General features: G+C 71.3%; 55 protein-coding genes and 4 tRNA genes (1 of these 59 only partly in view). 16 read left to right on the top strand and 43 right to left on the bottom strand.

Annotated elements, in window-relative coordinates; genetic code table 11:
• The 3 genes from nusG to P3T29_RS20170 form a co-directional block, all read right to left on the bottom strand.
• A protein-coding gene (nusG, locus tag P3T29_RS20180; RefSeq protein ID WP_280717964.1) for a transcription termination/antitermination protein NusG crosses the window boundary here: on the bottom strand, positions 1–622 show its 5' portion. The gene continues 218 nt to the left of window position 1, outside the view; only the first 622 of its 840 coding nucleotides appear in the window; the start codon lies at positions 620–622; its stop codon lies beyond the left edge, outside the window.
• Between the two features lie 317 nt (positions 623–939).
• Positions 940–1,314, bottom strand: coding sequence for a preprotein translocase subunit SecE (gene secE / locus P3T29_RS20175; RefSeq protein WP_280717919.1), 375 nt, complete (start codon positions 1,312–1,314; stop codon positions 940–942).
• A gap of 150 nt (positions 1,315–1,464) precedes the next feature.
• Positions 1,465–1,537 (bottom strand) — tRNA-Trp (locus P3T29_RS20170).
• A 283-nt stretch (positions 1,538–1,820) separates the two neighbouring features.
• Here P3T29_RS20170 and P3T29_RS20165 point away from each other — a divergent pair.
• Both P3T29_RS20165 and P3T29_RS20160 read left to right on the top strand, forming a co-directional pair.
• Positions 1,821–3,059, top strand: coding sequence for a pyridoxal phosphate-dependent aminotransferase (locus P3T29_RS20165; protein ID WP_280717918.1), 1,239 nt, complete (start codon positions 1,821–1,823; stop codon positions 3,057–3,059).
• A 109-nt stretch (positions 3,060–3,168) separates the two neighbouring features.
• A complete protein-coding gene (locus P3T29_RS20160; RefSeq protein WP_280717917.1) occupies positions 3,169–4,191 on the top strand; it encodes an adenosine deaminase in 1,023 nt (340 codons plus the stop codon).
• Between the two features lie 28 nt (positions 4,192–4,219).
• Here P3T29_RS20160 and P3T29_RS20155 read toward each other — a convergent pair whose 3' ends face one another.
• From P3T29_RS20155 to P3T29_RS20120, 8 genes are all read right to left on the bottom strand, one after another.
• Positions 4,220–5,260 carry a UDP-N-acetylmuramate dehydrogenase gene (locus tag P3T29_RS20155; protein WP_280717916.1) on the bottom strand — a complete coding sequence of 347 codons (1,041 nt, stop codon included), beginning with the start codon at positions 5,258–5,260 and terminating at the stop codon, positions 4,220–4,222.
• Positions 5,261–5,398: 138 nt separating this feature from the next.
• On the bottom strand, positions 5,399–6,841 hold the full coding sequence (locus tag P3T29_RS20150; RefSeq protein WP_280717915.1) for a DHA2 family efflux MFS transporter permease subunit: 1,443 nt from the start codon (positions 6,839–6,841) through the stop codon (positions 5,399–5,401).
• 88 nt (positions 6,842–6,929) lie between these two features.
• Positions 6,930–7,547 carry a TetR/AcrR family transcriptional regulator gene (locus tag P3T29_RS20145; RefSeq protein WP_280717963.1) on the bottom strand — a complete coding sequence of 206 codons (618 nt, stop codon included), beginning with the start codon at positions 7,545–7,547 and terminating at the stop codon, positions 6,930–6,932.
• 253 nt (positions 7,548–7,800) lie between these two features.
• A complete protein-coding gene (locus P3T29_RS20140) occupies positions 7,801–8,223 on the bottom strand; it encodes a MaoC family dehydratase (protein ID WP_280717914.1) in 423 nt (140 codons plus the stop codon).
• A gap of 4 nt (positions 8,224–8,227) precedes the next feature.
• Positions 8,228–8,686, bottom strand: a complete 459-nt coding sequence (locus P3T29_RS20135) for a MaoC family dehydratase N-terminal domain-containing protein (RefSeq protein ID WP_280717962.1) — start codon at positions 8,684–8,686, stop codon at positions 8,228–8,230.
• 118 nt (positions 8,687–8,804) lie between these two features.
• Positions 8,805–8,969, bottom strand: a complete 165-nt coding sequence (rpmG, locus tag P3T29_RS20130) for a 50S ribosomal protein L33 (protein WP_006604855.1) — start codon at positions 8,967–8,969, stop codon at positions 8,805–8,807.
• Positions 8,970–9,052: 83 nt separating this feature from the next.
• A tRNA-Met gene (locus P3T29_RS20125) sits at positions 9,053–9,125 on the bottom strand.
• A 44-nt stretch (positions 9,126–9,169) separates the two neighbouring features.
• A tRNA-Thr gene (locus P3T29_RS20120) sits at positions 9,170–9,242 on the bottom strand.
• 257 nt (positions 9,243–9,499) lie between these two features.
• Between P3T29_RS20120 and P3T29_RS20115 the strand changes: the two genes are divergently transcribed.
• Positions 9,500–10,780 (top strand): hydrolase, encoded by a 1,281-nt coding sequence (locus P3T29_RS20115; protein ID WP_280717913.1) that lies wholly within the window; start codon positions 9,500–9,502, stop codon positions 10,778–10,780.
• Positions 10,781–10,813: 33 nt separating this feature from the next.
• Here the strand turns inward: P3T29_RS20115 and P3T29_RS20110 are convergent, their stop codons facing one another.
• The 3 genes from P3T29_RS20110 to P3T29_RS20100 form a co-directional block, all read right to left on the bottom strand.
• Positions 10,814–12,148: a hypothetical protein gene (locus tag P3T29_RS20110; protein ID WP_280717912.1), complete on the bottom strand. Its 1,335-nt coding sequence runs from the start codon at positions 12,146–12,148 to the stop codon at positions 10,814–10,816.
• A 492-nt stretch (positions 12,149–12,640) separates the two neighbouring features.
• Positions 12,641–14,635: an APC family permease gene (locus P3T29_RS20105; protein WP_280717961.1), complete on the bottom strand. Its 1,995-nt coding sequence runs from the start codon at positions 14,633–14,635 to the stop codon at positions 12,641–12,643.
• Between the two features lie 310 nt (positions 14,636–14,945).
• Positions 14,946–16,835 (bottom strand): APC family permease, encoded by a 1,890-nt coding sequence (locus tag P3T29_RS20100; protein ID WP_280717911.1) that lies wholly within the window; start codon positions 16,833–16,835, stop codon positions 14,946–14,948.
• Between the two features lie 258 nt (positions 16,836–17,093).
• Between P3T29_RS20100 and P3T29_RS20095 the strand changes: the two genes are divergently transcribed.
• Positions 17,094–17,579: a hypothetical protein gene (locus P3T29_RS20095; RefSeq protein ID WP_280717910.1), complete on the top strand. Its 486-nt coding sequence runs from the start codon at positions 17,094–17,096 to the stop codon at positions 17,577–17,579.
• Between the two features lie 17 nt (positions 17,580–17,596).
• On the opposite strand, the gene P3T29_RS20090 is transcribed toward P3T29_RS20095, so the two are convergent.
• Positions 17,597–18,097, bottom strand: coding sequence for a universal stress protein (locus P3T29_RS20090; protein WP_280717909.1), 501 nt, complete (start codon positions 18,095–18,097; stop codon positions 17,597–17,599).
• Between the two features lie 288 nt (positions 18,098–18,385).
• Positions 18,386–18,467 (bottom strand) — tRNA-Tyr (locus P3T29_RS20085).
• A 216-nt stretch (positions 18,468–18,683) separates the two neighbouring features.
• On the opposite strand from P3T29_RS20085, the gene P3T29_RS20080 reads away from it, so the two are divergent.
• A complete protein-coding gene (locus P3T29_RS20080; protein WP_280717908.1) occupies positions 18,684–19,172 on the top strand; it encodes a YajQ family cyclic di-GMP-binding protein in 489 nt (162 codons plus the stop codon).
• A gap of 183 nt (positions 19,173–19,355) precedes the next feature.
• Here P3T29_RS20080 and P3T29_RS20075 read toward each other — a convergent pair whose 3' ends face one another.
• Positions 19,356–20,060: a hypothetical protein gene (locus tag P3T29_RS20075; RefSeq protein WP_280717907.1), complete on the bottom strand. Its 705-nt coding sequence runs from the start codon at positions 20,058–20,060 to the stop codon at positions 19,356–19,358.
• Between the two features lie 147 nt (positions 20,061–20,207).
• Positions 20,208–20,681: a hypothetical protein gene (locus P3T29_RS20070; RefSeq protein ID WP_280717906.1), complete on the bottom strand. Its 474-nt coding sequence runs from the start codon at positions 20,679–20,681 to the stop codon at positions 20,208–20,210.
• A 117-nt stretch (positions 20,682–20,798) separates the two neighbouring features.
• Between P3T29_RS20070 and mug the strand changes: the two genes are divergently transcribed.
• Complete coding sequence (gene mug, locus P3T29_RS20065; RefSeq protein WP_280717905.1) at positions 20,799–21,356, top strand: G/U mismatch-specific DNA glycosylase; 558 nt, start codon at positions 20,799–20,801, stop codon at positions 21,354–21,356.
• Positions 21,357–21,406: 50 nt separating this feature from the next.
• On the opposite strand, the gene P3T29_RS20060 is transcribed toward mug, so the two are convergent.
• Positions 21,407–22,303: a LysR family transcriptional regulator gene (locus tag P3T29_RS20060; RefSeq protein ID WP_280717904.1), complete on the bottom strand. Its 897-nt coding sequence runs from the start codon at positions 22,301–22,303 to the stop codon at positions 21,407–21,409.
• A gap of 139 nt (positions 22,304–22,442) precedes the next feature.
• On the opposite strand from P3T29_RS20060, the gene P3T29_RS20055 reads away from it, so the two are divergent.
• On the top strand, positions 22,443–23,447 hold the full coding sequence (locus tag P3T29_RS20055; RefSeq protein ID WP_280717903.1) for an NADP-dependent oxidoreductase: 1,005 nt from the start codon (positions 22,443–22,445) through the stop codon (positions 23,445–23,447).
• A gap of 24 nt (positions 23,448–23,471) precedes the next feature.
• Here the strand turns inward: P3T29_RS20055 and P3T29_RS20050 are convergent, their stop codons facing one another.
• Positions 23,472–24,446: a DJ-1/PfpI family protein gene (locus tag P3T29_RS20050; protein WP_280717902.1), complete on the bottom strand. Its 975-nt coding sequence runs from the start codon at positions 24,444–24,446 to the stop codon at positions 23,472–23,474.
• 118 nt (positions 24,447–24,564) lie between these two features.
• Here P3T29_RS20050 and P3T29_RS20045 point away from each other — a divergent pair, with 118 nt between their 5' ends.
• Positions 24,565–25,032, top strand: coding sequence for a nuclear transport factor 2 family protein (locus P3T29_RS20045; protein ID WP_280717901.1), 468 nt, complete (start codon positions 24,565–24,567; stop codon positions 25,030–25,032).
• 1 nt (position 25,033) lies between these two features.
• Here P3T29_RS20045 and P3T29_RS20040 read toward each other — a convergent pair whose 3' ends face one another.
• The 12 genes from P3T29_RS20040 to P3T29_RS19985 form a co-directional block, all read right to left on the bottom strand.
• On the bottom strand, positions 25,034–25,435 hold the full coding sequence (locus P3T29_RS20040; RefSeq protein WP_280717900.1) for a YccF domain-containing protein: 402 nt from the start codon (positions 25,433–25,435) through the stop codon (positions 25,034–25,036).
• 110 nt (positions 25,436–25,545) lie between these two features.
• Positions 25,546–26,409 carry a zinc metalloprotease HtpX gene (htpX, locus tag P3T29_RS20035; RefSeq protein WP_280717899.1) on the bottom strand — a complete coding sequence of 288 codons (864 nt, stop codon included), beginning with the start codon at positions 26,407–26,409 and terminating at the stop codon, positions 25,546–25,548.
• 115 nt (positions 26,410–26,524) lie between these two features.
• Positions 26,525–28,057, bottom strand: coding sequence for an NADH-quinone oxidoreductase subunit N (locus P3T29_RS20030; RefSeq protein ID WP_280717898.1), 1,533 nt, complete (start codon positions 28,055–28,057; stop codon positions 26,525–26,527).
• A gap of 50 nt (positions 28,058–28,107) precedes the next feature.
• Positions 28,108–29,658 carry an NADH-quinone oxidoreductase subunit M gene (locus P3T29_RS20025; protein WP_280717897.1) on the bottom strand — a complete coding sequence of 517 codons (1,551 nt, stop codon included), beginning with the start codon at positions 29,656–29,658 and terminating at the stop codon, positions 28,108–28,110.
• Positions 29,659–29,707: 49 nt separating this feature from the next.
• Positions 29,708–31,720 carry an NADH-quinone oxidoreductase subunit L gene (locus P3T29_RS20020; protein ID WP_280717896.1) on the bottom strand — a complete coding sequence of 671 codons (2,013 nt, stop codon included), beginning with the start codon at positions 31,718–31,720 and terminating at the stop codon, positions 29,708–29,710.
• Complete coding sequence (nuoK, locus tag P3T29_RS20015; RefSeq protein WP_280717895.1) at positions 31,717–32,082, bottom strand: NADH-quinone oxidoreductase subunit NuoK; 366 nt, start codon at positions 32,080–32,082, stop codon at positions 31,717–31,719. Before nuoK ends, P3T29_RS20020 begins: the two co-directional genes overlap by 4 nt.
• Positions 32,083–32,087: 5 nt before the next feature.
• Positions 32,088–32,741 (bottom strand): NADH-quinone oxidoreductase subunit J, encoded by a 654-nt coding sequence (locus P3T29_RS20010; protein WP_280717960.1) that lies wholly within the window; start codon positions 32,739–32,741, stop codon positions 32,088–32,090.
• Positions 32,741–33,298, bottom strand: a complete 558-nt coding sequence (locus P3T29_RS20005) for an NADH-quinone oxidoreductase subunit I (RefSeq protein WP_280717959.1) — start codon at positions 33,296–33,298, stop codon at positions 32,741–32,743. Before P3T29_RS20005 ends, P3T29_RS20010 begins: the two co-directional genes overlap by 1 nt.
• Complete coding sequence (gene nuoH / locus P3T29_RS20000; protein WP_348532846.1) at positions 33,295–34,254, bottom strand: NADH-quinone oxidoreductase subunit NuoH; 960 nt, start codon at positions 34,252–34,254, stop codon at positions 33,295–33,297. Before nuoH ends, P3T29_RS20005 begins: the two co-directional genes overlap by 4 nt.
• Positions 34,251–35,198: an NADH-quinone oxidoreductase subunit C gene (locus P3T29_RS19995; RefSeq protein WP_348532845.1), complete on the bottom strand. Its 948-nt coding sequence runs from the start codon at positions 35,196–35,198 to the stop codon at positions 34,251–34,253. The genes nuoH and P3T29_RS19995 overlap by 4 nt, the downstream gene beginning before the upstream one ends.
• Positions 35,195–35,767: an NADH-quinone oxidoreductase subunit B family protein gene (locus P3T29_RS19990; RefSeq protein ID WP_280717957.1), complete on the bottom strand. Its 573-nt coding sequence runs from the start codon at positions 35,765–35,767 to the stop codon at positions 35,195–35,197. The genes P3T29_RS19995 and P3T29_RS19990 overlap by 4 nt, the downstream gene beginning before the upstream one ends.
• A gap of 38 nt (positions 35,768–35,805) precedes the next feature.
• Entirely contained in the window at positions 35,806–36,213 is a 408-nt protein-coding gene (locus P3T29_RS19985) for an NADH-quinone oxidoreductase subunit A (protein WP_280717894.1), read from the bottom strand.
• 323 nt (positions 36,214–36,536) lie between these two features.
• On the opposite strand from P3T29_RS19985, the gene P3T29_RS19980 reads away from it, so the two are divergent.
• Positions 36,537–37,742 carry a sensor histidine kinase gene (locus tag P3T29_RS19980; protein WP_280717893.1) on the top strand — a complete coding sequence of 402 codons (1,206 nt, stop codon included), beginning with the start codon at positions 36,537–36,539 and terminating at the stop codon, positions 37,740–37,742.
• A 73-nt stretch (positions 37,743–37,815) separates the two neighbouring features.
• Here the strand turns inward: P3T29_RS19980 and P3T29_RS19975 are convergent, their stop codons facing one another.
• Complete coding sequence (locus tag P3T29_RS19975) at positions 37,816–38,904, bottom strand: trypsin-like peptidase domain-containing protein (protein WP_280717956.1); 1,089 nt, start codon at positions 38,902–38,904, stop codon at positions 37,816–37,818.
• A 307-nt stretch (positions 38,905–39,211) separates the two neighbouring features.
• Here P3T29_RS19975 and galE point away from each other — a divergent pair, with 307 nt between their 5' ends.
• Complete coding sequence (gene galE, locus P3T29_RS19970) at positions 39,212–40,189, top strand: UDP-glucose 4-epimerase GalE (RefSeq protein WP_280717892.1); 978 nt, start codon at positions 39,212–39,214, stop codon at positions 40,187–40,189.
• A gap of 90 nt (positions 40,190–40,279) precedes the next feature.
• On the opposite strand, the gene P3T29_RS19965 is transcribed toward galE, so the two are convergent.
• Positions 40,280–42,571, bottom strand: coding sequence for a serine/threonine-protein kinase (locus tag P3T29_RS19965; protein WP_280717891.1), 2,292 nt, complete (start codon positions 42,569–42,571; stop codon positions 40,280–40,282).
• Between the two features lie 367 nt (positions 42,572–42,938).
• On the opposite strand from P3T29_RS19965, the gene P3T29_RS19960 reads away from it, so the two are divergent.
• A complete protein-coding gene (locus tag P3T29_RS19960) occupies positions 42,939–43,580 on the top strand; it encodes a TetR family transcriptional regulator (RefSeq protein ID WP_280717890.1) in 642 nt (213 codons plus the stop codon).
• Between the two features lie 276 nt (positions 43,581–43,856).
• Here P3T29_RS19960 and P3T29_RS19955 read toward each other — a convergent pair whose 3' ends face one another.
• From P3T29_RS19955 to P3T29_RS19930, 6 genes are all read right to left on the bottom strand, one after another.
• Positions 43,857–44,798, bottom strand: a complete 942-nt coding sequence (locus P3T29_RS19955; RefSeq protein ID WP_280717889.1) for a beta-ketoacyl-ACP synthase III — start codon at positions 44,796–44,798, stop codon at positions 43,857–43,859.
• Between the two features lie 160 nt (positions 44,799–44,958).
• Entirely contained in the window at positions 44,959–45,891 is a 933-nt protein-coding gene (locus tag P3T29_RS19950) for a L,D-transpeptidase family protein (RefSeq protein WP_280717888.1), read from the bottom strand.
• A 200-nt stretch (positions 45,892–46,091) separates the two neighbouring features.
• Positions 46,092–47,255 (bottom strand): aminofutalosine synthase MqnE, encoded by a 1,164-nt coding sequence (mqnE, locus tag P3T29_RS19945; RefSeq protein ID WP_280717887.1) that lies wholly within the window; start codon positions 47,253–47,255, stop codon positions 46,092–46,094.
• A gap of 89 nt (positions 47,256–47,344) precedes the next feature.
• A complete protein-coding gene (locus P3T29_RS19940) occupies positions 47,345–48,307 on the bottom strand; it encodes a threonine/serine dehydratase (RefSeq protein WP_280717886.1) in 963 nt (320 codons plus the stop codon).
• 5 nt (positions 48,308–48,312) lie between these two features.
• Complete coding sequence (locus P3T29_RS19935; RefSeq protein WP_280717885.1) at positions 48,313–48,774, bottom strand: Lrp/AsnC family transcriptional regulator; 462 nt, start codon at positions 48,772–48,774, stop codon at positions 48,313–48,315.
• A gap of 118 nt (positions 48,775–48,892) precedes the next feature.
• The gene (locus P3T29_RS19930; protein WP_280717884.1) at positions 48,893–49,537 is read right to left on the bottom strand and encodes a UbiX family flavin prenyltransferase; all 645 of its coding nucleotides are present in this window, start codon (positions 49,535–49,537) and stop codon (positions 48,893–48,895) included.
• Between the two features lie 49 nt (positions 49,538–49,586).
• On the opposite strand from P3T29_RS19930, the gene P3T29_RS19925 reads away from it, so the two are divergent.
• On the top strand, positions 49,587–50,327 hold the full coding sequence (locus P3T29_RS19925) for a cyclase family protein (protein WP_280717883.1): 741 nt from the start codon (positions 49,587–49,589) through the stop codon (positions 50,325–50,327).
• Between the two features lie 18 nt (positions 50,328–50,345).
• On the opposite strand, the gene P3T29_RS19920 is transcribed toward P3T29_RS19925, so the two are convergent.
• A complete protein-coding gene (locus P3T29_RS19920) occupies positions 50,346–50,720 on the bottom strand; it encodes a VOC family protein (protein WP_280717955.1) in 375 nt (124 codons plus the stop codon).
• Between the two features lie 64 nt (positions 50,721–50,784).
• Between P3T29_RS19920 and P3T29_RS19915 the strand changes: the two genes are divergently transcribed.
• Together P3T29_RS19915 and P3T29_RS19910 are read left to right on the top strand one after the other, a co-directional pair.
• Positions 50,785–51,063 (top strand): type II toxin-antitoxin system prevent-host-death family antitoxin, encoded by a 279-nt coding sequence (locus P3T29_RS19915; RefSeq protein WP_280717882.1) that lies wholly within the window; start codon positions 50,785–50,787, stop codon positions 51,061–51,063.
• A complete protein-coding gene (locus P3T29_RS19910) occupies positions 51,056–51,508 on the top strand; it encodes a PIN domain-containing protein (RefSeq protein WP_280717881.1) in 453 nt (150 codons plus the stop codon). Before P3T29_RS19915 ends, P3T29_RS19910 begins: the two co-directional genes overlap by 8 nt.
• A 10-nt stretch (positions 51,509–51,518) precedes the next feature.
• Here the strand turns inward: P3T29_RS19910 and mqnP are convergent, their stop codons facing one another.
• Positions 51,519–52,412: a menaquinone biosynthesis prenyltransferase MqnP gene (mqnP, locus tag P3T29_RS19905; protein ID WP_280717880.1), complete on the bottom strand. Its 894-nt coding sequence runs from the start codon at positions 52,410–52,412 to the stop codon at positions 51,519–51,521.
• On the bottom strand, positions 52,409–53,866 hold the full coding sequence (locus tag P3T29_RS19900; RefSeq protein WP_280717879.1) for a menaquinone biosynthesis decarboxylase: 1,458 nt from the start codon (positions 53,864–53,866) through the stop codon (positions 52,409–52,411). Before P3T29_RS19900 ends, mqnP begins: the two co-directional genes overlap by 4 nt.
• A gap of 81 nt (positions 53,867–53,947) precedes the next feature.
• On the opposite strand from P3T29_RS19900, the gene P3T29_RS19895 reads away from it, so the two are divergent.
• Entirely contained in the window at positions 53,948–54,337 is a 390-nt protein-coding gene (locus P3T29_RS19895; RefSeq protein ID WP_280717878.1) for a PLD nuclease N-terminal domain-containing protein, read from the top strand.
• Positions 54,338–54,760: 423 nt separating this feature from the next.
• Positions 54,761–55,908, top strand: a 1,148-nt coding sequence (locus P3T29_RS19890) for a carboxyl transferase domain-containing protein (protein ID WP_280717877.1), incomplete at its 3' end; no start/stop codon positions are given.

The following is a 55,908-nucleotide window of genomic DNA, read 5'->3' as shown; positions in this document are numbered from 1 at the left end:
TGGCCGCCTGGCGCTCCACGTCGGGGGCGAGCATCTTGACGACCTCGTCCAGCGTCAGCGGGTACGGGTCGTACGCGTTGCCGACGAAGCCGGTGACACCCGGGGTGTTGCGGACGACGCCCCAGGACTCGGCGTCCAGGTCGATCCGGACCAGGACGTAGCCGGGGAGCTTGTTCTGGCGGATCGTCTTGCGGTCGCCGTTCTTGATCTGGACGACCTCCTCCTGCGGCACCTCGGCCTGGAAGATGCGGTCCTCGACGTTGAGGGAGACGGCGCGCTGCTCCAGGTTCTGCTTCACCCGGTTCTCGTAGCCGGCGTAGGTGTGGATCACGTACCACTCGCCCGGCGCGGTGCGCAGCTTCTCGCGGAACTCGGCGACCGGGTCGACCTCGACCTCTTCGGCTTCTTCGGCCTCGGTCTCGGCGGCGGCCTCGGCGCTCTCCTCGTCGGCCTCTTCGACCTCGTCGGTCGCGTCGGTCACGAAAGCCTCGTCGGCCTCGTCCTCGGCCGGCTCGTCGTCCTCGGTGACCTCGTGCACGGCGGCCTCCTCGGCCGGTACGCCCGCCTCGGCCTCGTCCGCAGCCTCGACCTCGTCCGCGTCGGCGTCCGGCGCGTCGAGGATCTGCTCCGCAGCCTCGGCGTCAGCAGCCTCAGCCGCGTCCAGCTCGGCGGCGACATCCGCCTCGCGGACGGTCTCGTCGGCGTCGTACAGGGGGGACTCAGACACGGTGGCTGCTTCTTTCCTGGGATGTGGAGATGGAACGACTCCGGGCCACCCAACGCCCTCACGGGCACGCGCGGAAACGACTCGGATGACTACAACAGTACCGAGTCAACGGTAGCGGGCTCATCCGGACCGCGCAGACAGCTCGACCCGGGCTGCGCTGCCAGCGTTCTGGCAACGGCCCGGGTCGGGGTGGTGCTGTGCTCAGGGGCGGGTCAGCCGAAGATCCACAGAGCGAGCTTGGAGAAGCCGAAGTCGAGGCTGGCGACGACCGCCATGACGACGACGACGAACACCACGACGACACTCGTGTACTGCAGCAGCTCGTTGCGCGTCGGCCAGACGACCTTGCGCAGCTCCGCGATGATCTGGCGGTAGAACAGTGCGGCCCGAGCGAAGATGCTCTTCCTGGCGCGCCTGCCGGCCTTCTTGTCCCCGTCGCCGCCGGCAGACCTGTTGGCCCGCTTGCGGTCGCGACGCGAGAGCGCCTTCTCCTCGCCGTCGACTGGCGTGACTTCGTCGGCCACGCCGTCGGCACCCTCGGGGTTGCCGCTCTCAGGCGTTGCGGTGGAGCCCGTGGTCTCCGTCACTCGTCCTCACCTGAATCCGGGTCCTGCCGAGCGTCGCTTGTGCGCCTGTTCGGAGCACGAGCGATCCGGCGAAAGCAGTGCTATTGGGGCCCTCTCCGCATCAAGCCCGCTCGCTCTGTGGAGCGAACGGGCTCGGTACGGATCAAGCAGCAGGGCAAGAGGGACTTGAACCCCCAACCGCCGGTTTTGGAGACCGGTGCTCTACCAATTGAGCTATTGCCCTACGGTGCCTCGCGGCTCCGGAGATGTCCCCCAACCTACCGCATCCAGGCCGTTGCGTGGTGTACGCCTCGGACGGAGCCGCAGTTCGGGAGCCATCGAGCAGTGAGTGTACGGGATTCTTACGCGTTTGGTCGAACCTCATTCACCGGAAGCCCACCGGGCCCCCTCCGTCGGCCCACCGTCACCCCCTCACATCGCCACCACGCCGGTACGCATCGTGGACGGCCGAGTACACATGCTGAAACCCCGCGCCCGGCCGTCGCCGACTCTGCGACGATGCAGGTATGAGCGCTTCCACCCCCGCCACCCCCCGTCCAACAGACCGCCGCGTCTCGGCCCGGATCGGCTCGATCGCCGAGTCCGCCACCCTCGCGGTGGACGCCAAGGCCAAGGCCCTGAAGGCGGCCGGCCGCCCCGTGATCGGCTTCGGCGCGGGCGAGCCGGACTTCCCGACCCCGGGCTACATCGTCGAGGCCGCCGTCGCCGCCTGCCGGGACCCGAAGAACCACCGCTACACCCCGGCCGGCGGCCTGCCGGAGCTGAAGGCCGCGATCGCCGCCAAGACGCTGCGCGACTCCGGCTACCAGGTGGACGCCTCGCAGGTGCTGGTGACCAACGGCGGCAAGCAGGCCATCTACGAGGCGTTCGCCTCGATCCTCGACCCGGGCGACGAGGTCATCGTCCCGGCGCCGTACTGGACCACCTACCCGGAGTCGATCCGCCTCGCGGGCGGCGTCCCGGTCGAGGTCGTGGCCGACGAGACCACCGGCTACAAGGTCTCGGTCGAGCAGCTGGAGGCGGCCCGCACCGAGAACACCAAGGTCGTCCTGTTCGTCTCGCCGTCCAACCCGACCGGCGCGGTCTACACCCGGGACGAGGCCGAGGCGATCGGCCGCTGGGCGCTGGAGCACGGCCTCTGGGTGCTGACCGACGAGATCTACGAGCACCTGGTCTACGGCGACGCGACGTTCACCTCGCTGCCCGCCCTGCTGCCCGAGCTGCGCGACAAGTGCATCGTGGTCAACGGCGTGGCGAAGACGTACGCGATGACCGGCTGGCGGGTCGGCTGGCTGATCGCCCCCAAGGACGTGGTGGCCGCCGCGACCAACCTGCAGTCGCACGCCACCTCGAACGTCTCCAACGTGGCCCAGGTCGCCGCGCTGGCCGCCGTCTCGGGTGACCTGGCCGCCGTCGCGGAGATGAAGGAGGCGTTCAACCGCCGCCGCCGCACCATCGTCCGGATGCTCAACGAGATCGAGGGCGTGTTCTGCCCCGAGCCCGAGGGCGCGTTCTACGCCTACCCGTCGGTCAAGGACCTGCTGGGCAAGGAGATCCGGGGCAAGCGCCCGCAGACCTCCGCCGAGCTGGCCACCCTGATCCTGGACGAGGCCGAGGTCGCGGTCGTCCCCGGCGAGGCCTTCGGCACCCCCGGCTACCTGCGCCTCTCGTACGCGCTCGGGGACGCCGACCTGGCCGAGGGCGTCGGCCGGATGCAGAAGCTGCTGGGCGAGGCCCGCGCCTGACGCGCAGCCCGGGACGCACTACCCAGAATGTTGACCGCCCACTTCACCCCTTCGAGGGACTTGAAGTGGGCGGTTCTCTTTTGGGCCCCGGATGCGGCAGGATCAGCGAATGGAACGCCTGCGTGATGTCCGGGACCTTCCCAAGGCCCATCTGCACCTGCACTTCACCGGTTCGATGCGGCCCGCCACCCTGCTGGAGCTGGCCGAGAAACACCGGGTCCGCCTGCCCGAGGCGCTCAGCTCCGGCGAGCCCCAGCACCTCGACGCCACCGACGAGCGCGGCTGGTTCCGCTTCCAGCGGCTGTACGACACCGCGCGGTCCGTCCTGCGCGACGAGCAGGACATCCGCCGCCTGGTCCGGGAGACCGCCGAGGACGAGCGGCGGGACGGCTCCCGCTGGCTGGAGATCCAGGTCGACCCGACCTCGTACGCGCCCCGGCTGGGCGGGCTGATCCCGGCGCTGGAGCTGATCCTGGACGCGGTCCGGGAGGCTTCGGTGGCCACCGGCGTCGGCATCCGGGTGCTGGTCGCCGCGAACCGGATGAAGTCCCCGATGGACGCCCGCACGCTGGCCCGGCTGGCCGTCCGCTACACCGACCAGGGCGTGGTGGGCTTCGGCCTGTCCAACGACGAACGGCGCGGCCTGGCCCGCGACTTCGACCGGGCCTTCGAGATCGCCCGCAAGGGCGGGCTGCTGTCCGCCCCGCACGGCGGCGAACTGGCCGGCCCCGAGTCCGTCCGGGACTGCCTGGACGACCTGGGCGCCGGACGGATCGGCCACGGCGTACGGGCGGCGGAGGACCCCCGGCTGATGCAGCGGCTCGCGGACCGCCAGATCACCTGCGAGGTCTGCCCGTCCTCCAACGTCTCGCTCGGCGTCTACGAGAGCGCCGGCGAGGTCCCGCTCCGGACGCTGTTCGAAGCGGGCGTACCGCTCGCCCTGGGCGCCGACGACCCGCTGCTGTTCGGCTCCCGGCTGGCCGACCAGTACGAACTGGCCCGCACCGTCCACGGCTTCACCGACCCCGAACTCGCGGAACTGGCCCGGCAGTCGGTACGCGGCTCACGGGCACCGGAGGACGTCCGGAAGGTGCTGCTGTCCGACATCGACGCCTGGCTCACCCAGCCCTGAACTCCGGTACTCCGGTACTCCAGCAGGACTAGAGCTGGACGCCCACCGTGACCGGCTCGTTGACCAGCTCGACGCCGAACGCGGCGTGCACCCCGTCCCGGATCTCCCGGGCCAGGGCGAGCAGGTCGGCGGTGGTCGCGCCGCCCCGGTTGGTGAGGGCCAGGGTGTGCTTGGTGGAGAGGGTCGCCGGGCCGGAGCCGTAGCCCTTCTCGAAGCCCGCCTGGTCGATCAGCCAGGCGGCCGACGTCTTGGTGGAACCGTCCGGGCCGGGGTAGGCGGGGGCCGTCCGGCCGTCCAGCCTGGTCAGGAAGGCGGCGTACTGGTCGGGCGTCAGGATCGGGTTGGTGAAGAACGAGCCCGCCGACCAGGTGTCGTGGTCCGCCGGGTCCAGCACCATGCCCTTGCCCGCGCGCAGCCGCAGCACCGTCGCGTACGCGTCCCGCAGGTCCACCCGCTGGTCGGCCGCGACGCCGAGGGTCCTGGCGACCTCGGCGTACTTCACGGGGGACGACTGCCCGCCCGCGTCCTCCAGGGCGAACCGCACCCGGAGCACCACGTACCGGTCCGGCGCGGCCTTGAAACGGCTGTACCGGTAGCTGAAGGCGCACTCGTCGTTGGTCAGCGTGACGGTCTCGCGGGTCTCGCGGTCGTAGGCGACCACGTCCGTGATCGTGCCGGAGACCTCCTGCCCGTACGCACCGACGTTCTGCACCGGGGTGGCCCCGGCCGAGCCGGGGATGCCCGCCAGGAACTCGATCCCGGCCAGGCCCTGGTCCACCGCGCGACTCACCGCGTCCGCCCAGACCTCGCCGGCCGCCAGCTCCAGCGTGCTGCCGTCCAGGTCGAAGCCGGTGGTGGCGATCCGCAGGACCGTGCCGTCGAAGCCCGCGTCGCCGATCACCAGGTTGGAGCCGCCACCGATCACCAGCAGCGGCTCACCCGCCTCGTCCGCCGCACGGACGGCGGCGACCACCTCGGCGTCCGTGGTGGCCGTCACCAAGCGGCGGGCCGGGCCGCCGAGGCGGAGCGTGGTCAGCTGGGCGAGGGGGGCGTTTTCGAGTACCTGCACGCCCCCACGGTATATGGGTCGCGGTACACCAGGGCGCGGGCCTCTGCTCGGTCGACCGCGTGCGCGTAGCGGGAGGCAGCTGCTCGCTGTCTCCCCCAGCCTTCGGCCGGGGGGACCCCCACCGCGCACCGCGCTGCCTCACCCGACAGGTTCGAGCACCTTGCCCGCATCGGCGGAAGCGGCTGCGGCCCTGCGGCGCCGAGGGATCAGGAACGCGCACACCGCGCCCGCCAGGACCGCCGCCGCGCCCACGTACAGCGCCGGGACCAGGCCGTCGGTGAAGCTCCGGTGCGAGCCGTAGCCGCCGTTCGAGGAGAAGACCGTGGAGAGCACGGCCACCCCGAGCGCCCCGCCGAGCTCACGCATCGCGTTGTTGGCGCCGGAGGCGATGCCCTGTTCGTGCGGGGCGACACTCGCCATCACCAGGCTGGCGGTGGGCGCGAAGTAGAGCGCCATCCCGATGCCGCAGATGATCAGAGTGGGGACCTGGGCGGTGTAGGAGGTGGTGTGGTTCGCGATCACCGCGAACATCGCCAGGCCGATCCCCTGCATGGTCAGACCGGCCACCACGATGCCACGGCCGCCGATCCGGTCCGAGAGGATGCCCGCGATCGGGGCGACGATCAGCGGCATCGCCGTCCACGGCAGCATCCGCACGCCCGCCTCGGTCGGGGTGGCACCGAGGACGCCCTGCAGGTACTGGCTGATCAGGAAGATCGAGCCGAACATCCCGAGGAACATCAGCAGGCTGGCGGCGTTCACCGCCGAGAACGCCCGGCTGCGGAACAGCCGCATCGGCAGCATCGGCTGCGCGGCGCGGAGTTCGTACCGGACGAAGGCGACCAGCAGGACGCCGCCCGCTATCAGGCCGGTGAGCACCGGGGTGCTGGTCCAACCGTCGGCGTTGCCCCGGATCAGGCCGAAGACGATGCCGAACAGGCCTGAGCTGACCAGCGCGGTGCCGGGGAGGTCGAGGCGCGGGTCGGCGGCGCGGCTCTCGGTGAGCCGCAGGAAGGCGAGCGGGAGCAGCAGCAGGCCGACCGGGACGTTCAGCCAGAAGATCCACTGCCAGGAGAGGTGCTGGGTGAGCGCGCCACCGATCAGCGGTCCGGTCGCGACGGCCAGCCCGTTGACGCCGGACCAGATCCCGAACGCCAGGCCGCGCCTGGCGGCGGGCACCGCCGCCGTGAGCAGCGTCAGGGTGAGCGGCATCATCACGGCCGCACCGGCGCCCTGGACGGCCCGCGCGCCGATCAGGACGCCGAGCCCCGGCGCGAGCGCGGCGGCGGCGGAACCTGCGGTGAAGACCGCCAGCCCGCCGAGGAAGAGCCGACGACGGCCGAACCGGTCGCCGAGCGCGGCACCGAGCATCAGCAGCACCGCGAAGGTGAGGGTGTAGGCGCTGACCGTCCACTCCAGGTCGGAGAGTCCGCCGCCGAGGTGAGCACGGATCGACGGGAGCGCGGTGGTGACGACGAGGTTGTCGAGCGAGGCCATGAAGCCGGCCACGCTGGTGATCACCAGGGTCCAGACTCCGGTGGAGCCGAGGCCCGGTGTGCTGTTCGCTGTGCTGTCCTGCATGGTGGTGCCCCCTTGCACAGGTAGTTATTGATCAATAACTTTTGTGGGCCAAGGAAAGACCCGCGCGCGGCGGGCCCGCTCGGCGGCCCTACTTCGGCCCTGGTTCGGTGCTCTGTTCGGTCTTCTGTGCGGTCTTCTCCTCAGTCTTGCCCGAGGTCCTGCCTTCGGTCTGCTCGTCGCCGAAACCCGCCCAGACCCGGTGATCCAGCGGGAAGCCCATCGCGACCAGACTGTTGATGAGCATCCCGTAGCCGAAGAACTCGGTCGCCTGACCGTGATCTCCGCCCATCCGGATCCGCACCCGCTCCCACAGCTCGAACCAGGCCCGGCGGACGGCCTCGCCGACCTCCGGATCCCCGGCGGTGTCGGTGTTGGCCGCCGCGACCTGCATCTGCATCTGCATCAGAATCCGGTCCCGGTCCTGGACCAGCTCCATGTAGGCCAGCCCCATGGCCCGTCGGGCATCCTCGCCACTCAGCCCCTCGGACGCCCGGTCGAAGACCTGCCAGACCTCCTCCGTACAGCGCCGGCAAGCCTCGATGAAGATCGCCTGCTTGCTCGGGAAGAGCCGGAAGAGGTACGGCTGCGAGACCCCGACCCGCCGGGCGATGGCCTCGGTGGAGGTGCCGTGGTAGCCGCCCCTGGCAAACTCGGTCACGGCGGCCCGGATGACGCTCTCGCGTCGCTCCTCGGCACTCATTCGCATGCTCGTCCTCGCCATGGTTCCAAGTTAGTAACCAATCACTACCTTCGTCAAGGAGGGTACGCCGAGGGCGGATGGGCGATGCCTGCCAGTCGGGCGGCCGATGGCCGATGGCCGGCGACCGGCGGGCACCGCCCGATTACCGATTGCCGGCGACCGACGGGCACCGCCCAATGACCACCTACCAACAACGGCTGACGGATGACAGAATTCAGATTCTGTCATCCGTCAGCCGTTAATCATCAGCCGCAGCCCCTCAGGCCAGCTGGACGACAGCCCGCGACATCCCGAGCACCTTCTGCCCACCGGTGGTCACCACCAGGTCCACCCGGACCTTCCGGTCCTCCAGCACGGCCCCCACCTTCCCCGTGACCTCGATCATGGCGCCGGCCTCGTCGTTCGGCACTGGCACCGGCCGAGTGAAGCGGACACCGTACTCGACCACCGCGCCCGGGTCGCCGACCCAGTCGGTGACCACGCGGACCGCCTCGGCCATGGTGAACATGCCGTGCGCGATGACGTCGGGCAGGCCGACCTCAAGGGCGAACTTCTCGTTCCAGTGGATCGGGTTGAAGTCGCCGGAGGCACCCGCGTACCGCACCAGCGTGGCGCGCGTCACAGGAAAGGACTGGGCCGGCAGCTCGGTGCCCACCGCAACCTCGTCGAAGCTGATCGCCATGGCTCTACTCCCCCGCCTCGTCGGCGGCCCGGGCCACCAGCGTCATGAAAGACGTCACAACGTGCTCGCCGCTCACGTCGTGCACCTCACCACGGACGGTGAGGACATCGTTGCCCGCCAGCGACTTGATCGCCTCGATGGAGACGGTGACGGCCAGCCGGTCGCCGGCCCGGACGGGACGGGTGTAGCTGAACTTCTGGTCGCCGTGCACCACGCGCGAGAAGTCGAGGCCCAGCTCGGGGTCGTTCACGACCTGGGCGGCGGCACTGTAGGTGATCACGAACGGGAAGGTCGGCGGGGCGATCACGTCGGGGTGGCCCAGCGCCTTGGCGGCGTCGAGGTCGGTGTAGGCCCGGTTGGCATCGCCGATCGCGACGGCGAACTCGCGGATCTTCTCGCGGCCGACCTCGTAGGGCTCGGTGGGCGGGTAGGTCCGTCCGATGAACGAGGGGTCGAGCGGCATGGGCAACTCCTCCTGATGGGTGGTCACGCGGAAACGACTCCGGACCGCACCCCAGTTTCGGGGTGCGGTCCGGAGTCCAGAACCTGTGTCACACAGGCCCGTTGACGCCCCTAGGGGGTCAGCGGGTCTCGCGGTGCGCAGTGTGCGAGTTGCAGCGGGGGCAGTGCTTCTTCATCTCAAGACGGTCCGGGTCGTTACGCCGGTTCTTCTTGGTGATGTAGTTCCGCTCCTTGCACTCCACGCAGGCCAGCGTGATCTTCGGGCGGACATCGGTGGCAGCCACGGGAGTGCCTTCCTGAACAAATGAATAAGAACACGACAAGAGTAGCCGATCGGGAGTTCGACCTCCCGACCGACTACGCGGGGTAGCGGTGACCGGACTTGAACCGGTGACACAGCGATTATGAGCCGCTTGCTCTACCAACTGAGCTACACCGCTTTGATGGCCTTCGCCCGCACCGAGGTGCGGGCTCCGGTCACCAGAGCCCCCATGCGGAATCGAACCGCAGACCTTCTCCTTACCATGGAGACGCTCTACCGACTGAGCTATAGGGGCGAACGAGGAAGAGATTACACGTTTCCCGGCCAGAGGTGAAATCCGTATCCGACACGGAAGATCGCAGGTCCGAACCCCGAACAGACATGCCGATCAAGGACTCCCGTTCGACACCACCTCGGAACACATGGTCCGGCCCGACACGACTCACCACAGCCTCCGAGCACCCCGCCCGGACTCGCCCTAGGCTCGACCACCAGTGATCTTCCGGGCGCCGGGGCACCCCTGGAGCCCCCGGACAGCGAGGAGCCGGCCCGATGACCGCGGACAGCGCACCTGCCGAGGGCCCGCACCACGGCCCGGGACAAGCCCCCAACCCGCTCGGCCACGGGCCGGTACTCCTACTGACCGGTGCCCGGCTCGCCGACGGACGGGTGGTCGACGTCCGGATCAGCGGCGACCGCATCCAGGCCGTCGGCACCGTCGGCAGCCTCGGACCGCTGCCCGCCCTCCCAGGGGCCCCGACCAGCACCACCGGCGCCCGGATCGACCTCGGCGGCTATCTGCTGCTCCCGGCCCCCGCAGAGGCGCACGCCCACCACGACGCCGCCTTCTCGGCCGCGCTGCCCGGCCCACCGCCGGAGACCCAGGGCGACCTGGTTGGCCGGATCACCGAGGCCGCGCTCACCTCGCTCGGGTACGGCGCGACCGCCCAGCGCACCCACGTACGGATCGGGGACGTGCACGGGCTGCGCCGCCTGGAGGCCGTCCTCACGGCCCGGCAGGCGCTGCGCGGGCTGGCTGAGCTGCAGGCGGTCGCGATGCCCCGGCTGCTCACCGGCCTCGCCGGGGCCGACGGCCGAGCCCAGTTGCGCGACGCCCTCAAGCTCGGCGCCGACGCGGCGGGTGGCTGCCCCGATCTCGACCCCGACCCCGTCGGGTACGTCCAGGTGCTGCTGGAGGCCGCCCGTGAGGCGGACTGCGCCGTCGACCTGCACACGTCCGGCGCCGACCCGGCGGCGCTCGCCCGGCTCACCGGCGCGCTGGCGCCGCTGCGCCCGCGCGTCACGCTCGGCCCGTGCAGTTCGCTGGCGCCGGGCGGCGCCACCGTGCTGGCCGCCGCCGGCATCAGAGTGGTCTGCCTGCCCCAGAACGGCTGCTGCACCGGCCTCGAAGGCCCGCCGCCCGGCCTACGGCCTTCGCTGGTACGTGAGTTGACCGACGCCCGGGTGCCGCTCGCAGCGGGCGGCGGAGCCCTGCGCGACCTCTCCAATCCGGCCGGCCGCGCCGACCCGCTGGAGGCGGCGTACCTGCTGGCGTCCGGTGGCGTACTGAGCCCCGACGCCGCGTACGAGACGGTGAGCGGCCAGGCCAGGATCACCCTCGGCCTGCCGCCGGTCCGGATCGACGCGGGTTTCCCCGCCGAGTTGCTCGCCATCCGCGGGGACAGCCTCGCGGGCGCGCTGGCGGGCGGTCACAGCAGGCTGGTGGTGCACAGCGGACGGATCGTCAGCCGCACCAGCGCGGTCCGGGAGTTCGCCGACACCGTGGCCCTCGCCCTGCCCCGCCAGGGCGGTCCCGGCTGCGCCGGGGCGTGATCCGGCCTCTCTGCTCCGGCTGCTCCGACAACCTCAGCTGTACTCCTTCAGGCGCGGCCGGACACCCAGGACGGTCAGTGCCAGGGCTGCCGCGAGGATGAGACCGCCCGTCACCTCCACGCCGGTGCCGAGGTCGCTGTCGGCGGCCGAGACGGCTCCGTCGAAGGCCTTCTGGTTGATCCCCAGGACATCCCCGAAGGCGTCGGACAGGTGACCGAAATCGGCGTTGGACTGGCCCGGCCCGGTGCCGGTGTCGAGCGTGACGGCGTCCTTGAGCTTGCCCTGCGCCTGCAGCTCGCGGATGTTGTGGTCGTCCGCCTGGTACTTCTGGAAGGCCGCCAGCACCCGCTCGGCAGCAGCCTGCTCGCCGGGGAAGGTGATGTTGCGCAGTTCGGTGCCGAGGAAGCCGCCGAACCCGACGGTCGACTGGTTGTCGTAGTGCTGGTCGGCGAGCTGGGTGAGGGCCGGGTTGTAGCCGTCCAGGGTGACGCCGTCGATGTGGACGATGGACTGGGTCTTCTCGAAGTAGCTCTGCTCGTACGTCGCGGCCCGGCTCGGGTCGATCAGGTAGCGGCTCTCGTCGGCGTTGCTGTCGTACGCCACCGCGCGGGCCCGGCTGAGGGCGATCACCGAGTCGTACGCGCTGACCTTGGCGGTCACCAGGTGCCGGTCGGCGCCGGAGGCGAGGCCGAGGCCGGCCGCCAGGGCGAGGACGGCGAGCAGGGTGCCCGCCGCCAGCGGCAGGCTGACGCGGCGGCGGAAGCGGATCGCGAGGGTGCGCTGGAGGGCGGCGAGCGCGCCGAGGGCCAGGACGCCGGTGCCGAGCATCCACCACCAGCCGGCGCCGAGGTCGCCGCGCTGGGTGGCGTAGACGCGGTCGACGGTGGCGGCGTTGGCGGCGGTCACCTGGTCGGCGGCGGGCAGCAGCTTGCCCCGCAGCAGGTCGGTGGCCTGCCGGTAGGTGTCCAGGGCGGCCTGGGAGGGCTTGCCCGCCGGGGCGGTGGCCTGGTCCTCCAGCAGCTGGGCGCGGGCCTCCAGGGCCTCGTAGTCGCCGAGGTCGCCGAGGACGGTCTGTACGGCGTGCTGCCCGGCCGGGTCGGCGGCGGCCGCCACAGCGGCCTGCTGGAGGTCGGCGTCGGCCTGGGCGCGGCGGTCCTGGTAGGTGGTCAGGGTCTGGGTGCGCAGGGTCGCGTAGTCCGGATCGGCGCCGATCAGCAGCAGGTTGGCCGCCTGAGCGTCCATGTCGCTGAGGGCGAAGTAGAGGTCGGCGGCCCGGACGGCCTGCGGGGCGCTCCGGTGGCCGATGGTGTTGATGCCGTCCCGGGCCCCGCCGAGCACGGTGGCGGCGACGGCGGCGACGGTCAGCAACGAGACGAGACAGAGCGCGCCGAGGCCCCGGACCAGGCGCGGGGTGTGCCACCAGGCGCGCGTCAGCGCGGCCGGGCGGCGGCTGGGCGTGGGACGGGGCGTGGGACGGGGACTGGGGGCGCGCGGCGCGGATCTCTGACCGGGGCTGTGCGCCCCGGGCTCCCCCGCCGGGGCTTGCTGCCCCGATATGGCTGCTCTCGATGCCCCTGCTGCCATCGCCGCGCGTCCCTCCCCGTCACCTGGCCGACCGTCCTTCGGTGAAGAACGTCGCCGGCGTGGTGGTACCGGCTCGTTTCCCCCACGGAACTGAGTCGGTCCCCCGGGAACTGAAGGTAGGCGCCCGGAGACCACGGCGTGCGCTCCCTGACGCGCCTTTGGCGCTCCGGGCTTCAGTCTTAACGAGTTCTTGACGCCGGATCGGCCGGATCGGCCACGCCCGGACGCCGGGGGCCCTGGACAGCGTGCTGTCCAGGGCCCCCGGCCACCGCTGCGTCAGGCGTTCTCGGGGGCCGGGATCTTGTCGCGCTCCGACCTGATGCTCGGCTCGCCACGCCGGACGGCGCCCGGGGCGCGGCGGGACGGGTGGTCGGCGCGGCCGGCCGAGCTGAGCTGCCAGGGCACGCTGATCACCATCACACCGGGGGTGAAGAGCAGCCGGCTCTTCAGCCAGAGCGCGGACTGGTTGTGCAGCAGGTGCTCCCACCAGCGGCCGACCACGTACTCCGGGATGAAGACCGCGACGGCGTCGCGCGGGCTGTTCCGGCGGATCGAGCGGACGTACGCCACGACCGGCTTGGTGATCTCCCGGTACGGGGAGTCCAACACCTTCAGCGGGACCTGGACGTCGTGTTCGGTCCACTGCGTCCGCAGCTCGTCGGTGGCGTCCTTCTCGACCGCGACGCTCACCGCCTCCAGCTCGTCCGGGCGGAAGGCCTGGGCGTAGCCGAGGGCGCGCAGGGTCGGCTTGTGGAGCTTGGAGACCAGGACGATGCCGTGCACCCGGGACGGGCGTACCGAGTCGGCGTCGGCGTCCTCGACGGCCAGTTCCTCGGCCACCGCGTCGTAGTGGCGGCGGATGCCGCGCATCATCGTCCAGAGGACGACGGCCGCGACCACCGCGAGCCAGGCGCCCTGGGTGAACTTGGTGATCAGGACGATCACCAGGACGAGCGCCGTGACGAACGCGCCGAAGCCGTTGATCACCCGGGAGCGCTGCGCGGCGCTCCGTACCGCCTGGTCGGTCTCGCTCGCCAGGGCGCGGTTCCAGTGCTTCACCATCCCGATCTGGGAGAGCGTGAAGGAGGTGAAAACGCCCAGGATGTACAGGTGGATCAGGCTGGTGACGTCCGCGCCGTACAGCCAGAGCAGCCCGGCGGCGACCACCGCGAGGGCGATGATGCCGTTGGAGAACGCCAGCCGGTCACCCCGGGTGTGCATCTGCCGGGGCAGGTAGCGGTGCTCGGCGAGGATCGAGGCGAGCAGCGGGAAGCCGTTGAACGCCGTGTTCGCCGCCAGGATCAGGACCAGCGCGGTCACGGCCTGGATGAAGTAGAAGAGGATGCTGTGGTCCCCGCCGAAGATGGCGGACGCCAGCTGGGCGATCACCGTCGGCTGGGCGAAGTTGGCGCAGTCGGCGCCGATGCCGGTGAGCCGGCAGGCGTTGTCGACGTAGTGGACCTTGGCGATCAGCGACAGCGCCGTGATGCCGACGAACATCACCACGGCGGCGATGCCCATCACCGACATCGTGGACGCGGCGTTCCGCGACTTCGGGGCGCGGAAGGCCGGCACACCGTTGGAGATCGCCTCGACGCCGGTCAGCGCCGTACAGCCGGAGGCGAAGGCGCGCAGACCCAGCATCAGCAGCCCGAGCCCGGCGAGCGAGTCCTTGCCGTCCACCGGGACCAGCCCGTATCCGGCGCTGGACGCCACCGGCGCGTGCCCGAAGACCACCCGGATCAGCCCGGTGCCCACCATCAGCAGGATGCCGCCGATGAAGAGGTAGGTCGGCGCGGCGAAGGCCTTGCCGGACTCGCGCACGCCGCGCAGGTTCATCGCGGCCAGCAGCAGCACGAACAGCACTGCCATCGCCACCCGGTAGCCGGCGATGCCGGGGAAGGCGGAGATGATGTTGTCGACACCGGAGGCGACGGAGACCGCGACGGTCATCACGTAGTCGACCAGCAGTGAGGCGGCCACCACCAGGCCCGAGTTCGCCCCGAGGTTCCTCGACACCACCTCGTACGAGCCGCCCCCGCTGGGGTAGGCGTGCACCACCTGGCGGTACGACATCACCACGACCGCCATCAGCGCGACGACACCGGCCGCGACCCACGGGGTCAGGTAGAGGAACGCGGTGCCACCGACGGTGAGCACCAGCAGGATCTCCTGGGTGGCGTAGGCCACCGAGGAGAGCGGGTCGGAAGCGAAGATCGGCAGGGCAAGCCGCTTGGGCAGCAGCGTCTCGCCCAGCTCTTCGCTGCGCATGGCCCTACCGATGACTAGGCGCTTGAGCGCCTGGGGGACGTTGAACACATGAGCGAGCGTAAGCCGACGCGCCGTCGGGGCTGCTGGGCCCTTCCGGCGCGTGGCGAGCTCTCGATCTGCCCATTAGGCGCAATGTCTTCGCAGGCCAGGGGCAGTGGAGCACAGATCGGACACCTTCCCGGCACGGCTGCCCCAGCCAGCTAAGAGGCCGTAAAGATGTCGACCTGTTACCGGTCGGCAGGGTCAATAGTTACCTGTTCCTCCGTCGTCCAGCAGGAATCTCTGCTAGTGGGCCCACGTCCGGTCCGCGCTACATCCGCATCCGGAGCCGACAGACCACCACGTCGGTGTGGCGGCGCAGTGCGCGGTCGATGACGGCGCCGCGCTGGTTCTGCAGGGCGCGCTGCCAGAGCCTGGCCGGTTCGACCTCCGCGATCAGGACGGTGATGCGGTCGTACGCGTGCTCGGTGCCCAGCTGATTGGCGAAGTTCGCCAGCGGCGCGCCGACCCGGCGGTGGGCGTCCGGGATCTCGATCAACCGGACCCCGGGCTGCCAGAGCTCCCAGTCGCGGCGCAGCGCCTCGGCGGCCTGCCGGTCCTCGGCGTCGGGCGCGGTGTGGACGACAGTGACGGCGAGCACCTCGTCGCCCATCGAGACGGCGGCGGAGAGCGCGTCCCGGGTGAGCCGCGAGATCACGCTGACGGGCACGATGACCAGCGAACGCTGCCGGGTGACCGCGCCCGGGATCCGGCCGAGCTCCATCCGGGTGCCGATCTTCCCGTACGCGCGGTGGATCAGCTCGAACAGCAGTACCAGCAGCGGCAGCGCGAGGCAGATGCCCCACGCCCCCTCGGTGAACTTGGTGCCGGTGGTGACGATGGTGGCGATGCCGGTCAGCAGCGCGCCGAAGCCGTTCAGCAGCGCCTTGCCGCGCCAGCCCTCGCAGCGCTCGCGGCGCCAGTGCTTGACCATGCCGACCTGGCAGATGGTGAAGCCGACGAAGACCCCGATCGCGAACAGCGGCACCAGGCTGTTCACGTCCCCGCCGGAGCCGACCAGCAGCGCGGCCGAGACGATCGAGAGGAACAGCACCCCGTGCCGGTGCACCTGGTGGTCGGCGCGCAGCGCGAACACGTGCGGCAGGTGGTTGTCGCGGGCCAGCAGGCGCAGCAGCATCGGCAGGCCGCCGAAGGAGGTGTTCGCGGCGAGGCCGAGCAGGATCACGGTGGAGAACTGGACGAGGTAGAAGCCGAAGCCGTGCCCGAGCGAGGCGTCCGCCAGCTGCGCCAGCACGGTGACCCCCTCGACCGGCTGCAGGTGGAACCGTCCGATCAGCACGGCCAGCCCGACCAGCATCACGCCGAGCAGCGCGCCGAGCGCGACCTCGGTGTGCTGGGCGCGCTTCACCCGGGGCGTACGGAAGGACGGGACGGCGTTCGCCACGGCTTCCACGCCGGTGAGCGCCGAGCAGCCGGAGGCGAACGCCTTGAGCAGCAGCAGGGCGCCGACGGTCGTCGCGTTGCCCGCCAGCGCGGAGGCGTGCCCGGCGGCGGCCGCCGTGCTCGCGGGGGCGTCCCGGAACAGCCCGACCACGATGATCGCCATGATCGAGAGCACGAACACCGCCGTCGGCACCATGAACCAGCGCGCCGACTCCGCGATACCCCGCAGGTTGATCGCGGTGACCAGGACGAGGACCCCGAGGCAGAGCCAGACCCGCTGGTCGTACAGGCTCGGGACGGCGGAGGTCAGCGCGGCCACCCCGGCCGTCACGGAGACCGCGACGTTCAGGATGTAGTCGATGACCAGCGACGCGGCGGCCGTCAGCGCGGCCCGTCGGCCGAGGTGCGCCTTGGCAACGGCGTACGACCCACCGCCGTCGGGGAAGGCGGAGATCACCTGCCGGTACGAGGCGACCAGCACCGCCAGCAGCACCGCGATGGCGGCGGTGACGGGCAGCGTGAACCCGAGCCCGTAGCCGCCGGCGGCGGCCAGCACCAGGACGATCGACTCCGGCCCGTACGCGACGGAGGCCATGGCGTCGAGCGAGAGGGCGGCCAGACCGCCGAGCGCGGTGAGGTGGTCGCGGCCGTCCTCCGGCGCGCCGACCGTCCCCTCCGTGATCTCGACGGTCCGGTTCGTCGCCGCGTCGGCCGCCTCGTCGGCTGCCTCCCCGGCTCCGGCGGTGTGCGTGGACATGGGGCAGAACCTCCGCTGGTAGGTGCGGTCCGATCCTGCTCCGCGCCGCCAGGGTCGAAGAGCTTCCTGTACGCGTTCCATACGCCTGACCCGGTAGCCCTTACGCCATCCTGACGCTCCCTTGACGCGTAGTGGGAGTCAGTGGAATTCATCCGGATGCCGGATCCGATCGGGGATCCGACCGACGCGCCGCCGCGTCCGACCGGCGTCGGCACTGCGAAAGTCGGAGCGGGGACGGCAGCAGAGGAATGGGGAAACATGAAACAGCGGACATTCGGCGCCCTGGTGAGCTCGGCCGTACTGGTACCGGTACTGGTGCTGACGGGCTGCGGGTCGTCGTCCGGCAGCACCGGCTCCACCAGCTCCACCAGCTCCACCAGCTCCACCAGCTCCACCAGCTCCACCAGCACTGTCGGCCTCGACGAGCGCGCGAACAACACCACGGTCAGGGTCGAGGCCGGGGCCACCGTCAGGATCGATCTGCACAGCACCTACTGGTCCGCCGTCACCAGCTCGGCGCCGGAGCTGGTCGAGCCGGTCGGCACGCCGACGTCAGTGGCGACCGCTACCAGCCCCGCCTGCCGACCGGGCAGTGGTTGCGGGACGGTCAGCACGACCTTCCTGGCCCGCCGCGCCGGGTCCGCCCGGCTGACCGCGACGCGCACCACCTGCGGCGAGGCCCTGCTCTGCACGCCCGACCAGCGGACCTTCACCGTCACCGTGCAGGTCGCGAACGGCGGCTGACGGGGTGGCGGGCGGTCTCAGCTCTGCGGAACCGGCTCGGTACGCAGGTGCCAGAGCGTCCGGCGGTGGTACGTCTCCAGTTCGCGCTGGAGCGCGGGCCTGGGCACGGCCAGCACCGGACAGGTGGCGTGCCGGAGGCAGTACCTCGCCACTGACGGCAGCAGCCACCTCCCCCGGCCGGCGCCGATGACCAGCGTGTCGTCAGGACGGTCCGCGGTGCCCACCAGGGCGTAACCCGTGTCACCCCGAACCACCTGGGAGATGATCCGCACGCCGATCCCCGCACCGGCGAACGCTTCGTCGAGCGCCGTCCGCAGCCGCCCCACAGCGGCGTCACGGGCGGCGGCGAGCAGCGGCGGACAGGGTGACCGGCGGTAGCCGAGCTCACCGCCGGGAGGCGCCCAGGCGAGTACGGCGAGCACCTCGGCATCCGTACGGGCCGCCTCCGCGACCGCGCGGTGCAGCGCGGCCAGGCTGCCCAGCGACCCACTGACGCCGACCACGATGCGCCGACCCACCGGCGCCCCACCGTCGTACCCCAACTCCCGGCCCTGGCCCATCTCCGCCCTTTCGCTGCATGCTCGACACCCACAGTCGACCAGCACCCGGGCTGCGGCGCGGACCCCTTGACGGACCCCTGACGGGCCGAAGGGCGATCCCTACACATCCCTGACGAACGGGCGGATCACGGGGGTGGGGGAAGCGGGGGAAGGCGGCCGGTGTCCCGGCCCCGCAGGACGCACGCCGCAGAACGAAGAACGGCCCTGAACCACGTTTCCGCAGTTCAGGGCCGTTCCGTCAACCAGTGGCTGGTGTAGGGTTCGAACCTACGTAGGCTGAGCCGGCAGATTTACAGTCTGCTCCCTTTGGCCACTCGGGCAACCAGCCAGGGATGATGTCTCGCGGGGCGCTGCCCCGTTCGACTGGGTAAACCTTACCTGATGCAGGGGGGTGCTCCGCCACTCGATTGGTTACGTGGCGATCAAGGGCAGGGCGTGGCCGACGGGGGCGAGAGCGGGTCGCGCTGGATAGGCTGGGGCGGCGCCGGTCCCGCGCGGGCGGGCGCTGACAGTGACGCCAGAGCATCAAGGAGACCAACACACCATGGCCGACTCCAGTTTCGACATCGTCTCGAAGGTCGAGTGGCAGGAGGTCGACAACGCGATCAACCAGACCGCCCGTGAGATCGCCACTCGCTTCGACTTCAAGAACGTCGGCGGCGAGATCAAGCGGTCGGGCGAGAAGATCGAGATGAAGGCCAACGGCGAGGAGCGCGTCAAGGCGATCCTCGACGTACTGAAGGACAAGTTCATCAAGCGCGGCCTGTCGCTGAAGGCGATGGAGGCGGGCGAGCCGCAGCTGTCCGGCAAGGAGTACAAGATCTCCGCGGACATCAAGGAGGGCATCACCCAGGACGATGCCAAGAAGGTCGCGAAGATCATCCGCGATGAGGGCCCGAAGGGTGTCAAGGCACAGGTCCAGGGCGACGAGCTGCGCGTCAGCTCGAAGAGCCGGGACGACCTGCAGACCATCCAGGCCCTGCTGAAGGGCAAGGACCTGGAGTTCGCGATCCAGTTCGTCAACTACCGCTAGAGCAGGGCTCCGACCTGCGAAAGCGCTAGCCGGGATCGGCGCTCACCGCAGGGACGGCACCGCTCCGCCCGGCGATCCGAACCAGCGCTGTCTGTTCGCGAGAGCCGACGGAGTGGGACTTTCCCACCAGCAGAGCCGTCAGGCCCGGACCGTACGCGCACGGTCCGGGCCTGACGGCTCTGGCTACGCTCCGGCGAGGCTCGTCGCGGTCGCGGTCGTCGCGGCGACCGCGTCGAGGGAGAGCGGTCCGACCAGCTTCTTCACGGTGGCCGGGTCCGGCTTGGCCGCAGTCGCGGCGGCGGTCAGGTCGCCGACGTCCTTCTGCACCTTGGCCAGCGCATCGGCCGGGCTCAGCACGGCCGGGACCGGCAGATCACCGGGCACCGCTCGTACGGGACCGCCGAGCGGCAGCGGCGGCAGCGGCGGCGCACCCGGCACCGAAGGCGCGCCCGGGACGGGCGGCAGCGCCGGAACGCCCGGCAGTTTGGCGAGCAGGTCCTTCACAGCGGCCTGCAGATCGGACACCAGCTTCTGCAGCGCCGCCGGGTCGGGCGTGCCCGAGGCGGGAATGGCCGTGGAGACCAGGCCGGTGACGAGTTTGAGGACCCCGCCGAGTGCACCGAGCACGTCGAGGCTCTTGGTCGGGTCGGGAACGGCGGGGAGAGCAGGGACGGCGGGGACGGAAGGCAGCGCGGGGACGCCGGGGAGTGCCGCCGCCGGCCTTGCGGCGGAGGCGGGCGCAGCGGCGGGCACGGCGACGGGGGCGGAGCGGATGACGGTGGTCGCGGTCGCGGCATCGGCCGCGCTGGCGACGTTGACGGACACCGCGGTGACTGTGGTGAGCCCAAGAGCTGCAGCCAGCGCGGCGGCCGTCCAGGTGGCACGCATGAGTTGCGTTTCCTTTCCGTGAAGTTCAGGCATTCGCCTGAACTTCACGCTGAGCCACCTGGGCCACCCCGGCCACCTCTCGTACGCCGAATGGTGCCGGGCCCGGCGCGAGGCGGGCCCCGGACCGGGCCCGGGAGGAGGCGCGGCCTACTCGATCACCCAGTCCTCCAGGTGACGGTGGCGCATGAGCCCGACCGCCTCGAACTCGTCGCCCCTGGGCGGCTTCTGTGCCCCGAGCCGGTGCAGCGCCTGCGAGATCGGGCTGCTTCCGCGCACCGACGGATGGCCGGGGCCGCAGCCGAGTGGTCCGAGGTCGATCTTCCCGTCGATCCACACCGCCGCGTGCTGGGTGCCGTGACCACCGGAGTAGTCGGCCTCGACGTAGGCGATGGGTCCGGCCTGCGACCAGGCCCCGAGGCGACGACCGAAGCCGCCGGGGAAGAACGCGAAGCCCGGCTCGACACCACCCCCGTCGTAGTGCAGGGCGTCGAAGAGCCGCTCCGTCATCGGAATCAGCGCGAGCCCCTGTTCCAGCTGCGCGACCTGCGCCACCGGGACTTCGGCCGCCACCACCTTGAGCAGGTCGACGGCGGCGATGAGAGCCCTCAGTTCGTATGACATTCAGTCATTCTGTGCCACCCGGCACATGCCAGTCACGAAGTTATTCGAACTCACTATCCAATAAGGAAGATTGGGGTCGGTTGTGGGCCCACCGACCGCCGGCGGCAGACTGGAACGATGACGACTCCGTTCCGACCCACCCCCGAGCAACTCGCAGCCGCCAAGGACGCCGTGATCCCCGACGTGTCGGCGCCCGGGCTGCGGGTGCTGTTCTGCGGGATCAACCCCGGGCTCTGGTCGGGCGCCACCGGCCGGCACTTCGCGCGGCCCGGCAACCGCTTCTGGCCCGCGCTGCACCGCTCCGGATTCACCCCGCGCGAACTCCGCCCGGACGAGCAGGAGGAGCTGCTCACCCTGGGCCTGGGCATCACCAACGTCGTCGCCCGCACCACCGCCAAGGCGGACGAACTGACGGCCGAGGAGTACCGCCGGGGCGGGGCCGCACTGCTGGATCGGGTCGGTACGCTGCGCCCCAACACCCTTGCGGTACTGGGGATCGGCGCGTACCGGACGGCCTTCGGCCGGCCGCGTGCGACAGTTGGCCGGCAGCCGGACGGGATCGGTGACACCGAGGTCTGGGTGCTGCCCAACCCCAGTGGCCTGAACGCCCATTACACGCTGGACGGCCTCGCGGCGGAGTTCGAGCGCCTGCGCGAGGCCGTGCAGGGATCTTGAGGCCGTGCAGGGACCTGAGGTCGTGCAGGCGCCCGGCACCCCGCGATTCCCTAGGCCCGCACCGGCTCAAGGCCCGGCGGCAGCGCGGCCGACCGCAGTTCGCGGATGAGGGCCCGGACGCCGACGGTCCGAACCAGGGCGGGCGTGGTGACGTACCCGACCAGCCGGGTGGGCGCCTGCGGGCCGAGGTCGGTGACGGCGACCCCGGCGGGTGCGCCGATCAGGGCCGACCGGGGCACGATCGACATGCCGAGCCCCTGCGCCACCATCGAGAGCGTCGCGATGTCGTCCTCGACGTTCACCCTGGCGGCCGGGATCCAGTCCTGCCTGGACCACCAATCCCTGGTGTAGGAATCGCAGTTCTCGTCCCAGTCGACCAGGGGCAGACTGTGCGGCCGGGGGTGCCCGGCCGGGTGCACCAGCGCGTACGACTCCTCGAACAGCCGGCCGCCGAGCAGGCCGGGGGCGGTGGGCCTGGAGCTGTCGAAGGTGGCGATGCCGAGGTCGGCGCGGCCGTCCGCCACCTCGCCCGCCGTACCCCGGCCGATCTCGCGGACGATCCGGACCTGCGGGACGAGCCCTGGATGGCAGGTGGTGAGCCGGGCGAGCACGGCGGGCAGCACATGGGCGGCGGCGCTGCGAAAGGCGGCGATCCGCAGCGTCCCGGTGACCGTGCCGGATTCGGCTCCGCGTGCTTCGGCGGACAGCGTCGTCAACAGGTGCAGGATGTGCCGGGCGTGCACCACCGCCCGGGCGCCGGCCGGGGTGGCACGCGCGCCGTGCCGTCCCCGTTCGAAGAGCAGCACGCCGATCTTGCGCTCGCAGGTGCGGACCGCGTGCGAGACGGCGGACTGGGACATGCCGAGGGCCTCCGCAGCGGCCGTGAAGCTCTGCTCGCGGTCGACGGCGACAAGAATCCGCAGCTCGTGCGGGGCGAGGTCGGTCACTCCGGCAACCTACCCCGTTCCATGAGCGGCGTGCATGGAAGGTGCCCGTTCCATCGACCGGAGCCCCTGCCCGGGTCCCGGCGGCGACCGTACGGTGATCACACCCCGCCGGAAACACCCCCTTCAAGGAGCCAGAGGCATGACCAGCGCCGCAAGGTTCGTCCAGCAGGTGTCCCGCCCCCAGGGCGCGCCCACCGCCGGGAACTTCGCTTTCGTCGAGGCCCCCGTGCCGACCCCGGAGCCGGGCACGGCACTGGTCGAGAACATCTACCTCTCCGTCGACCCGTACATGCGCGAGGCGATGGACGAGGGCCACTGGGAGCTCGGCACCCCGCTGGAGGGCCGCTCCATCGGGCGGGTCATCGACTCCCGTACCCCCGAACTCGCCGTCGGCGAGCTGGTGTTCCACCGGTACGCCTGGCGGACGCACGCGGTGGTGCGGCCGTCGGAGGCACGGGTGCTGCCCCCGCTGACGGACATCCCGCTCAGCGCGTACCTGGGTGTGCTCGGCGGCACCGGGCTCACCGCGTACGTCGGTCTGACCCGGATCGCCCGGGTGCAGCCCGGTGAGAGCGTCTTCATCTCGGCCGCCGCCGGGGGCGTGGGCAGCGCGGCCGGCCAGATCGCCCGGCTGCTGGGCGCGGACCGGATCATCGGCAGCGCGGGATCGGCCGCCAAGGTGAAGCACCTGACCGAGCGGCTCGGCTTCGACGCCGCCTTCGACTACCACGACGGCCCGGTGGCCGAACTCCTGGGCCGGGCAGCCCCGGAGGGGATCGACGTGTACTTCGACAACGTCGGCGGCGAGCACCTGGAGGGCGCCATCGACGCCCTGCGCGAGTACGGGCGGATCGCCTGGTGCGGCGCGGTCTCCCAGTACAACAGCGGCGAACCGTCCGCCGCGCCGCGCAACCTGTACGACGTGGTCTGCAAGAGCCTGCGCCTGGAGGGGTTCCTGGTCCGCAACTACCGTTCCGTGCAGGACGAGTTGGAAGGATTCCTGGTACCGCACCTGCGCTCGGGGCAGGTGCTCGTGGACGAGACGGTGGTCGAGGGCTTCGACCGCGTGGTCGACGCGTTCACCGGCATGCTGCGCGGGGAGAACACCGGCAAGATGATCGTCCAGGTCTCCGAGGCACCCTAGGGCCCAGTCGCCGCCAGGGTCCCGTCAGCGGGTGTGGCGGAACCGCGCCGCGTACGCCGACGGCGGGACGCCGAGGTGCTTGAGGAAGGCGCGTCGCAGCGTCTCGTCGCTCCCCGTCCCCGAACGGCGGGCCGCGCCCGCCACCGACTCCCCCGCCTCCAGCAGGCCGCGCGCCGCCTCCAGCCGTACCAGCTCGACGTAGGCCGACGGCGTGGTGTCCAGCTCCGCGCGGAAGATCCGGGCCAGCTGGCGCGCGCTCAGCCCGGCCCGGGCGGCGAGCGCCGCAGCCGAGTGGTCGCCCGCCGGGTCTCCGGCGACGGCGTCGAGGACGGCCCGCAGGGCGTCGTGGCGCGGGCGCGGCGTCCGGGCTCGTACCGAGAACTGCGACTGCCCGCCGGGGCGTTGCATGAAGACCACCAGGTCGCGGGCCACCTCGCGGGCGGCGTCCGGACCGAGATCGTCCTCGACCAGGGCGAGCGCGAGGTCGATCCCGGCGCTGACACCCGCCGAGGTCAGCACCCGGCCGTCGCGGACGTAGATGGAGTCCGGTTCGACGGTGACCTTCGGGTACCGGCGGCCCAGCTCCGCCGCGTACCGCCAGTGCGTGGTCGCCCGGCGCCCGTCCAGCAGCCCGAGTTCGGCGAGGACGAAGGCACCCGTACAGATGGACGCGACCCGGCCCGCCGAGGCCGTCAGCCCGGCGGCCGCAGCCAGCAGCCCGTCCGGCGCGTCGGCCGGAGCCGTCGGCGAGCCTGGCACGACCACGGTGTCCGCGCGGACGACGCCGGCGTCGGCCGTCACCACCAGCTCCGTCACGGCCAGGCCGGTCCCGGTCACGGCCGTGACGGGCCGCCCGCCCGGGGAGCACAGGACGACGTCGTACGCACCGGTGGTCCCGAACACCTCCAGCGGCGCGGCCACATCCAGCAGCCTGACGCCGTCGTACGCGAGCACGGCGACAGTGCGCCGGGGTTCGGCGGGCCTCCGCTCAGTGGTCATCCACCGAGCATACGGCCGGTCGGTGTCCGAATCTGTGGAGAAGCCGTCCTGAGGGACATGGCAGCGGCCGGAGCCGAGCTGCAAAGGTCGAGGGACCCCAACTCGTACGGAGAGAGCAATGAACCAGAGGCCACCCCTGCCCCCCTTCACCACCGAGACCGCTCTGCTCAAGGTGCAGGCCGCCGAGGACGCCTGGAACACCCGCGACCCCGAACTCGTCTCACTCGCCTACACCGAGGACTGCGAGTGGCGGAACCGGGACGTCTTCCTGCACGGCCGCGAGCAGGTCGTCGCCTTCCTGCGCAGCAAGTGGGAACGGGAGCTGGACTACCGCCTCCGCAAGGAACTGTGGGCGCACACCGACAACCGGATCTCCGTGCGCTTCGAGTACGAGTGGCACGACGCGGCCGGCCAGTGGTGGCGCAGCTACGGCAACGAGCAGTGGGAGTTCGACCCGAACGGCCTGATGGCCCGCCGCTACGCCGCCATCAACGACCTGCGGATCGACGCCGCCGAGCGACGCCTCGGCGGCCAGGCCCTGGCCGGAGCAGGGGAGGACGAGGGGATTCATCACCCCGCCCGCTGACTCAACGGCCGCCGAACCGCTCGTCCGTGGAGACGATCTCGCGGCCGAGCGGCATCAGTGAGACCGGGATCATCTTCAGGTTCGCCCAGCCGAACGGGATCCCGATGATCGACAGGAACAGCGGGATGCTGGTCGCGATGTGCGCGAGCGCCAGCCACCAGCCGGCGAACACCAGCCAGATCACGTTGCCGATGCACGACGCCGCCCCGGCGTCCGGCCGCTCCACCGTGGTCCTGCCGAACGGCCAGAGGACGTAGCCCGCCAGGCGAAACGAAGCAATGCCAAATGGAATCGTGATGATCAGAATGCAGCAGACGATGCCCGCAATGGCGTAGGCGATGGCCATCCAGATCCCGCAGAAGACCAACCAGAGGACGTTGAGTATCAATTCGATAATCTTCATACCTTCACCCTTCCACGGGGTTCTCCACACCCCCACTCCACTTACCCGCTCCGGTACTCCCGTAACGCGACCGGCCACCGCCGGCCGCCCGCCCGGAGCGGACGGGCGGCTCAGCCGCCGTAGCCGGCCATCCGCTCCAGGCGGGCGATGCGCTCCGCCATCGGGGGGTGGGTGGAGAAGAGTCGCGAACCCGCCTCGCCCGGGCGGAAGGGGCTGGCGATCATCATGTGGCTGGCGGTCTGGAGCTGCGGCTCGGGGGGCAGCGGGAGTCGCCGGGTGCCGGCCTCCAGCTTGCGCAGGGCGCTGGCGAGGGCCAGCGGATCCCCGGTGATCCTGGCTCCGTCGGCGTCGGCCTGGTACTCGCGGGAGCGGCTGACGGCCAGCTGGATCAGGCTGGCGGCGAGCGGGCCGAGGATCATGATGGCGAGTAGGCCGAAGAGGCCGGGGCCGTCCTCGTCCTCGCTGCGGCCGAACGGGATCAGCCAGGCGAAGTTCACCAGGAACATGATCACTGCGGCCAGCGCGCCCGCCACCGAGGAGATCAGGATGTCCCGGTTGTAGACGTGGCTCAGCTCATGGCCGAGCACGCCGCGCAGCTCGCGCTCGTCCAGCAGCTGCAGGATGCCGTCGGTGCAGCAGACGGCGGCGTTGCGGGGGTTGCGCCCGGTGGCGAAGGCGTTCGGGGCCGGGGTGGGCGAGAGGTACAGGCGGGGCATCGGCTGGCGGGCCGAGGTGGAGAGCTCGCGGACGATCCGGTACAGGCGGGGGGCCTCGATCTCGCTCACCGGCCGGGCCCGCATCGCGCGCAGCGCGAGCTTGTCGCTGTTCCAGTACGCGTACCCGTTGGTGCCGAGCGCGACCAGTAGGGCCAGCAGCAGACCGGTACGGCCGAAGAAGCTGCCGATCACCAGGATCAGTGCCGACAGGCCGCCGATCAGCGCGGCCGTCCTCAACCCGTTGTGCTGGCGGTGCACGGCAGGCCCTCCAAGTGGTGCGGTGGGAAGCCTTCTCTTCTCATCCCTCTGCCGAGATCAACGGCGGGATGAGCCGTCTTCGTTCCCTCACCGCCCGGAGGGGCCCGGCCGCAGCTCAGAACAGAGTGCCGCTGACCACCTGAAGGACCAGTTGCGGAGCCACCGACAGGACCACCGCGACGGACGCGGTGAGGGCGAGCGTGGCGGTCAGTCCGGCGGGGGTACGGCGCTGTTCGAGCCCGGCGGCCTCGGCCGGTGCGAAGAGCTTCGCCGTCCAGGTGAGGTAGTAGTACAGCGCGATGACCACGTTGGCGGCCATGATCACGGCCAGCCAGCCGAGCCCGGCGTCGACGGCGGCGCGGAAGACCACGACCTTGCCGAAGAGCCCGATCACGCCCGGGGGCAGCCCGGCCAGGCAGAGCAGGAAGAAGGCCAGCGCCAGCGCCGTCCAACGGCGGCGGGCGAACAGGCCACGGAAGTCGTCGAGCCGGGCGGCCGGGGCGGTGCGGGCGACGGCGGAGACCACCGCGAAGGCGCCCAGGTTCACCACGCCGTAGATCAGCGCGTACGCGACGGTGGCGCCGATCGGCGCGGTGGCCCTGGTGGCCCCGGCGGCGGCCAGCGGGACGAGCAGGTAGCCCGCCTGGCTGACGGAGGACCAGGCCAGCAGCCGGACGGCGCTGTGCCGGGTGTCGGCGCGCTGGCGCAGGGCGGCGACGTTGCCCACCGTCATGGTCAGTGCGGCGAGCACGCCCAGGGCGAGGCCCCAGGTGTGGCCGTACTGGTGGAAGGCGATGGTGGTGACCAGGGCCAGACCGGCCAGACCGGCCGCCTTGCTGACCACCGAGAGGTAGCCCGCGATCGGGATCGGGGAGCCGGTGTAGGTGTCCGGCAGCCAGAAGTGGAACGGGACGGCGGCCACCTTGAACGCGAAGCCGACCAGGGTGAGCGCGGCGCCGGCCTCGGCCAGCGGCTTCAGCTGGGCGGGCAGGTGGGTCAGACCGTCGGCGATCGCGGTCAGGTGCAGGCTGCCGGTGGCGGCGTAGACGAAGCTGACCCCGAGCAGCATCACGGCGGTGGCGGTCACGGAGGACAGGAAGAACTTGAGCGCCGCCTCGGCCCCCCGCCCGTCCCGACGCAGGGCGACCAGCGCGAACGCGGGCAGCGAGACGACCTCCAGCGCGATGATCAGCGTCGCCAGGTCGCGGGCGGCGGGCAGCAGGGCGGCGCCGGTCGCGCTGCTGAGCAGCAGGAACCAGTACTCGCCGCCCGGCAGCTCCTCCTCGTCCACGGTGTGGATCGAGATCAGCGCGGTGATCAGCGCGCCGCCGAGCGCGAGCAGCTGGAAGACCAGCGCGAAGTGGTCGGCGACGTACGAGCAGGGAGCGTTGTCAGTGGCTCCTGTTACGTTCTGCAAGCAGAAGGTCGACCGAGTGTTACCGCGCGCCAGAGGGAGGAGTGCGATGAGAGCGAGGGCGAGCCCGCCCGCCGTGAGCCAACCGAGCGCCTTCTTCCGGCCGGCCGGGAGGAAGAGGTCGGCGAGCAGTACGGCGAGCGCGGCCACGGCCGCGATCAGCGGCGGGGCGACGGCCACCCAGTCGACGGACTGGATCAGGCTGCCCGGGTCGACGACGGCGAGAGGTGTCATGGCGGGCTGCCCCAGAAGCTCGTGCGGACCAAGTACGGAGCTGTGCATGTTCAGCCACCCCCGAGGAGGTGCTTGACGGCCGGGTCGGACAGTCCGAGCAGCAGTGCGGGCCAGAGCCCGGCGAGCAGCGTGAGCGCGGCGAGCGGCGTCCAGCTGACGGCCTCGTACGGGCGCATGTCGGGGACGTCCGCGAGCGCGGGCTGCTTCGGGTCGCCCATGCAGACGCGCTTCACGACGAGCAGCAGGTACGCGGCGGTGAGGAGGGTGCCCAGGCCGGCGATCACCATGTAGGTCACGAAGGCGGGCCGGGAGAGCCCGGCGGCCGGGTCGAACGCGCCGAACATCGCGAGCACCTCGCCCCAGAAGCCCGCCAGCCCGGGGAGCCCGAGGCTGGCGACGGCGGCGAAGGCGAGCAGCGCGCCGATGCGTGGCGCCCGTCCGTAGAGGGCTGCCCCGGTGGCACCCGCGAGGGTGTCGAGGTCGGCCGTGCCGTAGCGGTCCTTCAGCGCGCCGACCAGGAAGAAGAGCAGACCGGTGATCAGGCCGTGGGCGATGTTGGCGAACAGTGCGCCGTTGACGCCCACCGGGGTGAGGGAGGCGATGCCCAGCAGCACGAAGCCCATGTGGCCGACGGAGGAGAAGGCGATCAGACGCTTCAGGTCGCCCTTGGCACCGGGCCGCACGAGCGCGAGACAGGCCAGCGCACCGTAGACGACGCCGACGGCGGCAAGCGCCCCCAGGTAGGGGGCGAGAGTCGCCGTGCCGCCGGGCACGATCGGGAGGAGGACACGGACCAGGCCGTACGTACCCATCTTGAGCAGCACACCGGCGAGCAGCACCGAGCCGACGGTGGGGGCCGACGTGTGCGCGTCCGGGAGCCAGCTGTGCAGCGGCCAGGCAGGGGCCTTCACCGCGAGACCGAGGCCGATGCACAGGGCGGCGATGACCTGGGTGGGGTGGCTCAGCCCGTGGCCGTGGGCGGCGGCGAGCTGCGTCATGTCGAAGGTGCCGGCCTTGCTGCCGATCAGCAGGAAGCCGAGCAGCATCACGGCGGAGCCGAGCAGGGTGTAGAGGATGAAGCGGTTGGCGGCGGGCACCTTCTGCCCGCTCCCCCAACGGGCGATCAGGAAGTACATCGGGATCAGCACGATCTCGAAGGCCAGGAAGAACAGCACCAGGTCGAGCACCGCGAAGGTGGCCAGCATGCCGACTTCGAGCAGCAGCAGCAGGCCGACGAAGGCGCGCGCACTCGGCACCCCCGGGCCGTCCGGCAGGCGCTTGGTCGAGTACACCGCGCAGAGGAAGGTGAGCAGCGCGGTGAGCACGATCAGCGGTAGCGAGATGCCGTCCACGCCGAGGTGCAGGCGGACGCCGACGGCCGGGATCCAGCTCACGTCGGTGACGGCCTGCATCCTGGCCGGCCGGCCGTGGTCGAACCCGGCCGCGAGCGCGATGGTCAGCAGCAGTACGAGACCGGTGACCGCCGTGCCGAGGCGCAGCGCGCGTCGGTCGGCGGCCTCGGGGTCGGTGCCGAAGGGCGCGAGGGTGAGGGCGGCGCCGGCCAGCGGCAGCAGCAGGAGGGCGATGAGGACTACGTTCATCGGGGGCTCCAAGTGGGTGCTGCGGTGGACAGGCTGATGCGGGTCGAGGTCATGTGCCGACCGCCACCAGGACGGTGAGCAGCACGACCCCGGCGAGCAGGGCGCTCAGGTAGGCCTGGGCGTTCCCGTTCTGGGCCCGCCGGACGACCCAGCCGAGCATCCTGGGCGCCGTCCCCGCGCCGCGTACGTAGGTCTCGACGACCTCGCGGTCGAGGAAGCGGACGAGCCGCGCGGCGGCGACGGTCGGGCCGACGAAGGCCGCGCTGTAGAGCCGGTCGACGAAGAAGCCGTGCTGGGCGGGCCGGAAGAGCGGGCCGAGCAGGATGCGGCCCGGGTCGGCCGGGATCGTCTCGACGGCGGGCGGTCCGGCCTGCTCGGGCACCCGGTCGGCAGCAGCCGGCCAGGTGACGGCCGCCGCGCGGGCGGTGGCCGAGCGCCAGGCGGCGTACGAGATCAGCACACCCGCCAGGGCGAGGCCGGTGCCGATCACGGCGGTGGCGGCCGAGGGGCGCAGCGAGCCGCCGTCCAGCAGGGCGGGCAGCCAGTTGCTGCGCAGGCCCGCGATGCCGAAGCCCATGGTGGGGACGGCGAGCACCCAGAGCGGCCAGCGCATCGCGTGCGGCTCGGCCTGCGCCGGGTCCGCCTCGTCGATCTCGGGCGAGTACGGCACGCCCTCCGCAGTGGCGGGGGCGGCCGACGGGCCGTGGAAGGCGACCAGCCAGAGCCGGGTGGCGTACGCCGCCGTGAGCAGCGCGGTGGCGGAGGCCGAGATCAGCACGATCCACCCGGCGGCCGAGGGCACCGCCGAGGCGGGGCCGAGCCCGTTGGTGAGCGCCTCGCCGTTGGCGGCGTGCTCGGCCGCGCCGAGCACCGCCTCCTTGCTGAAGAAGCCCGAGAACGGCGGCAGGCCGATCAGGGCGGCCAGGCCGATCGCCAGCGTCCAGTAGGCGTCCGGGACGCGCTTGCGCAGCCCCGGCATCCGGGACATCGCGGAGATCGAGTTGGTGTGCGCGGCGTGGATCACCACACCGGCGGTCAGGAAGAGCAGCGCCTTGAACGCGCCGTGGCTGACCAGGTGGAAGACGGCCGCGTCCCGGTCGCCGCTGGCCAGTGCGCCCGCCATGTAGCCGAGCTGGCCGACCGTCGAGTACGCGAGCACCCGCTTGAGGTCGTCCTGCGCGAGCGCGCACAGCGCGGAGCCGACCATCGTCACGGCGGCCATCACCGACAGCACCACCAGCGCGGCGCCGGAGAGCAGGAAGACCGGCAGCAGCCTGGCCACCAGGTAGATACCGGCGGCGACCATGGTGGCGGCGTGGATCAGCGCGGAGACCGGCGTCGGACCGGCCATCGCGTCGGGCAGCCAGGTGTGCAGCGGGAACTGCGCGCTCTTGCCCGCGACTCCGGCGAGCAGCAGCAGCGCGATCAGCGTCGGGTGCCCGAGCCGCCCGTCGGCGGCGGCGGTCAGCACGTCGGTGATCCGGAAGCTCTTGGCGTCCGTGCCGAGCAGGAAGATCCCGAACAGGAAGGGGATGTCGCCGAGCTTGGTGACCAGGAAGGCCTTGAGCGAGGCGGAGCGCGCGTCGGCGGTCTCCCAGTGGTGCCCGATCAGGAAGTACGAGCAGATGCCCATGATCTCCCAGCCGACCAGCAGCACGATCAGGTCGCCCGAGTACACGACCAGGAACATCGCCGCCGTGAAGAGCGAGACCAGCGCCGCGTAGGAGGGGTAGCGCGGGTCGTCCTTCAGGTAAGCCGTCGAGTAGACCTGGACGCAGGTGGCGACCAGGCCGACCAGCACCGAGATCAGCGAGCTGAAGCCGTCCAGGTGGAGGGCGAGCGAGACGTCGGGGCCGCCGGTGGGGGTGAGCCGGGTGGCGGCGTCCAGGCTGTGGCCGGTGCCGAGCTGCAGCGCGACGACCAGCGCGAGCACGGCGGAGGCGGCGACCGGGAGGATCGCCAGCGGCCGGGCGAAGCCGGGGGCCCGCTTGCCGGTGGCGAGGGTGGCGGCCGCGCCGAGCGCGGGCAGCACGGGGACGAGGACGGGGAGGGCGAGGTTCATGCGACGGCCTGGCCCTTCAGGACGGTGTCGGCCTCAGCGTCCTCGGCGTCCTCGGACGGGTCGCCGAGCGCGGTGAGGCGGTCGATGTCGGCCGTGCCCCTGGTCCGGAAGACCAGCAGGACGATGGCCAGCCCGAGACCGATCTCGGCGGCGGCGACGGTGATGGTGAACAGGGTGAGCGCCTGCCCGGCGTGCAGCGCGTCGCGCAGCCAGGCGTCGAAGGCGACCAGGTTGAGGTTGACGGCGTTGAGCATCAGCTCGACGGACATCAGCACCAGCACGGTGTTGCGCCGGGCGAGGACGCCGTAGACGCCGATGCTGAACAGCAGCGCGGCGAGGACGGCCGGGTAGACGAGATGCATCGGCGTCAGCTCTCCTGCGGCGGGGTCGTCGAGGCGGGTACGGAGCTGAGACCCACCGGCTTGCCCGTCCGCAGCTTGCCCGGGCGCGGTTTCGGCGGGCGCTCGTCCTTCGTACGGGACAGCACGATCGCGCCGACCAGGGCGGCCAGCAGCAGGACGGAGAGCGCCTCGAAGGGCAGCACCCAGTGGCGGAACAGGCTCTGGCCCGTCATCGCCGCGCTGCCGCCACCGCCGCCGAGGTCGATCCAGGAGGTGCGGAAGGCGTCCACCACCAGGGTGACCAGCGTCCCGGCGGCGGCCAGGGCCACCGCGAGCGCCACCCAGCGGTTGCCGGAGTCGGCGTCGGGCGAGCGGCCGATCGGTGCCTTGGTGAGCATCAGGCCGAACAGCACCAGCACGACCACCGACCCGAGGTAGATCAGCACCTGCACCCAGGCCACGAACTCGGCGGTGAGCAGCAGGAACTCGACCGCCAGCCCGCCCAGCGCGACGACCAGCCAGAGCGCGGCGTGCACCAGCTGCTTGGTGGTCACCGCGATGACGGCCGAGCCGAGCACGGCGATGCCGACCAGCAGGAAGACGATCTCCACCCCGGTCGGGGAGAGGAACGAGCGCGCGGCCGGGGTGAGCGGACCGGCCGACGCGAGCAGCGAGGTGATCACGCGTCACCCCCGGCGGCCGCCGCTGCCGCTGCCGCTGTCGCGAGCTTGTCGGCGGCCTTGCGGGCCATCGCGATCTCCTTGGGCTCCTCGGCGGCCGGGTCCAGCGCCGGCGGCGCGGGCACGGTCCACATCCACTCGCGGAGCTTGTCCCGCTCGTGGGTCAGCTCCAGGATGTCCGTCTCCGCGTACTCGAACTCCGGTGACCAGAACAGCGCGTCGAACGGGCACACCTCGATGCAGATCCCGCAGTACATGCAGAGCGAGAAGTCGATGGCGAAACGGTCCAGCACGTTGCGGGTACGGGCGCGGGCGTTCGGGTCGGCGGCGGGCAGCGTCTCCTTGTGGGAGTCGATGTAGATGCACCAGTCCGGGCACTCGCGGGCGCAGAGCATGCAGACCGTGCAGTTCTCCTCCAGCAGCGCGATCACGCCCCGGCTGCGCGGGGGCAGTTCGGGCTGCACGTCGGGGTACTGCGCGGTGACGGTCTTCTTCGTCATCGTCCGCAGGGTGACGGCCAGGCCCTTGGCCAGGCCGGAGCCGGGAATGTTCATCAGGAGATCGCCACCTTGACGATGCCGGTGAGGGCGAGCTGGGCGAGCGCGAGCGGGACGAGGCCGGTCCAGGCGAAACGCATCAGCTGGTCCTCGCGCAGTCGGGGGTAGGTGACCCGGAGCCAGATCACCACGAAGGCCAGCGCGAAGGTCTTCAGCAGCGTCCACAGCCAGCCGAGACTGTCGGGCAGCGGGCCGTGCCAGCCACCCAGGAAGAGCACGGCCGTCAGCGCGGAGACGACCAGGATGCCCGCGTACTCGGACAGCAGGAAGAACGCGAAGCGCAGGCCGCTGTACTCGGTGTACGCGCCGAAGATGATCTCCGAGTCGGCGATCGGCATGTCGAACGGCGGACGCTGCAGCTCGGCCAGCCCGGCCGTGAAGAAGACGAACGCGCCGACCGCCTGCCACGGGATCCACCACCAGTGGAAGGCGGCGACGATCCCGGTCAGCGAGACCGTGCCCGCCGCCATCGCCACCGAGGCGGCGGCGAGGACCATCGGCAGCTCGTACGACATCAGCTGCGCGGCCGTCCGCAGACCGCCGAGCAGCGAGAACTTGTTGGCGGACGCCCAGCCCGCCATCAGCTTGCCGATCACCCCGACGCCCATGACGGCCAGGACGAAGAACAGCCCGGCGTCCAGCGCCTGCCCGACGAAGCCGTTCGGCCCGATCGGGATGGCGAGCAGCACGATCAGGTACGGGAGCAGCGAGACGGCCGGGGCCAGCCGGAAGATCCGCCGGTCGGCATCGGCCGGGACGATCTCCTCCTTCTGGACGAACTTGACGCCGTCGGCGACCAGCTGCGCCCAGCCGTGGAACCCGCCCGCGTACATCGGGCCGAGCCGGCCCTGCATGTGGGCCATCACCTTGTGCTCGGTCTGGCCGATGACCAGGGGGAGGGTGAGGAAGGCGACCAGTGCGCCGACGCAGCGCAGCAGCGTGTCCAACAGGTTCACGTGCTGTCTCCGTCCTGGGTGGGTTCCTCGGCAGGGGGTTCGGCGGGGGGTTCGGCCTTCGACGGCTCGTCCGGTCCGGCGGCGGGTACCGGCGAGTGCCAGGGCGCGTCGGAGGACTGGGTGCGGGCGGGCGTGGGGCGGGCTGCCGTGCCCTCCTCCGGCGCCTGGCTGACGGACCCTTCGCTGATGCTGCGGGTCCGGCGCGGCCGGTCGGCTCGGATCGGCGCCTCGGCAGCCTCGGTGGAGGTGGGAGCGGCCTGGCTGGTCGAACCGTCCTCGATGCTGCGGGTCCGGCGCGGGCGGGGCTCCGCCCCTTCGGCACCGGCGGCCGCCGCGCGCGGCGCCCGGGCCGCGCGCGCCGGGCGTTCGGCGACGGGCGGGAGGGTGCCCTTGAGCGGGCCCCACTCGTTCGGGTCCGGCACACCGGGGGGCTGCATCTTGCGGCGGGCCGGGCCGTCGCCCTCGCTCTCGCCCGGCTCCTTGGCGCCGGGCCAGGCCTTGGCGACGCGGGCGGCGAGCACGAACTCCTTGCGCAGCGGGTGGCCCTCGAAGCCGTCCGGCAGCAGCAGGGTGACCAGGTGCGGGTGGCCGGCGAAGTCGATGCCGAACATCTCGTGGGTCTCCCGCTCGTGCCAGCCGGCACCGGAGTAGACGCCGACGGCGGTCGGCAGCACGGCGTGGTCGCGCGGCACCCGGGTGCGCAGCAGCAGGTGCCGGACGCGGCCGGGCGTACCGACCTCGGCGAGGTGCACGGCGACCGAGAACCCGTCGGCCAGCTCGTCCACCGCGCTGAGCCAGTCGAAGTAGCCGAGCCCGAGGCCGTCGCGGGCGGCGGTCAGCGCCTCGATCCAGTGCTCGGCGGGCACGTCGACGGTCAGCAGCTCGTACGCCTCGGCGGCGGTGGCCCACTCGCCGATGGCTGCCGCGGTCTCTTCGGGCGTCACTTCGCACTCTCCGGGCCGGCGAGCAGCGGGCGGCGCAGGGCGGACGCGGGCGCCGCGTACCGCGCGGGCAGATCCTCGGCCGCGATCTTCTCCTGCAGCTTGAGGATGCCCTGCAACAGCGCCTCGGGACGCGGCGGGCAGCCCGGCACGTAGACGTCGACCGGGATGATCTGGTCGACGCCCTTGGTGACGGAGTACGAGTCCCAGTAGGGGCCGCCCGAGTTGGAGCAGGCGCCGAACGAGATCACGTACTTGGGCTCGGGCATCTGCTCGTACAGACGCTTCACGGCCGGGGCCATCTTGTCCGTGACCGTCCCGGAGACGATCATCAGGTCGGCCTGGCGCGGGCCCGGCGCGAACGGGATGACACCCATCCGGATGAAGTCGTGTTTGGCCATCGACGCGGCGATGAACTCGATCGCGCAGCAGGCGAGGCCGAAGTTGAAGCACCAGAGGCTGTAGCGGCGGCCCCAGTTGAGCACCACCTTGACCGGGTCCGGCGCCAGGCGGGCCAGCGCTCCGATCCGGCGGGTCTCGACCGCCGCACCGGGAGTGGCGGGGTCGGGCATTCCGAGCGAGATCGGTCCGCCGGTACCGTGCGAGTGGGTCACGTCCATTCCAGAACGCCCTTCTTCCAGGCGTAGAGCAGCCCGACCGCGAGGAAGCCGATGAAGATGAACATCTCCAGCAGCGTGGCCATGCCGAACCCGGCGGCGGCGAAGACCGTCGCCCACGGGAAGAGGTAGATCGCGTCGACCGCGAAGATCACGTACAGGAAGGCGTAGATGTAGTACCGGACCTGGGTGTGCGCCCAGCCCTCGCCCACCGGGTCGACGCCGCACTCGTACGTGAGCAGCTTCTCCGGCGAGTACACCACCGGCCGGAGCAGGCGGTTCGCGGTGAAGGACACCGCGACGAAGAGCACCCCGACGACCGCGAGCAGGCCCACCGCCGCGTACGCGTCGAAGTAGCCGCCACCCACGGCAGGGTCAGCAGCGGCCAGCGGCCCCGTCATGCGTTCGCCTCCACACTGGAACGTCGGCCCCACCGGGCGGTGGGGTTCACTGCGCCTCTTTACACATCCATAACCATCGCTATGGCGTGAGTCTAAGTGCAGCGCTTGCGTCCCCCTACACCCCTGCCCGCCCTGTAAGACGCTCTGTGGACTCCGCTCCCCTCCGGTCACCGCCCGCCACACTGTCCACACCCCCACCACCAGGGTGGGGATAACCCCCGGGCACTGACGCCGATCACCCCCATGGTTCCCGGGGCCACCGACCGACGATGCTGTAGCTCGTCAGGTCGACCGAGAAGACGCGAGAAGGTGGGGTGCCCACGATGGAAACAGCGCGCACGACGAACGAGGGGACCGACCGCCCCTCGCTGTACGGAGCGCGGCTCTGGCTCCAGGTGCAGCACCTGCTGCTGAACCTGCCGCTCGGCATCGCCGGGTTCGTCTTCACCGCCGTGCTGCTGAGCACCGGGCTGGGCCTGGCCGTCACGGTCCTCGGGCTGCCGCTGCTCGCCCTCGGACTGGTGGGGTGCCGGAGCCTCGGCGGACTGGCCCGGCGGCGGGCCCGGGCCGCCGTCGACTCGGAGCTGCCCGAACCGACCCCGGTGGCGCCCGCCCGCCCCGGGCTGGCGGGCTGGGTGATCGCGGCCCTGACCGACGGGCTGAGCTGGCGCTCGGCGCTCTACTGCATCGTGCTGCTGCCCTGGGGCATCCTCAGCTTCACCATCACCCTGGTCATGCTGATCGTCGGCTGGCCGGTGCTGCCCTGGGTCGTGGGCCTCCTGGCCACGCTGGACCGCGCCCTGGTGGGCACCCTGCTGACTCCGAACGCGCTGTCCGAGCGGGTCCGCGAGCTGGAGGACGACCGGGGCGCGGTGGTCGACACCGCCGCCGCCGACCTGCGCCGGATCGAACGGGACCTGCACGACGGAGCCCAGGCCCGGCTGGTCGCGCTGTCGATGGACCTCGGGCTGGCCAAGGAGAAACTCTCCGAGAGCCGGAGCGACGAGAGCGTGGAGGCGGTCGCGAAGATGGTCGGCACGGCCCACGGCGAGGTGAAACTCGCCCTGCAGGAGCTGCGCGACCTGGCCCGGGGCATCCACCCGGCCGTACTGACGGACCGTGGCCTGGACGCGGCACTCTCCGCCGTCGCCGCCCGCTGCACCGTACCGGGCGGGGTCAAGGTGACCGTCGATCTGCACGGCCCGGACGGCACCGCCGAGCGGCCCGACTCGGCGGTCGAGGGCATCGCCTACTTCACCGTCAGCGAGCTGCTGACCAACGTCTCCAAGCACTCCGGCGCCCGGACCGCCACGGTCGAGGTCTGGCGGGAGGCGGACCGGCTGATGGTGCTCGTCCAGGACGACGGCCGGGGCGGCGCCGCCCAGTACCCGGGGAGCGGCCTGGCCGGGCTGACCGAGCGGATCGGCGCGGTGGACGGGGTCTTCCTGGTCACCAGCCCGGCCGGCGGCCCGACCTCGGTGACCATCGAGCTGCCGTGGCGGACCCGGGTCGCGCGGCCACTTCTGTAAGCAGAAAGAGCCGGGCCCGGCGGCCGTCTCCCTTGCGCGGTGACGGCTGCCGGGCCCGGTGTTCCGGAGGGCGTCAGCCCGTCAGGGTGCCGAGGGTGACATTGGCGGTCTTGGACTGGCCGTCCCGCAGGTAGGTGACAGTGATCTTCGCGTCCGGCTGGAGCGAGGCCAGGGCCGTGGTCAGCGAGGCGAGCGTGGTGATCTGGGCGTCGCCCAGCTGGGTGATCACGTCACCCGCCTGGAGACCCGCCGAGGCCGCCGCGCCGCCCGAGGTGACGCTGACGATGACCGCGCCGGCGGGCTGGAAGTCGGAGTTGAAGTACGTCCGGGCGGTGATCCCGAGCGCGGCCCGGCCGGAGTTGGTGACCTTCCCGCTCTTGATCAGCTGGTCGGCGATGTTGGTGATGGTGGCGGCCGGGATGGCGAAGCCGATGCCGGGGGCGCTGCTGCCGTTCAGCTCCTGGTCGATGGCGGCCAGCGTGTTGATGCCGATCACCTGGCTGGAGAGGTTGACCAGCGCGCCACCGCTGTTGCCCGGGTTGATGGCGGCCGAGGTCTGCACCATGTTGCCGATGGTGGCGCCGGGCGAGCCGCTGCCCTGCGGCTCGGAGACCGTCCGGCCGGTCGCCGAGACGATGCCCTGGGTGACGCTGGACGACAGGCCCAGCGGGCTGCCCATCGCCAGGGTGATCTGGCCGACCACCACCTTGCCGCTGTCACCGAAGACGGCCGGCCTGAGCCCGCTCGGCGGGCTGCTGAGCTTGATCACCGCGAGGTCGTCATCGGGGAAGGTGCCGACCAGGGTGGCGTCCAGGGTCTTGGCGCTGTTGGGCAGGGTGACGGTGAAGGTGGTGGCGGTGCCGACCACGTGGGCGTTGGTGACGATGTCGCCCTTGGCGTCGTAGACGATGCCGGAGCCCAGTCCGGAGGCGGTGTCGATCTGCACCACCGAGGGCAGCACGTTGGCGATCACCCGCTCGTAGTCGTCCTGCAGCTGGTTGCTGGCGCTCGGGGCGGGCGCCGAGTTGCTGGACGAGGCGCTGGGGGAGGACGACGAGGACGTGGACGAGGACGCCGCCGTGGAGGACGAGGAGGAACCGCTGCTGGTGCAGCCGGTCACCACCAGAGCCGCCAGCGCGAGTGCCACCCCCGGGAACAGCAGCCTCGGCCCGGTGGGGCGCGGGCCGGCCGGGATCGGGCGGGTGGGTTGCTTCTTGGGGTGCACCTGAGCTGCCTCCGGTTCCGTACGGCCGGCCCTGGAGCAGGGCCTCAGGACGAGGCAAGCGGCCGGATTTTGTCAGCATTTCACCTTTATGTCCGAGTTTGCGGTGCGACGCACCGGGCCCCGCCGAGAACCAGCAGGGATGCGAGGCGTGCGCGAGGTCAGGAGGGTGCGGGTTGGTGCCCCTGGCTCGACCGGTGGCTGGTGTCCGGCCCGGTTCCGGCCGGGCCCGCATAGGATTCCGGGCATGACTTGGTTGATCACCGGCGGCGCCGGGTACATCGGCGGGCATGTCGTGCACCAGCTGACCGAGGCCGGAATGCCGGTCGTCGTCCTCGACGACCTGAGCAGCGGCGACCTCGGGCGGCTGCCTCCGGACGTGCCGCTGGTGGTCGGCTGCACGCTGGACCGGGCGGTGCTGGACAAGGTGATGGCCGAGCACCAGGTCACCGGCGTCCTGCACATCGCGGCGAAGAAGCAGGTCGGCGAGTCGGTGGCCGAGCCGTTCACGTACTACCGGGAGAACCTCGCCGGCCTGCAGACCGTCCTGGAGTCCGCCGTCGCGGCAGGCGTCCGCAAGGTGCTCTTCTCCTCCTCCGCCGCCGTCTACGGCATGCCGGACGTGGAGCTGGTCACCGAGTCCACCCCGTGCGAGCCGATCAACCCGTACGGCGAGACCAAGCTGGCCGGCGAGTGGCTGCTGCGGGCCGCCGGGCGGGCGTACGGGCTCTCCACCGTCTCGCTCCGGTACTTCAACGTGGCGGGCACGGCGTCGACGGAGCTGGCCGACGAGGGCGTCTCCAACCTCGTCCCGATGATCTTCCAGCGGCTCACCGACGGCCTGCCGCCGCTGGTCTTCGGCGACGACTACCCCACGCCCGACGGCACCTGCATCCGCGACTACATCCACGTCGCGGACATCGCCTCGGCCCACGTCGCCGCCGTCCGCCGCCTCGACGCCGCGACCGAGCCGGTCTCACTGACCCTCAACATCGGCCGTGGCGAGGGCGCCTCGGTCAGCGAGATGCTCGCCGTCGTGGCCCGGGTCACCGGCCACGACACCACCCCCGAGATCACCCCCCGCCGCCCCGGCGACCCGGCCCGCGTGGTCGCCTCCGCCGACCTGATCCACCGGGAACTCGACTGGCGCGCCCAGCACGACATCGAGTCGATGATCAGCTCAGCCTGGCAGGCCTGGCTCAGCCGCCACCCTGGCCTGCGGTAGCGGTTCTTCAGGGGCGCGGGGAACTGCGCGAAACCGGAGGTGCCGGCGCCGCACCTTCCGCGTCGCGCAGGTCCCCGCGCCCCCGCTGCCCTACTGGGACGGCACAGCGGTGCCGTAGAACGCGTCGAGCGCGTACACGCAGCGGTCCTTGCTGCCCACGAACACCCGGCCGCCGATCGCGACCGGGGAGCCGGTGAGTTCGCCCTTGGTGCCGAGTTCCCAGCGGAGGCGGCCGGTGGTCAGGTCGAGGGTGTGCAGGGAGTGGTCGCGGCTGCCGACGTGGACCAGGCCGTCGCCGACCGCCGGGGAGCCGACGATCTCGCCGCGCGCGGTGTAGCGCCAGCGTTCGCGGCCGGAGACCGTGTCGAAGGCGTGCAGGGTCTCCCCGGCGGCGACCAGTGCGGTGTTCGCCGCGACGACGACCGGCTCGGCGCCCTGGCGGCTGCCGGTACGGCCGCGCCAGCGGTCCCGGCCGGTGGCGGCGTCCAGGGCGTAGACGGTGCCGAGGTAGTCGGCGACGTACACCGCCGAGGCGTCCAGGGCGGGCGGGGTGAAGAGCACCACCGCCGCGTCGAAGCGCCAGCGCTCCGCGCCGGTGGCGGCGTCCAGGGCGTAGACCCGGTTGCCGGCCGTCAGATACAGCACGCCGCCCCGCTCGACCGGGCGGGACGGGACCTCCTCGCCGACCGGGAAGGCCCAGCGCAGGCCGCCGCCGCGCGGGTCGACGCAGCGCAGCCGTCCGCCGCCGTAGTAGTACGCCGCGCCGGCCACCAGTGCGGGGCCGGACTGCGGGTTCTCGTAGTCCTGCTGGGCGTCGTCCGCGCGCCACAGCTCGGCGCCGCTGGCGGCCGAGCGCAGTTGGACGCCGCCGCCCCGGGTGCCGCAGCAGAGCACGCCGTCGGCGGCGTCCAGGGCGTAGATCCAGCCGTCGAGGGAGTTGCGCCAGCGTTCGGTGCCGTCGGCGACGTCCACGGTGTAGAGGTGCGGGCCGTCGGCGGCGTGCACCCGGCCGGAGTCGACGGCGAGGGCCCAGGCGACGTCACGGGTCTTGTACCGGCGCTGGCCGGAGCCGATGTCGAGGGCGTGCACCTCGAAGCTGGAGACGAAGAGGGTGCCGTCGGCGACCACCGGCGTGCCCCAGACGTCGTTGGACATCCGGAACCGCCAGGGCCGCCAGCGGGCCGCCCGGGCCGGGGGCGGGGTGGCCCGCCGGACCCAGTCGGTGCCGGCCGGCGCGGGGTCCGCGCCGGCGGCCTGGTCGGCCCGGGGGCCGGGCCCTATCCGTACGGCCGCGCCGGTCAGCCGGACCTCGGCGGCGCTCACGTCGGGGCCGCCCTTCCGACGTCCCGCGAGCTTCTCGGTCGCGGCCTCGGCGTCGAGCGCTCCCCCGAGGTCCGGGGGGCGCGGCGGCGCGGGCTGCGTCGGCACCAGCTGGGGGGCGATCGGCGGGGCGGCCGGGACGGGCGGTGCGACGGGGGCGGGAGCGGGCACCCGGCGGCCGCGCCTGCGCTCGATCAGGTCCAGCGCGCTGGGCGGCAGCCAGTCCTCCACCTCGCCGGCCGCCTCGTCCCGGGAGAACAGGTGCGGGGCCAGCTCGGCCTGGATCTGAGCGGGCGTCGGCCGGTGCTCGGCGGCAGGCCGCATACAGGCCCGGACGAGGTCGACCAGCTCGACCGGCAGCCCGGACAGGTCCGGCTGGTCGCGGAGCAGCTGAAAGACCGTCTCGACCGGGTTGGACCCCCGGTAGGGGGCGTGGCCGGTGGCGCAGAAGACCAGCAGCGAGCCGAGCGAGAAGACATCGCTGGCGCCGGTGACGCTGCGGCTGTCCTTCGCCTGCTCGGGCGACATGTAGGCGGGTGTGCCGACCGCGACGTTGGTCATGGTCAGCCGTGAGCTGGAGACCCCGGCGGCGATGCCGAAGTCGATCACGCGCGGGCCGTCCTCGACCACCAGCACGTTGGACGGCTTGAGGTCGCGGTGGACCAGCCCGGCCGCGTGGATGGACTGCAGCGCCTCGGCGATCCCGGCGACCAGCCAGCGGACGGCGTCCACGGGCAGCGGCCCGCACTCCTCGACCAGGTCCTCCAGCGAGGGCGCCGGCACGTACGCGGTGGCCAGCCAGGGCACCGGCGCGTCGGCATCGGCGTCCACCACGGCGGCGGTGTAGAACCCGCCGACCGTCTTGGCGGCGGCGATCTCACGGGCGAAGCGGACCCGGAACAGCTCGTCCTCTGCCAGCTCCCCCCGGACGGTCTTGATGGCGACCCGCCTGCCGGACGCGGAACGCGCCAGGTAGACCAGTCCCATCCCGCCCGCGCCGAGCCGCCCCAGCACCTCGAAGGGCCCGATCCTGCGCGGATCGTGCGCCGTCAGCTGGTCCACTCCGCTGCCACCTCCCCGTTATGCCGCACCCGGGCAGGGTACGCCGACCCCGATTGTCCAATGCCCGCCCCACCGGAGCCAATCTCCCTGCCCGGGACGCGCCGGTCCGGCCCGTCCCGGCGGGATCTGACGGACGGCCGGTCCGCTGCGCGGCGGTCACTGACGATCACTCTGTGCCACTCGACCGACCCTCAGCCGACCCTTCGTCACGCTGTGGGATCATCAGCACACGGGGGGGCTTCGATACCCCCGACAGGCGCTCTGAATATCCCTCCGCGCGCCCCGCTCCGCGCCAATCCCACCCCCGGGCGGAGTAATAGTCGCATCACCGAATCGCGCCAAGATCGTGCCACGGTAAGCTGACGGCATGACAGGACAAGTTCGCACCGTCGACGGTCGCGTCGCCGGGCGACGCGGACAGGAGACGCGGCAGAAGCTGCTCGACTGCCTCCGCGAGATGCTCAGCACGTCGCCCTATCGGGACGTCAAGGTCATCGACGTCGCCCGTATGGCGGGAACCTCCCCCGCGACCTTCTACCAGTACTTCCCGGATGTCGAGGGCGCCGTCCTCGAGATCGCCGAGGAAATGGCCGAGGACAGCGGCGGGCTCAAAGAGCTCGTCGATGGAAAGTCCTGGGCGGGAAAGACCGGCTTCACCACTTCGGAAGAACTGGTGGACGGATTCCTCGCCTTCTGGCGCAAGAACGACGCCATTCTCCGAGTGGTCACTCTCGGTGCTGCCGAAGGGGACAAGCGGTTCTTCAAGATCCGCATGAAGGTCCTCAACTCGGTCGCCGGGCCGCTCACCGAAGCCGTCAAGGCCAACCAGGCAAAGACCGACAAGTCGGTCGACCCGGCTGCCGTCTCAGGATCGCTGGTCTCGCTCCTCGCCTCGGCGGCGGAGCACTCGAAGGCCTTCACCTCCTGGGGCGTCAAGGTCAAGGACCTCAAGCCCAACCTGGCGCTGCAGGTCTACCTGGGTGTCACCGGGAAGAAGCCGCCCAAGTAACAGACCTCGCTCCGCACCATCCAGCTCGCGCGTAGCCCCGGCCTCCTGTCCGGGGTGTGCCGGACGGCGGCCGTGTCCTCGGGGGAGGTTCGCCGACGTACCGCGACGCGCCAGAAACCACCGTGGGGCGGTCGGAATCACCAGGATTCCGACCGCCCCACAGCCATGTCCGGCCATGTCCAGCCGCTGGAACACGCAACGAAACATGCAGCAGGGGCGCGGGTCTCCCCGCGCCCCTGCTGCATGTTTCAGCGGCTGATCGCCTGCCGGCGATGCCTACGGGCAGCGGACGACCTGTCCCGCGTACGCCAGCCCGCCGCCGAAGCCGAAGAGCAGCACCGGGTCACCGGACACCAGCTCGCCGCGTTCGACCAGCTTGCTGAGGGCCAGCGGGATGGAGGCGGCCGAGGTGTTGCCGGAGTCGACCACGTCGCGGGCGATCACCGCGTTCGGTGCGCCCAGCTTGTTGGCGATGGCGTCGATGATCCGCAGGTTGGCCTGGTGGGCGACGAAGCCCTTGAGCTCGGACGGTTCGATACCGGCCTTGAGGCAGGTCTCCCGGGCCAGCGGGGCGATCTTGGTGGTGGCCCAGCGGAACACCGTCTGGCCGACCTGGCTGATCGTCGGGTCCCATCCGGTGATCACCACGGCGTCGCCCTTGTCCGGCTCGGAGCCCCAGAGCACCGGGCCGATGCCGGACTGCTCGTCCGGGACGGCCTCGACCACGGCGGCTCCGGCGCCGTCGCCGAAGATCACGCAGGTGGAGCGGTCGGTCCAGTCGATGGTGTCGGACATCCGCTCGGCGCCGATCACCAGCGCCCGGGTCGCGGCCCCCGCGCGGATCGCGTGGTCGGCGGTGGCCAGCGCGTAGGAGAAGCCGGAGCAGACGGTGTTGATGTCGTACGCGGCAGGCGAGGGGACGCCGAGCCGGGCGGACACGGCGGCGGCGGTGTTCGGGCTGCGTTCGACGGCGGTGCAGGTCGCAACCACCACCAGGTCGATCTGCTGGGCGTGCAGGCCGCTGTTGGCCAGCGCCTTCTGCGCGGCCTCGGTGGCGAGGTCCACCAGGGTCTCGTCGACGGCGATATGCCTGGTTCGTACACCCACCCTGCTGCGGATCCACTCGTCGTCGGTGTCGACCAGCTTCGCCAGGTCGTCATTGGTGAGGACCTTGGGCGGCTGGTAGTGGCCGAGCGCCACGATGCGGGAGGCGGTCATACTGCCACTCAACCGCGTTACCGGTCAGTCTGCTGGTAACGCCCCGGTACAAGGTAAGTGGCCGGAAGCTGTAGGGGCCGGACAACAGCCCATGTCCCGCACGGGTCGTCCACCGGCCGCACACCGCCGAATATAGGCCCGGCATAGGCGGAACCCGAGGTCAGGCGGCCAGCGAAGCGGCGTCTCCCATCGCGATCATCGGGTGCAGAGCCGGGTCCAGCACCTTGATCAACTCGGCCATGTGGTCCTCGGTGAGCGTGACGCACCCGTGGGTCGGCCCGCCGTGGTCCACGTGCAGCCAGATGCCGCCGCCCTTGGCCGCGCCGTCGGGGAAGCGACCGTCCAGCGGGGAGCTGCCGGCCACCCGGTTGTAGTTGATCGCCACCACGTAGTTGAAGGACCCCGCCAGCTGCTCGCCGTTGAACCCGGTGCCGTTCATCACGAAGGCGGAGCTCTGGTCGTACGGGAGCTTGCTGCCCGGGTCGGCGTTGTGACCGCCCGCATCAGTCAGCGCGAAGACGCCGATCGGGCTGCGCAGGTCGCCGGAGCTGTGGTCGTCCGTCCAGCCCTTGTACGCGTTGTGGGCGGGCCAGGCCGTCCCGGCCTGCCACCTGCCCTCGGGGGTGCGGGTGAAGAGCGTGACGGTGGCGTCGGAGGAGTCCTTGCCCTTGCCGGAGGCCACCAGCAGCTGCCGGGTCTCGGCGGGCACCCGGGAGAGGAACGAGGCACCCAGGCCCGGTATGGCGGCGAGCGAGCCGTCGCTGCGGTCGGAGCGGTCGGCGGCCGGGGGGTCGGTCCGGCCGATCCCGGCCTGCGCGGTGGAGGGGTTCGGGGAGGGCTGGTCGGCCTGCGGCACATCCGGGGCGCCGGCCGTGTTGACGACGGGAGCCGTCCGGCCCGGGCCGATCGTGAACCAGCCCGCCGCGGCGGCCAGCAGCATCGCCGTACCACCCATCAGAGCCCGGCCCCGGCGCTTGCGTGGCTTGCGCCGATGCCCTCTCGACCGCCCGCCCGTGCTGTCGACACCCGACTGCTGAGGGGTGGCCTGATGACGGCGAGGGGCGGTGGCGGTGGCTCGGCGGGTACCGGACATGCTGACGATCCTTCCAAAGTCACGGCCAGAAACGAAACCCGCGACATGTGGTGAGCCTGTGAGCATACGCGCAGCGTGTGGTGAGGCCGGGTGAAATGGGCATGTATGTCCCGCAGATGTCCCGGGTGTGCCCCGCGTACATCCACAGACGCAGAGATCCCCCGGCCTGGTTCGGCCGGGGGATCTCTGCGTGAGTGTGATCAGAGCCGCATTGCCTGCGGCGTCTCGCGACGCCCGAAGTCGGGGCCGTCGTACTCGCGGATGATCTCGTAGCGGGTGTTCCGCTCGACCGGGCGGAAGCCCGCGTCGCGGATCAGGTCCAGCAGGTCGTCACGGCCGAGCTTGTTCGGCGTGCCGAAGTTGTCCGCGTCGTGCGTGATCTTGTACTCGACGACCGAACCGTCCATGTCGTCCGCGCCGTGGCTGAGCGCCAGCTGCGCGGTGGTGACGCCGTGCATCACCCAGAAGACCTTGACGTGCGGGACGTTGTCGAAGAGCAGCCGGGAGACCGCGAAGGTCTTCAGCGCCTCGGCGCCGGTCGCCATCTCGGTACGGGCCATCAGCCTGTTGCGGACGACCCCGTCCTTGGAATCGTGGAAGTCGTGCTGGTAGCGCAGCGGGATGAAGACCTGGAAACCGCCGGTCTCGTCCTGCAGCTCGCGCAGCCGCAGCACGTGGTCCACGCGGTGGCGGGGCTCCTCGATGTGGCCGTAGAGCATCGTCGACGGGGTCTTGAGGCCCTTGGAGTGAGCCAGCCGGTGGATCCGCGACCAGTCCTCCCAATGGGTCTCGTGGTCGACGATGTGCTGGCGGACCTCCCAGTCGAAGATCTCCGCGCCGCCGCCGGTCAGCGACTCCAGACCCGCGTCGATCAGCTCGTCCAGGATGTCACTCGCCGACAGGCCGCTGATCTTCTCGAACCAGTGGATCTCGGTCGCGGTGAACGCCTTCAGCGAGACGCTCGGCAGCGCCGCCTTCAGCTCGCGCAGCGAACGCGGGTAGTAGCGCCACGGCAGGGTCGGGTGCAGGCCGTTGACGATGTGCAGCTCGGTGAGCGAGTCGACCTCCATCGCCTTCGCCAGCCGGACGGCCTCCTCGATCCGCATGGTGTACGCGTCCTTCTCGCCCGGCTTGCGCTGGAACGAGCAGTACGCGCAGGAGGCCGCGCAGACGTTGGTCATGTTGAGGTGGCGGTTGACGTTGAAGTGGACGACGTCGCCGTTCTTCTGCGTCCGCACATGGTGCGCGAGGCCGCCCAGCCAGGCCAGGTCGTCGCTCTCGTAGAGCGCGATGCCGTCCTCGCGGGTCAGCCGCTCACCCGCGTAGACCTTCGCCTCCAGCTCGCGCTTGAGCCCTGCGTCCATGCGGTGACCCGCCTCCTCGTGCCTTGAGAATTGACCGGGACCGAGCCTACGCCCCCGTGGCCGACGGCCCGCCCACCAGGGGCGCGGGCCTACTGCGCCAGCAGCTCCGCGAGCAGTGCCGGCTCGAGGTTGCCGCCGGTGACGACGGCCGCGAAGACCCGGCCGTCCAGTTCGTCCGCGTGGTGGAAGTACGCGGCCGCCGCCACCGCGCCGGACGGCTCGGCGACCAGCCGGCCCCGGCGGGCGAGGACGGCGACGGTGTCGCGGATCTCCTGCTCGGTGACGGTCACCATGTCGTCCACGTACGCCTGCATGTGTTCCAGCGGCAGTACGCCGACCGCCGGGGTGCGCAGGCCGTCCGCGAGCGTCCGCTGGGTGTCGGCGATGGGCCACACCGCGCGGCGGCCGGTGCGGAAGCTCTCCTGGGCGTCGGCCGCGAGTTCCGGCTCGACGCCGATCACCCGGACGCCCGGACAGGTCAGCTTGAGCGCGGCGGCCGTCCCGCCGAGCAGTCCGCCGCCGCTGCACGGCACCAGCACGGTGTCCAGCTCGTCCGGGGCGTCCTCGCCGATCTCCAGGCCGACGGTGCCCTGGCCCGCGATGATGTACGGGTCGTCGAACGGCGGCACCCAGACGTAGCCGTGCTTCTCGACCAGCTCGGCGGGCAGGATGTCCCGCTCGGCCGGTGGGACGAGGATCACCTCGGAGCCGAAGGCGCGGGTGTTCGCGACCTTCATCGCGGGCGAGGTGTCCGGCATCACGATGACGGCCTTCAGCCCGAGCAGCCGCGCCGCGTACGCGACCGCCTGGGCGTGGTTGCCACTCGACTGGGCGACCACGCCACGGGCGCGCTCACTGTCCGTCAGGGCGGCCAGCCGGTTGTACGCGCCGCGGATCTTGAAGGCACCGGTCGGCTGCAGGTTCTCCGGCTTCAGCCAGAGCGCCCGGGAGCCCTCCGCCGCCCACGGGCAGGGCAGCAGCGGTGTGCGTACCGCGACTCCCGAGATCCGCCGCTGCGCCGCACGCAGTTCCTCAAGTCCGACCAGTGCCATCCGCGTTACTCCCCTTCTGCCAGAGGCAGGTCACTCACCCGGTTCTCCCACTTGGTGGAGAGTACGACCGTGGTCCTGGTCCGCGCGACACCCTTGGTGCCGGAGAGACGCTTGACCACCGACTCCAGGCCCTCCACGTTGGAGACCCGGACCTTGAGCATGTACGAGTCGTCACCGGCGATGAACCAGCAGTCCTCGACCTCGCCCAGCTCCTTGAGCCGGTGCGCGACGTCCTCGTGGTCGGCCGCGTCGGTGAGTTGAAGACCGATCAGGGCGGTGACGCCGAAGCCGAGCGACGCCGGGTTGACCGTGGCGCGGTAGCCGGTGATCACCCCGGCCTGCTCCAGGCGGTTGATCCGGTCCGTCACGCTCGGGCCCGACAGGCCGACGAGACGGCCCAGCTCGGCGTACGACGCGCGGCCGTTCTCCCGCAGCGCCTGGATGAGCTGTCTGTCCACCGTGTCCATATACGCCCGCGTCCTTCCGAACCTCTCCAGACCCACAGATCATTATCCGGATTCAAAGGCGCCGTGCGCGGATCAACCCGGATATCGCAAAGAACATACTCTCCCGTAACCCCCGCGCTTACGCGACCTTGCCTCCTGACCCCAACTCGCCCTCCCAGCGCCGGTAGAGCTGGTGCGGCACACCGACCGCGTCGAGCACCCGGCCCGCCACGAAGTCCACCAGTTCACGGGCCGTGGAGCCGCCCGCGTAGAAGCCCGGCGAGGCGGGGAGGACGACGGCGCCCTGCGCGTCGAGCTCCACCAGGTGCTTCAGCGTCACCCCATTGAGGGGGGTCTCGCGGACGCAGACCACCAGCGGCCGACGCTCCTTCAGGGTCACACTGGCGACCCGCTGCAGCAGGTCCTTGCTCAGCCCGAGCGCGATCCCCGCCACCGAGCCGGTGCTGGCCGGGACGACCAGCATCCCCTTTGCCGGGTACGAGCCGCTGGACGGACCGGCCGCGAAGTCGCCCGCCGTCCAGTAGCGGACGTCGTCAAGGTCCTGGACGCCGATCCACCCGGCCAGGTCCTCCTGCCAGCGGGCGTCCCGGAAGGAGATCCCGGTCTCGTCCAGGATGGTCAGCCGGGCCGCCCGGCTCACCACCAGGTCCACCGCCTCGCCCGCCGCCAGCAGCCCCCGGATCACGGCGGCGGCGTACGGCGTCCCGGACGCACCGGAGACCCCGACCACCCACGGCCGACGCACCTGCTTCTCGATACTCATGTGGTCATTTTCGCTACTCACGGCCCGCCCGACCCGGGAGGATAGCCCCATGGCGTCGACGCTGATCGATCTGACCCACCCGGTCACCACCGGGATGCCCGTCTACCCCGGGGATCCGGAGGTGGAACTGCGGCCCGCGCTCACCACCGCCACCGCCGGGGTCAACGTGCTCGGCCTGCACCTCGGCTCGCAGTCGGGCACCCACGTGGACGCGCCGTACCACGTGGACGTCACCTGGCCGACGCTGGACGGGCTGCCGCTGGAGCTGTTCACCGGCCCCGCCGTCGTCGCCGACCTGCGCGGGCTCGAACCCCGGACGGCGGTGACAGCCGACCAGCTGGCCCCCGCCCTCGCGCTGGTCACCCCGGGCACCGTCCTGCTGCTCGCCACCGGCTGGCCCCGGCACTGGGGCACCGACCACTACCTCGCCCACCCCTGGCTCACCCCCGAGGCCGCCGGGGCGATCGTGGCCGCCGGGGTCCGCACGCTGGGCGTGGACGCCCTCAGCATCGACCGGACCCCCGAGCAGGGACCGGCCGACCCGACGGTCGCCGCCCTGCTCGCCGACCTCTCCGACGAGCACGACCCGGCCGCCGAGGCGGCCGGCCTCGCCGCCCACCGCCTGCTGCTCGGCACCCCGGGCGGATCGGTCATCGCCGAGAACCTCACCGACCTGACCCCCCTGCTGGACGCCCAGACGGCCGGCCTGCCGATCGAGGTGTCGCTCTTCCCGCTCCGCCTGGTGGCCGCCGACGGCGCCCCCGTCCGGGCCGTCGCCCGGCTGGGGTGACCCGCGCCCACAGGTCTGTCAGCTCGCCGCTCGTACCAGGCAGAACGGGTGGCCCGCGGGGTCCAGGTAGACCCGGAACCCGTCCTGGGCCTCCTTCAGCACCGCGCCCAGCGCCAGCACCTGCGGCTCGGCCACGTCCAGGTCCGGCACCTCGACGTCCAGGTGCAGCTGCTGCGGATGCGCCGGGTCCGGCCACATCGGCGGCCGGAAGTCCTCCACCCGCTGGAACGCCAGCACCGAGCCGTCGGGCGCGTGCACCGTCGCCCACTCCTCGTCCAGCGACCACCGGGGATCGGGCCGGTCCACCTCCCCGCCGAGCAGAGCGGCGTAGAAATGCGCCAACCCCGCCGGGTAGTGACAGTCCAGCACGACGCACTGCAGCTTGCCGATCACGTGGATCCACTCCTCCGGGAACAGTGGACGGACATCGATGTAGTACAGGTAGTACGCTGGTTCCATGGGAGCGTCCAGCGAAGTACCCGCACGCGAGCTCAACCAGCAGACCGCCCAGATCCTCGCCCGGGTGGAGGCCGGGGAGACGGTCACGGTCACCAAGAACGGCCGCCCGGTGGCCATACTGCGCCCGTACGGCCCGGAGGACCCACCCTCGTACGCCTTCCGCACCGACCCTATGGGCGACGACCCGTACTTCCAGGATCCCCCGCCGATCAGCTTCGAGCCGATGGACGTCGAGGAGCAGGACGAGCTGATGCGGCAGGGGTTCGGCCTTGACTGACAGCACCCGGACGGACCTTCCGGTCGCGGTCGCGGACACCTCCGGACTGCTCGCCTTCTTCAATCCGCGCGACCCGCATCACGACCGGTGCCGGGCCGCTCTGCGACAGCTCGGCCACCTCGTACTACCGCCGTTCGTACTGGCCGAACTGGACTACCTGCTCACCGCCCGCGCCGGGGGCCCGGCCGCGCTGCAGGCGCTGGGCTACCTCTCCCAAGGAGTTCTGCGCTCCCGGTTCGAGGTCCCCGAGGTCGGCGCGCATCTGCCGGCCGCCCGCTCGGTCATGCAGACCTACCCCGACATCGGGCTGACCGGCGCCATGAACGTCGTCCTGGCCCGGGAGTTCCGGACCTCGTCGATCCTGACTCTCGACGTCAAGCACTTCCGGACGATCCGCCCGCTGACCGCGAACTCGGCCTTTCGGTTGCTCCCCTTCGACCTCTGAAGCCGGCCCGTCACACGCCCAGGCCGCGGATCACCAGGTCGAGGAGGGCGAAGGCGAAGAGGGACATGCCGACGAAGCCGTTGGTGGTGAAGAAGGCCCGGTTGAGGCGGGAGAGGTCGTTCGGCCTGATGATCGAGTGCTCGTAGACGAAGGCGCAGGCGACCACCACCAGGCCGACCCAGAACGCCGGGCCGGCGTGCGTCAGGAGGGCGAACCAGACCAGCAGGCCGGTGGTGACGACGTGGCAGGTGCGGGCGCCGTAGAGGGCCGCCGCGATGCCGTAGCGGGCGGGGACGGAGCGGACGCCCTCGGCGCGGTCGGCGGCGACGTCCTGGCAGCCGAAGATCAGGTCGAAGCCGCCGATCCAGATGCCGACGGCGAGGCCGAGCACCACGGCGTCCCAGGACCAGGTGCCGGTGACGGCCAGCCAGGCGCCGATCGGGCCCATCGCCTGGGCGAGGCCGAGGATCGCGTGCGGGAAGTCGGTGAACCGCTTGCCGTACGGGTAGACCACCATCGGCACGACCGCGACGGGGGCCAGGAAGAGGCAGAGCGGGTTGAGCAGGGCCGCCGCGCCGAGGAAGACCAGCAGCGCGATCGCCGACCCGGTGTACGCCGTCCGCATCGAGACCGCGCCGGTGACCAGCTCGCGGGTGGCGGTGCGCGGATTACGGGCGTCTATCTCGCGGTCGATGATCCGATTGGCGGCCATCGCGAAGGTGCGCAGGCCGACCATGCAGACCGTGACGATCAGCAGCTGCCCCCAGTGCACCTTGCGGTCGTCCAGGAACATCGCGGTGAAGGCGGCCGTGAAGGCGAACGGCAGCGCGAAGATCGAGTGCTCGATCAGGACGAGGCGCAGGAACGCCTTGGTACGGCTCTGCGGGACGGCGATGGTGCTCACAGGCCGTACTCCTTCCAGCGGCTGTCGACCAGCGCGGCGGTGACCGGGTCGGAGCTGACCATCTCGGGCCAGCCGCCGTCGCGGGTGTAGCCCTCCTCGGGGAGCTTGCGGGTGGCGTCGATGCCCGCCTTACCGCCCCAGAACTGCTGGTAGGAGGCGTGGTCGAGGTGGTCGACCGGGCCCTCCACGACGCTCAGGTCGCGGCTGTAGTCGGTGTTGCCGAGTGCCCGCCAGGCGACCTCCTGGTAGTCGTGGACGTCGCAGTCCGCGTCCACCACGATGATCAGCTTGGTCAGCGACATCATGTGGGCGCCCCAGATCGCGTGCATGACCTTCTGGGCGTGCTTGGGGTACTTCTTGTCGATCGAGACGATCACGCAGTTGTGGAAGCCGCCGGCCTCGGGGAGGTCGTAGTCCACGATGTCCGGGATGATGATCTTCAGCAGCGGCAGGAAGAAGCGCTCGGTGAACTTCCCGAGCGGCCCGTCCTCGGTCGGCGGGCGGCCGACCACGATGGACTGCAGGATCGGGCGCTTGCGCATCGTCACGCAGTCGATCTTCAGCGCCGGGAAGGGCTCCTGCGGCGTGTAGAAGCCGGTGTGGTCGCCGAACGGCCCCTCCGGCAGCATCTCGCCGGGCTCCAGCCAGCCTTCGAGCACCACCTCGGCGTCGGCCGGGACCTGCAGCGGGACGGTCTTGCAGTCGACCATCTTCACCCGCTCGCCGGCCACGAAGCCCGCGAACAGGTACTCGTCGATGTCACCCGGCAGCGGCGCGGTCGCCGCGTACGTCACCACCGGCGGGCAGCCGAAGGCGATCGCGACCGGCAGCCGCTCGCCGCGCTTGGCGGCCACCGCGTAGTGGTTGCGGCTGTCCTTGTGGATCTGCCAGTGCATGCCGATGGTCCGCTTGTCGTGCCGCTGGAGGCGGTACAGACCGAGGTTTCGGATGCCGGAGTCCGGGTCCTTGGTGTGGGTCAGGCCCAGGTTGAAGAAGGAGCCGCCGTCCAGCGGCCAGGTGAAGAGCGCGGGCAGGTCGTCCAGGTCGACGTCGTCGCCGGTGAGTACCACCTCGTGGACGGGGGCGTCGGCGGACTTCACGTTCTTCGGCGGGACGTGCGCCATCGAGGCCAGCTTGCCGAAGGCGTCCCGGAAGCCGGTGAAACCGTGCGGCAGCTCGGGCTTCAGCAGGCCCGCGATCTTCTCGGAGATCTCCTCCGGACCCTTCAGTCCGAGCGACTTGGCGAGCCGGCGTTCCGTGCCGAAGACGTTCATCGCCAGCGGCACCGAGCAGCCCTTGACGTTCTCGAAGAGCAGCGCCGGGCCCTTGGCCTTCTGGACGCGGTCGACGATCTCCCCGATCTCCAGATGGGGGTCGACCTCGGCCTTGATGCGCTTGAGGTCGCCCTCACGCTCCAGGGCCCGGAGAAACGAGCGGAGATCGTCGTATGCCATACGTGCCAGTATCCGATACGGACTAGCCTGGCCCCGCCAAGGGGCCCACCAAACGCCGTACCTCCGGGGGAGACCGCCACCGTGCTGAGGATTCTGCCGCCACTGCTCGTCATCGCTCTCTGGATCTGGGCGTTCATCGACTGCGTGACCACCCCGGAGCAGGAGGTACGTCACCTGCCGAAGGTGATCTGGGTGATCATCGTGCTGCTCTTCCCGCTGGTCGGGTCGGTCGCCTGGCTGGTCGCGGGCAGGCGGCGCGGCTCCGTCGGCGCGACCGCCGCTCCGGCCGCCGCGCGACGGGTCGACCAGGTCGCGCCCGACGACAACCCCGAGTTCCTGGCCTCGCTCGGCCAGGAGCTCGGCCAGGCGAACCGGGCCCGCGAGGCCCAGCTCAAGCGCTGGGAGGCCGACCTGCGCCGCCGCGAGGAGGAGCTGCGCGGCAAGGACGACCAGGACGGCGGCCCGTGCTGAACTGAGGCCGACGACCAGCACCCCTGACCTCGCAGGCTCCTGTTTGGCGCATCCCTACGAGTCGGCATGTGCCAGGCGCACCCGACGGCGATCGGCGGACCGGCGGGGCGCACGCCCGTACGAACCGCCGGTACGCCCCGGCGCCACCCCCGTAGCACCACCCTGACCTGCGGTTTCATCCGGATCAACGGCGGGGCCGAAGGCCGCTGCAGCGGCTCGCCAGGGTTGTCGGGACTTCAGGGGGACGGGTGGGCCTTCTGTACGGCCCTGACATGTTCTGGGGCCCGACCTTGTACAGAATCGACGCCGAAATCCGAGCGCACTCCCTCGTAGTGTCATAGGTGAAGAGTTGTTCGCAAGCAGCAGCCGCCGAAAGCAGGCCGGCTGTCGGACAGTTCCCCTCACACTCTGGAGTGGTTCGAGATGACGGTTCTGCACGAGGCGCCGATCGGCGACGAGATCCCCGAGATCCCGGCCGATGCCCACGGGCGGGTGGCCGAACTGCGGGATCTCCGGGAGAAGGTGCTGCTCGGCCCCAGCGAGAAGGCCACCGAAGCGCAGCACGCCAAGGGCAAGCTGACGGCCCGTGAGCGGATCGCCCTGCTGCTGGACGAGGGTTCGTTCCGGGAGATCGAGCCGCTGCGGCGCCACCGCGCGACGGGGTTCGGTCTGGAGGCGAAGAAGCCGCACACCGATGGTGTGATCGTCGGGTGGGGCACGGTGCACGGCCGGACGGTCTTCACGTACGCGCACGACTTCCGGATCTTCGGCGGCGCGCTGGGTGAGGCGCACGCGCAGAAGATCCACAAGATCATGGACATGGCGATCGCGGCGGGTGCGCCGCTGGTGTCGCTGAACGACGGGGCCGGCGCGCGCATCCAGGAGGGCGTCACGGCGCTGGCCGGCTACGGCGGTATCTTCCAGCGCAACACCCGTGCCTCCGGTGTGATCCCGCAGATCTCCGTGATGCTCGGCCCGTGCGCGGGCGGCGCCGCGTACTCCCCGGCGCTCACCGACTTCGTCTTCATGGTCCGCGAGACCTCGCAGATGTTCATCACCGGCCCCGACGTGGTGCAGGCCGTCACCGGCGAGAAGATCAGCCAGAACGGCCTCGGCGGCGCGGACGTGCACTCGGGCGTGTCGGGCGTGTCGCACTTCGCCTACGACGACGAGCAGTCCTGCATCGAGGAGGTCCGCTACCTCCTGTCGCTGCTGCCGCAGAACAACCGCGAGATGCCCCCGGCCGTCCCCTCCGACGACCCGGTGGACCGCCGCAACGAGATCCTGCTGGACCTCGTCCCGGCGGACGGCAACCGCCCGTACGACATGCGCAAGGTCATCGAGGAGATCGTCGACCACGGCGAGTTCCTGGAGGTCCACGAGCGCTGGGCCACCAACGTGCTGTGCGTGCTCGCCCGGATCGACGGCCACGTCACCGGCATCATCGCCAACCAGCCGCAGTCGCTGGCCGGCGTGCTGGACATCAACGCCTCCGAGAAGGCCGCCCGCTTCGTCCAGATGTGCGACGCGTTCAACATCCCGCTGGTCACCATGCTCGACGTCCCCGGTTT

Origin of the sequence: Kitasatospora sp. MAP5-34 (assembly GCF_029894335.1) — a bacterium.
In the GTDB taxonomy this organism is placed as follows: Bacteria; Actinomycetota; Actinomycetes; order Streptomycetales; family Streptomycetaceae; genus Kitasatospora.
The sequence above is the reverse complement of the archived record's forward strand: the minus strand, read 5'-3'. Positions and strand labels throughout refer to the sequence as shown.

Coding starts and splice junctions, on each gene's coding strand:
- P3T29_RS19990 (WP_280717957.1), bottom strand. CDS start 35,767: ATGCCCGACCCCGCCACTCCCGGTGCGGCGGTCGAGACCCGCCGGATC.
- galE (WP_280717892.1), top strand. CDS start 39,212: ATGACTTGGTTGATCACCGGCGGCGCCGGGTACATCGGCGGGCATGTC.
- P3T29_RS20050 (WP_280717902.1), bottom strand. CDS start 24,446: ATGACCACTGAGCGGAGGCCCGCCGAACCCCGGCGCACTGTCGCCGTG.
- P3T29_RS19900 (WP_280717879.1), bottom strand. CDS start 53,866: ATGGCATACGACGATCTCCGCTCGTTTCTCCGGGCCCTGGAGCGTGAG.
- P3T29_RS20075 (WP_280717907.1), bottom strand. CDS start 20,060: ATGCGTGCCACCTGGACGGCCGCCGCGCTGGCTGCAGCTCTTGGGCTC.
- P3T29_RS19930 (WP_280717884.1), bottom strand. CDS start 49,537: ATGAGTATCGAGAAGCAGGTGCGTCGGCCGTGGGTGGTCGGGGTCTCC.
- P3T29_RS20150 (WP_280717915.1), bottom strand. CDS start 6,841: ATGCAGGACAGCACAGCGAACAGCACACCGGGCCTCGGCTCCACCGGA.
- P3T29_RS20020 (WP_280717896.1), bottom strand. CDS start 31,720: ATGAACCTCGCCCTCCCCGTCCTCGTCCCCGTGCTGCCCGCGCTCGGC.
- P3T29_RS20030 (WP_280717898.1), bottom strand. CDS start 28,057: ATGACACCTCTCGCCGTCGTCGACCCGGGCAGCCTGATCCAGTCCGTC.
- P3T29_RS20105 (WP_280717961.1), bottom strand. CDS start 14,635: ATGCGCAGCGAAGAGCTGGGCGAGACGCTGCTGCCCAAGCGGCTTGCC.
- P3T29_RS20100 (WP_280717911.1), bottom strand. CDS start 16,835: ATGTCCACGCACACCGCCGGAGCCGGGGAGGCAGCCGACGAGGCGGCC.
- P3T29_RS19940 (WP_280717886.1), bottom strand. CDS start 48,307: ATGGCACTGGTCGGACTTGAGGAACTGCGTGCGGCGCAGCGGCGGATC.
- P3T29_RS20140 (WP_280717914.1), bottom strand. CDS start 8,223: ATGGCGATCAGCTTCGACGAGGTTGCGGTGGGCACCGAGCTGCCGGCC.
- P3T29_RS19955 (WP_280717889.1), bottom strand. CDS start 44,798: ATGACCGCCTCCCGCATCGTGGCGCTCGGCCACTACCAGCCGCCCAAG.
- P3T29_RS20165 (WP_280717918.1), top strand. CDS start 1,821: ATGAGCGCTTCCACCCCCGCCACCCCCCGTCCAACAGACCGCCGCGTC.
- P3T29_RS19985 (WP_280717894.1), bottom strand. CDS start 36,213: ATGACGGGGCCGCTGGCCGCTGCTGACCCTGCCGTGGGTGGCGGCTAC.
- P3T29_RS20045 (WP_280717901.1), top strand. CDS start 24,565: ATGAACCAGAGGCCACCCCTGCCCCCCTTCACCACCGAGACCGCTCTG.
- nuoK (WP_280717895.1), bottom strand. CDS start 32,082: ATGCATCTCGTCTACCCGGCCGTCCTCGCCGCGCTGCTGTTCAGCATC.
- P3T29_RS20145 (WP_280717963.1), bottom strand. CDS start 7,547: ATGCGAATGAGTGCCGAGGAGCGACGCGAGAGCGTCATCCGGGCCGCC.
- P3T29_RS19915 (WP_280717882.1), top strand. CDS start 50,785: ATGGGAGCGTCCAGCGAAGTACCCGCACGCGAGCTCAACCAGCAGACC.
- P3T29_RS19960 (WP_280717890.1), top strand. CDS start 42,939: ATGACAGGACAAGTTCGCACCGTCGACGGTCGCGTCGCCGGGCGACGC.
- P3T29_RS20070 (WP_280717906.1), bottom strand. CDS start 20,681: ATGTCATACGAACTGAGGGCTCTCATCGCCGCCGTCGACCTGCTCAAG.
- P3T29_RS20040 (WP_280717900.1), bottom strand. CDS start 25,435: ATGAAGATTATCGAATTGATACTCAACGTCCTCTGGTTGGTCTTCTGC.
- P3T29_RS19980 (WP_280717893.1), top strand. CDS start 36,537: ATGGAAACAGCGCGCACGACGAACGAGGGGACCGACCGCCCCTCGCTG.
- mug (WP_280717905.1), top strand. CDS start 20,799: ATGACGACTCCGTTCCGACCCACCCCCGAGCAACTCGCAGCCGCCAAG.
- mqnE (WP_280717887.1), bottom strand. CDS start 47,255: ATGGACGCAGGGCTCAAGCGCGAGCTGGAGGCGAAGGTCTACGCGGGT.
- P3T29_RS20115 (WP_280717913.1), top strand. CDS start 9,500: ATGACCGCGGACAGCGCACCTGCCGAGGGCCCGCACCACGGCCCGGGA.
- P3T29_RS20160 (WP_280717917.1), top strand. CDS start 3,169: ATGGAACGCCTGCGTGATGTCCGGGACCTTCCCAAGGCCCATCTGCAC.
- P3T29_RS20080 (WP_280717908.1), top strand. CDS start 18,684: ATGGCCGACTCCAGTTTCGACATCGTCTCGAAGGTCGAGTGGCAGGAG.
- P3T29_RS19935 (WP_280717885.1), bottom strand. CDS start 48,774: ATGGACACGGTGGACAGACAGCTCATCCAGGCGCTGCGGGAGAACGGC.
- P3T29_RS20135 (WP_280717962.1), bottom strand. CDS start 8,686: ATGCCGCTCGACCCCTCGTTCATCGGACGGACCTACCCGCCCACCGAG.
- P3T29_RS19950 (WP_280717888.1), bottom strand. CDS start 45,891: ATGTCCGGTACCCGCCGAGCCACCGCCACCGCCCCTCGCCGTCATCAG.
- P3T29_RS19925 (WP_280717883.1), top strand. CDS start 49,587: ATGGCGTCGACGCTGATCGATCTGACCCACCCGGTCACCACCGGGATG.
- P3T29_RS20095 (WP_280717910.1), top strand. CDS start 17,094: ATGAAACAGCGGACATTCGGCGCCCTGGTGAGCTCGGCCGTACTGGTA.
- P3T29_RS20025 (WP_280717897.1), bottom strand. CDS start 29,658: ATGAACGTAGTCCTCATCGCCCTCCTGCTGCTGCCGCTGGCCGGCGCC.
- P3T29_RS20055 (WP_280717903.1), top strand. CDS start 22,443: ATGACCAGCGCCGCAAGGTTCGTCCAGCAGGTGTCCCGCCCCCAGGGC.